We start from the raw sequence: 57,400 nt of genomic DNA on the forward strand, positions 1-57,400 counted from the left end.
TAAGAACCGGCGGTTGGATCTGTGTGCCCAGGCGTTACAGAATGTCCATGACGATGAAAAGCTGGCGGGGATCGGCTACCGCTGGGGCTTCAGCGACCACAGCCATTTCTCCACCGCCTTTAAGCAGCGCTTTGGCGTCACCCCGGGGGAATACCGCAAGCGCTGTCGCTAATTATTTGCGCACCCACTGGCCGTTCAATCCCTGGACGTACTCCCCGGGCTGCGCGCGGGCCACCAGCTTCTGCCCAGCCATTTTCGCCACTTCATCCACCGGCAGATTGTTGTCATCCGCCAGCTGCTGGTAGCTTTCGCTGCGCGCGGCGTTAATCTGCTTTACCAGCGCCAGCGTCTCTTTATCCTGACGCAGCGGCGCGAGATAGCCGTTCAGCGTCTCCCCCACTCGTCCCTGCTGGCGCGCTTCGCTCAGGGTCAACGCCAGCGCGGGCGCGCTGAGTAAAGCCAGCGTCAGCGCCGCGGTTAACAGTCGTTTTCTCATCGTCGCCTCAGAACAAATCGCTGCGGGATTTGAGCAGGTTTTCCACATCCTTATCGACCTTGATATGGATCTCATGCTCAATTTTGACATTCATATTGATGGTGATGGGCTCTTTCGACGCCGCGATTTCGATGCGCGGCGTACAGCCGGCGAGCAGCATCGACGCCACCATGGCCAGTAACAGCTTCTTCATTTAGGTTCCTTACATGTCTTACCGTCCGTACAGCGCCGTACGGGCAGCGTAGCATTCTGCTCGAGCCACGCCTGTAAATTGTCGCCGAAGCGCAAGCTGCGCCACAGGTCGAAAATATTCTCTTCATGAGCGTAGTTTAAATGCACGGTACTGCTTTTCCCTTCCACCCGGCTGGTGCCGTTAATGCTGGCCTTAAGCGTCAACACGCCCAGATTATCGAGGTTAATCTGCGTCCACGAGCGGGAGATTTCCATATAGCGCAGCCAGTTAATCGCCGCCCCGGCGGAGACGTTATCCGCCACCAGCGCATCGGCGGTGTCTTTATCCAGCCGCAGGGTCATCGGTCCGTCATTGCGCAGCCAGCCGTCGTGGATGATCCATTGATTATTCTCCAGCCACAGCGGCAGCGCGCCGCTCACCGCGCCGGACATGGCGAACTGTTTCACCTTGACGGCGCTGGTCAGTTCGCTGCTGGAGATATGCTGCAGGCGGATCAACGCCGGGTCGCGCTGCGGCATACGCAGCTGCAGCAGCGTCAGTTTCCCGCCTAACAGATCGACGCTGACGTCGCTGAGCTGCAGCGGATTGGCCTCGCTCCACGGCCAGGTACCCTGCAGGTCCGCCGTCAGATTACGCGCGGTGACCTGGTTGACGATTTCGCCAATGCGCAGGGAGACCGGGCGGCGGATGCCCAGCTGCCAGTGACCGTCGCTGAAGCGGAACGGCAGGACGAAATCGACGCCGTTGATCTGGTTATCCGGCATCCAGGCGCTGCCGCCCTTCAGGACGCCATGGCCGCCCGCCTCAAATCCCTGCCCGGCTGCCGCCGAGAAGGCCACCTGCGCGTAGAGACTGCCTTCGCGCAGGTTCATCTTCCAGTCCGGCGGCACCAGCGGCTGGAACACCGTTAGCGACTGTTTTGGCCACCACGCCTGGCCGCGCAGCCGTTCGCCATCCCAGCGCCCGGACAGACGCACCGGACCGATAGCCTCGGCATGCAGGGCGCCGGTGAACTGGAACCACGTCGGGTCCCGACCGTCGAGAGCGAATTTCAGCGTTGAGGCCGGGAGATAGCTGCCGCCGGAGAAGGTGGTTTTGGCGGCGTCCAGCGACAGCGCGCCGGTCAACCGCGGATGCTCAGCATCGCGCAGCCAGCGGATCGGCTGCTCGAGGGTCAGACGCGGGGTGCTGACCCGCATTGTGCCGTACTCAAGCTTATCGAAGCCGGTGGAAAGGCTGCTCAGGGTAATAGCATTGTCGCGCCACTCCCCGCTGCCCTTCACATCCCAGCGCGCCTGCATCGGGGTAAAATGTCCCTCGCCCCAGTAGCGCCACTGCCAGCGGCCGCTGTCGGGCAGAAAATCGCTCGCCTGACCGTCCAGATGCAGCGTAAAGTCGCCCATCTGCTGCTCATGGGCGCGAAGGATCGCCTGCAGGCGGCCATCGACGCCCTGCTGAGTGACCTTAACCCCGGCCAGCGGCCAGCGGATTTCGTCAATATTCAGCGCGTCGATCACCCGCCCGCGCGAGCGCAGCAACGCACCGGGGTGAAAAGCCAGCTGCGGGCTGATCAGCGGCCCGCTGAGCTGAGCCGGCAGCGCCGCGTATAGTATCATCTCCCCCAGCTTGGCCTCGCCGGTGAGCCGCAGCGGCAGATCGCTGTTATCCATGCTCAGCTTGCCCGGACCAATATTCAGTACCGCATTGCCCTTCCCGGCATGCCCCTCGGTGAGAACATTCAGGCGACCGCTGACGATCATCTGTTCGGTGCCCTGCTGCCAGTTACCCACCGACAGCGCCACCCGCCCGCGCAGCGGATACGCCTCGTAACGGGTGCGCCAGCGGCCGTCGCTGATGGTGATCCGCTCCGGGGTGATCTCCCACGGCAGGTCCAGAATAGGCTCTACCTCACCCCGCGGGGTGACCAGCAGTTGGCCGCGATTGTGCTGCCACTCGAGCTCAGCATCGATCCATTCCGCAGTCTGCGGGAATTCGATGGTGCCCTGCATCTGGCCGTCGACCGGCAGACCATCCGGCACCAGCGGCAGATGGAAGGTCCCCACCAGCTTCACCGGCGGCTGATCGTCAGTCAGCCGGGCGCTGAACTGGCTGACGGTGAGCGCCTGGCCGCGCAGGCGCGCCTGCAGACTCAGTTCCTTCCCGGCAAAGCCGATATCCTGCTGCGCAGGCGTTAATGACATTACCAGCCGCCCCTGCCATTTCTCCCACGGCGACAGCCGCAGATTGTCAATGGTTAACCAGCTATAGGGCAACATCGATTGCCATTCGGCAAGCGTGCGCGGTGAACCGGGAGAGGGATCGCTGGCCGGCAGTTTGCTCAGGCAGGCGCTGTTGATCTCCAGCTGGCCAATATGCAGCCGCCAGCGGCTGGGACGCGAGAGACGGGCATCGGTCACCCGGGCGATTTCACAGTCGCCCACCAGATAACGCAGATCGGGGATCAGCAGGGCCGACCGCGTCAGGCGCGGGCTCTCCTGCAAAGAGATACGCGTGCCCACGGGCAGCCAGATGCCCGCCAGCGTCGGCACCCAGTGGGTTAGCGTCAACAGCAGGGTTAGCGGCAATAACACCAGAACTAACACCAGCGCGATGGCGGCTTTATATTTACCCTTCATGGGCAGTTAATATCCTGATTCAACATAAGTAAAAGCCGAAAGGCGTCCATTGTGACACGTTCGACCAGTGAGTGAAAGTTTACGGCCTGTTAAAGCATAGTTGCCAGCCGGACTCGCGGCGCGACGTTCGGCCATAATCATTTAACTGTTGTTTAAGTCGCTCCTGCCACACTCCAGCCAGACGGGAATAGCTTGCGGGAGAGGCGGTGTCGTTAATTATCTCGCTCATAGAGAGCGCACAGGACCACTATCCATGGGTATTGCTGATTGTTTTTCTGCTTACCTTCACTAAATCCTGCGCATTGGTCTCGCTGGCAATCCCCGGCACCTCCGGCCTGCTGCTGCTGGGGACATTCGCTTCCGCCAGCCTCGGACATTTCCTGTTAATGTGGTCCAGCGCCAGCCTCGGCGCCATCGGCGGATTCTGGCTATCGTGGCGGCTGGGCATTCGCTACCGTCATCGCCTCACCCATCTACGCTGGCTGACCGCCGAGCGTCTGGCCCGCAGCCGCCTCTTCTTTCAGCGCTATGGCCCGTGGGCTATCTTTTTTCAGCCGCTTTCTCTCTCCCCTGAGGGCTACGCTGCCCTTCGTTAGCGGCGCCAGCAGTCTGCCGCTGTGGTCGTTTCAGCTGGCTAACGTCAGCTCCGGTCTGCTGTGGCCGCTTCTGCTGCTCGCCCCCGGCGCTTTCAGCCTCAGTTTGTGGTGAAAAAACTTTGTCTTTCAAAGAGATTCCGCAAGTCCGCGATATGCTCTAGAATTAGGATTAGCACCCTCTCATTAAACTATTTTTTAATAATTGTACGATTATTTTAAATATGCTACCGTGACGGTATAATCACTGGAGAAAAGTCTTATGAAAATCGCGGTTTATAGTACGAAGCAGTACGATAAAAAGTACCTGCAGCACGTTAATGATGCATACGGCTTTGAACTGGAATTCTTCGATTTCCTGCTGACAGCGAAGACTGCCAAAACCGCCAACGGTTGCGAAGCGGTATGTATCTTCGTCAATGACGACGGCAGCCGCCCGGTGCTGGAAGAGCTGAAGGCCCACGGGGTGAAATATATCGCCCTGCGCTGCGCCGGGTTTAACAACGTCGACCTTGAGGCGGCAAAGGAGCTTGGCCTGCGCGTCGTGCGCGTTCCAGCTTACTCTCCGGAAGCGGTCGCTGAGCATGCGATCGGTATGATGATGTCGCTCAACCGCCGCATCCACCGCGCTTACCAGCGTACCCGCGATGCCAATTTCTCCCTCGAAGGCCTCACCGGCTTCACCATGTACGGCAAAACCGCCGGGGTGATCGGCACCGGGAAAATTGGCGTAGCGATGTTGCGGATCCTCAAAGGCTTCGGCATGCGCCTGCTGGCGTTCGACCCGTACCCAAGCGCCGCCGCGCTGGAGCTGGGGGTGGAATATGTTGACCTCGCCACGCTGTACAAGGAATCGGACGTGATCTCCCTGCACTGTCCGCTGACCGACGAAAACTACCACCTGCTCAATCGCGAAGCTTTCGATCAGATGAAAGACGGGGTGATGGTGATCAACACCAGCCGCGGCGCCCTGATCGACTCTCAGGCGGCCATCGACGCCCTGAAGCACCAGAAAATTGGCGCGCTGGGGCTGGACGTTTATGAGAACGAACGCGATCTGTTCTTTGAAGACAAATCCAACGACGTGATCCAGGACGATGTCTTCCGCCGCCTCTCCGCCTGCCATAACGTGCTGTTTACCGGCCACCAGGCGTTCCTCACCGCCGAGGCGCTGATCAGCATTTCGGAGACCACTCTGGGTAACCTGCAGCAGGTCGCCAACGGCGAAACCTGTCCGAACGCCATCGTCTAATGCCTTTCCCTTTTGTGCTCCTCTCCCGGGGGGAGCACATTCAGATAATCCCCACAGATCCCCGCTGCGATACCGTTACACTGGCTTGGTTTTATTAGTTATGTGAATGTTTTGGAGTGAAAATGAACAAATTTGCGGCGCTTCTGGCGGCAGGTATGCTGCTGTCCGGCTGTGTCTATAACAGTAAGGTGTCCACCGGTGCGGAACAGCTGCAGCATCATCGTTTCGTGCTGACCAGCGTCAACGGCCAGGCGGTCAACGCCAGCGACCGGCCGCTGGAGCTAAGCTTCGGTGAGAAGATGGCTATTACGGGCAAGATGTATGTATCCGGCAATATGTGCAACGGCTTTAGCGGGGAAGGTAAAGTGTCGGACGGCGAGCTGAAGGTCAAATCGCTGGCGATGACCCGGATGCTGTGCCACGACGCCCAGCTCAATACCCTGGATGCGACGATCGGCAAGATGCTGCGCGAGGGTGCGCAGGTCGATCTGACGGAAAACCAGTTGACGCTGGCGACCGCCGACCAGACGCTGGTCTATAAGCTCGCCGACCTGATGCACTAGCCGGCGTTGAGGTGCCGCTGACGCAGCCCCGCCGACGGGGCCGGCTGTTAGTAGCCGCAGCTGCCGCCCGCCAGCGCCTGCTCGCTGCAGCGTTTGCCGTTCGGCAGCGCGCACATGCCAATCGCCGAACCATCGAGCTGACGAGCCACCGATAACGAGCCGCCTATCATGGCGCAGTTGGCCTGACCGGCGTCGCTCATCGCCGCCCGCATTCCCGGCGTGACGTGCGCCGCCGTGGCCTGCTGAACGGGTTCACTACTGCACGCGGACAGCAACAGCGCCGCACATCCTACTAACATCGCAGCTCGCATTCTCTCTCCCCTCGGAAACGTCTTAAAAAAAGCAAACCCCAGAATAATAGGCAGCGTGGCGGGCGGCGTCGAGAGGGGAAGTACGTATTTATGCGCCTCATTAACATTTTCTAGCAAATTTTCGCCGAAAGCTTGATCTGCCTCGGCCATGTCGCCCGGCGCAGGTGGTTCATCTCCCGGCAGGCAGCCATTTTCTCCGCGAACCACGCAAAATATTGATCTGGTCACGGGTACCCGGCGCATTGAGGACACAAATGCAAAAATGGCGGGGTCAGCGGTTTGCTAAACTACCCCTTATATAATTACAGGGCGCGTCGCGGTTTCACGCGTCCATTCTTTTGCGCAATGTAAGGGTGTCTTCATATGATTACGATTGATGGTAATGGCGCGGTCGCTTCCGTCGCGTTTCGCACCAGTGAAGTTATCGCCATCTACCCGATCACGCCCAGTTCAACGATGGCGGAACAGGCTGACGCCTGGGCCGGCAATGGACTGAAAAACGTCTGGGGCGATGTTCCCCGCGTGGTCGAAATGCAGTCGGAGGCGGGCGCCATTGGCGCCGTACATGGCGCGCTGCAGACCGGCGCCCTCTCCACCTCCTTTACCTCATCGCAGGGCCTGCTGCTGATGATCCCCACGCTGTACAAACTGGCCGGCCAGCTGATGCCGTTTGTGCTGCACGTCGCCGCCCGCACTGTCGCTACCCATGCGTTGTCGATCTTCGGCGACCATTCCGATGTCATGGCCGTCCGCCAGACCGGGTGCGCCATGCTGTGCGCCAGCAGCGTCCAGGAAGCGCAGGATTTCGCGCTGATCTCGCATATCGCCACCCTGCAAAGCCGGGTGCCGTTTATTCATTTCTTTGATGGTTTCCGTACTTCGCACGAAATCAACAAAATCGCCCCGCTGGCGGATGACACCATTCGCGCCCTGCTGCCGCAGGATAAGATCGCTGAGCATCGCCAGCGCGCGCTCAACCCGGAACACCCGGTGATCCGCGGAACCTCGGCCAACCCCGACACTTATTTCCAGTCCCGGGAGGCCACCAATCCGTGGTACGACGCGGTGTATGACCATGTCGAGAAAGCGATGGACGATTTCGCTGCCGCCACCGGCCGTCAGTACAAACCGTTTGAGTTTTACGGCCACCCGCAGGCAGAGCGCGTGATCGTCATTATGGGCTCGGCCATCGGCACCTGCGAAGAGGTGGTCGATGAGTTGCTGAGTCGCGGCGAGAAAGTCGGCGTGCTAAAAGTCCGCCTCTATCGCCCGTTCTCCGCCGCCCACCTGCTGGCGGCGCTGCCGGAGAGCGCCCGCGCGGTTGCCGTACTGGATCGCACCAAAGAACCCGGCGCGCTTGCCGAACCGCTTTACCTCGACGTGATGACCGCCCTGGCGGAAGCCTTTAACCGCGGCGAGCGCGAGACGCTACCGCGCACTATCGGCGGCCGCTACGGTCTCTCCTCCAAGGAGTTTGGTCCGGAATGCGTGCTGGCGATATTCAGTGAACTGCAGGCCGCCCAGCCGAAGCCGCGCTTTACCGTCGGGATCTATGATGACGTGACCAACCTGTCGCTGCCGTTGGGCGAAAATACCCTGCCGGCAGAGGCCAAGCTCGAGGCCCTGTTCTACGGCCTCGGCAGCGACGGCAGCGTGTCAGCCACCAAAAACAACATCAAAATCATCGGCAACTCGACCCCATGGTTCTCCCAGGGCTATTTTGTCTATGACTCGAAGAAAGCGGGCGGCCTCACCGTCTCGCATCTGCGGGTCAGCGAAAAACCGATTCGTTCATCGTATCTGATTTCGCAGGCTGATTTCGTCGGCTGCCACCAGCTGCAGTTTATCGATAAATACCAGATGGCCGAGCGGCTGAAGCCCGGCGGCATTTTCCTGCTCAACACGCCGTACAGCGCCGATGAGGTCTGGTCCCGCCTGCCCCAGGAAGTCCAGGCCACCCTGAATCAGAAAAAAGCGCGTTTTTACGTGGTCAACGCGGCAAAGATCGCCCGCGAATGCAGCCTCGGGGCGCGCATTAATACCGTGATGCAGATGGCCTTTTTCCATTTAACCCAGATCCTGCCGGGTGATAGCGCGCTGGCGGAACTGCAGGCAGCCATCGCCAAAAGCTACAGCAGTAAAGGTCAGGAGCTGGTGGAGCGCAACTGGCAGGCGCTGGCCCTGGCCCGTGAATCACTGGCGGAAGTACCGCTCCAGCCGGTGAACGCCAGCAGTCCGAACCGCCCGCCGGTGGTCTCCGACGCCGCGCCGGATTTCGTCAAAACGGTCACCGCCGCGATGCTGGCCGGGCTCGGCGATGCGCTGCCGGTCTCTGCCCTGCCGCCGGACGGCACCTGGCCCATGGGCACCACCCGCTGGGAGAAACGCAACATCGCCGAAGAGATCCCCATCTGGAAGGAAGCGCTGTGTACTCAGTGCAACCACTGCGTCGCCGCCTGCCCGCACTCGGCGATCCGCGCCAAAGTGGTCGCCCCGGAAGAGATGGAGAACGCCCCTGCCAGCCTGCATTCGCTGGATGTGAAATCCCGCGATATGCGCGGGCAGAAATACGTTCTGCAGGTCGCCCCGGAAGACTGCACCGGCTGCAACCTGTGCGTCGAAGTGTGCCCGGCAAAAGACCGCCAGAACCCGGAGATCAAGGCCATCAATATGATGTCCCGCCTGGAGCATGTGGAAGAGGAGAAGGTCAATTACGAGTACTTCCTCAACCTGCCGGAAATCGACCGCAGCAAACTGGAGCGCATTGATATTCGCACCTCGCAGCTGATTAGCCCGCTGTTTGAATACTCCGGCGCCTGCTCGGGCTGTGGCGAAACGCCGTATATCAAACTGCTGACCCAGCTGTACGGCGACCGAATGCTGATTGCCAACGCCACCGGCTGCTCCTCCATTTACGGCGGCAACCTGCCCTCGACACCGTACACTACCGACGCCAACGGCCGCGGCCCGGCGTGGGCCAACTCGCTGTTTGAGGATAACGCCGAATTCGGGCTCGGCTTCCGCTTGACCGTCGACCAGCATCGCCAGCGCGTGATGCGCCTGCTGAGCGAATTCGCCGACAAGCTGCCGGCAGAGCTGAACGCGGCGCTGCACGCCGAGGCGACGCCGGAAGTTCGCCGCGAACAGGTGGCGGCCCTGCGTCAGGCGTTGGCCGGCGTGGCGGGTGCTGAAGAGCTGCTGACCGATGCCGACGCGCTGGTGGAGAAATCCGTCTGGCTGATCGGCGGCGACGGCTGGGCTTACGATATCGGCTTCGGCGGCCTGGACCATGTACTGAGCCTGACGGAAAACGTCAATATTCTGGTGCTGGACACTCAGTGTTACTCCAACACCGGCGGGCAGGCGTCAAAAGCCACCCCGCTGGGAGCAGTGACTAAGTTTGGCGAGCATGGCAAACGCAAGGCGCGTAAAGATCTGGGCGTCAGCATGATGATGTACGGTCATGTTTATGTGGCGCAAATTTCGCTGGGCGCGCAGCTGAACCAGACGGTGAAAGCGATTCAGGAAGCGGAAGCCTATCCGGGGCCATCGCTGATCATCGCCTATAGCCCTTGCGAAGAGCATGGCTACGATCTGGCGCTCAGCCACGACCAGATGCGTCAGCTGACCGCCACCGGCTTCTGGCCGCTCTACCGCTTCGACCCGCGTCGGGCGGAAGAAGGCAAGATCCCGCTGGCGCTAGATTCCCGTCCGCCATCAGACGCGCTGGCCGAGACGCTGCTTAATGAGCAACGTTTCCGCCGCCTGAACGCCCAGCAGCCTGAAGTGGCGGAGCAGCTATGGAAAGACGCCGCCGCCGATCTGCAGAAGCGCTATGACTTCCTCGCCCAGCTGGCTGGCAAAGCGGAGAAATCGCCAAGCGAAGGTTAACCGCCCCGTCACCTCTGTCCATAAAAAAACGCCCGAACACAACGTTCGGGCTTGTCGTTTTACCGATAAACAACATCATTCCGCAGAATGAGACGGCAACAATAAATTATTGGCATGACAATAAAGGCATATAACGCGCAAATAATACGTGATTAGCCCGGGCATGTATAATTTTTATTTTGTATATTATCTATAAATGCATTCAGCATAATTATCACCATTTCATTGGTATTATTTATTTTAGATTTTACTTATATCGTAACAATTGAGTCTTACCGGATCTCAGACCGCTCCTTTAGCATGAGTTCACTTCCCACCCGGAAGTTAAAACATAAAAACAGTTAAAGGAATTTCTTCATGAAAAGAAAAGTACTGGCCCTCGTTATTCCGGCTTTATTAGCCGCCGGTGCCGCGCATGCGGCGGAAATTTATAATAAAGACGGGAATAAATTAGATCTCTATGGCAAGGTAGATGGTCTGCATTATTTCTCCAGCGACTCGAAAAAAGACGGCGATCAAACTTATTTACGTTTTGGCTTTAAAGGCGAAACCCAGATCAACGATATGCTTACCGGCTATGGCCAGTGGGAATATAACGTTCAGGCCAACAACACCGAGACCTCCAGCGATCAGGCGTGGACCCGTCTGGCATTCGCCGGTATCAAAGTGGGCGATTACGGCTCCTTCGACTACGGTCGTAACTACGGAGTGCTGTACGACGTTGAAGGCTGGACCGATATGCTGCCGGAGTTCGGCGGCGACTCCTACACCTATGCGGATAACTTTATGGCAGGCCGCGCCAACGGCGTCGCAACCTACCGTAACAGCGATTTCTTCGGTCTGGTGGAGGGTCTGAACTTCGCCCTGCAGTATCAGGGTAAAAACGAAGGCCAGAACGCGCAGGATATCAACGTCGGCACCAATAACCGCAGCAGCGACAGCGATGTTCGCTTCGACAATGGCGATGGTTTCGGCCTCTCCACTTCCTACGACTTCGGCATGGGTATCAGCGCGGCGGCAGCTTACACCTCGTCTGACCGTACAGGCGACCAGCAACACTATACTCACACCGAACGATACGCCAAAGGCGACAAAGCGGACGCCTGGACCGCCGGCCTGAAGTACGACGCCAACGATATTTACCTGGCGACCATGTACTCTGAAACCCGCAATATGACGCCATACGGCTCTACCAGCAGTACCAACGGTGGCGGTATCGCCAATAAAACACAAAACTTCGAAGTCACCGCGCAGTATCAGTTCGACTTCGGCCTGCGTCCGGCCATCTCCTACCTGCAGTCCAAAGGCAAAGATCTGTACAATAACGGCCGCTATGCCGATAAAGATCTGGTCAAATATATGGACGTTGGCGCGACCTATTACTTCAACCGTAATATGTCCACCTATGTTGATTACAAAATCAACCTGCTGGATGGTAACGACAAATTCTACGAAGACAACGGTATCTCTACCGATAACATCGTCGCCCTGGGCCTGGTTTACCAGTTCTGATGCGCCTGCCCGCCGGTTCCGGCGGGCTTTCCCCCACCCGCCTCGCTGCAGATAAAACAAAACGCTATATCTCGCGGACTAAAATAGCCGTCCGTTTAATGATATAGTCATGGCCAGTCAGTGCTTGCCCGAGGACGTCCATCATGCACCACCATCCGGTTAAATCTTCCCGAATTATCTCCGTCGCCTACGATGACGCCTCCGCCACACTGGAAATCTATTTCTATCACCAGCCGCCATTACAATATACCGGGGTCCCACCGCGTATTTTTCATGATTTTTTACAGGTGGTGTCAAAAGGCCGGTATTATGATGGGGTGATCAAAGGAAAATTTCCCGAACGCAAGCTACGTTAATGTCAAAGTGTGACTGCGGTCATGATACAAAACGTGCCCTAATACCGTACAATATGAAGGGATACTTAAACAGGAGGTTTTATGAGCAGAATGATTCTTGTCCCTATCGATATCTCTGATAAAGAATTTACTGAACGCATTATCAGTCACGTTGAATCGGAAGCGCGGATTGACGACGCCGAGGTGCATTTCCTCACCGTGATCCCTTCTCTGCCCTATTATGCCTCACTGGGAATGGCCTATACCGCTGAGCTTCCCGGCATGGATGAGCTGCGTGAGGGTTCTGAAACGCAATTGAAAGAGATCGCGAAGCAGTTCTCCATCCCGGAAGACCGGATGCATTTTCACGTCGCGGAAGGATCGCCAAAAGATAAAATCCTTGCGCTGGCCAAGTCGCTGCCAGCCGACCTGGTGATCATCGCTTCGCACCGACCGGATATCACAACTTATCTGCTGGGCTCCAACGCCGCCGCGGTGGTTCGTCACGCCGAGTGCTCGGTACTGGTGGTCCGCTAACGCCGCAGCCCGCCGCCCGGCGGGCTTTTTATTTCCGCATCAGCCGCCCCCGCCTGGCTGCTCGCTGCCGAAAGTGCCGGAAAGATGCTGACATTCCGCCCCTGAATCCGTACCATACACGCCACGGTTGCCTGTCAAACCTCAATAATTGCTACGCGCCAGCGCCACGTTGTTCAGCGGCTGGCAGAATGCGTGCTCTTCTGATGCCACACTATGAATTGAGCCACTATTACATGCTGCAAAACCAAGAAATCAAGTAAAAAAGAAAAGTACAACATCGATAAGCTGCAGAAACGTCTGCGCCGCAACGTCGGTGAGGCGATTGCCGACTTCAATATGATTGAAGAGGGCGACCGCATTATGGTTTGTCTTTCAGGCGGCAAGGACAGCTATACCATGCTGGAGATCCTGCGCAATCTGCAGAAAAGCGCGCCCATCTCCTTCTCGCTGGTGGCGGTGAACCTTGATCAGAAGCAGCCAGGGTTCCCGGAGCATATTCTGCCGGCGTATCTGGAGCAGCTGGGGGTTGAATACAAGATTGTCGAAGAGAACACCTACGGCATCGTCAAAGAGAAGATCCCGGAAGGAAAAACCACCTGCTCGCTGTGCTCTCGCCTGCGTCGCGGCATCCTCTATCGTACCGCTACCGAGCTCGGGGCGACCAAGATCGCCCTCGGCCATCATCGCGACGATATCCTGCAGACGCTGTTTTTTGAATATGTTCTACGGCGGCAAAATGAAAGGGATGCCGCCGAAGCTGATGAGCGACGACGGCAAACACATCGTCATCCGCCCGCTGGCCTACTGCCGCGAAAAGGACATCGAGCGCTTCTCCCAGGCCAAAGGCTTCCCGATTATTCCGTGCAACCTGTGCGGTTCGCAGCCAAACCTGCAGCGCCAGGTGATCGCCGATATGCTCCGCGACTGGGACAAGCGTTATCCTGGGCGCATTGAAACCATGTTCAGCGCGATGCAGAACGTGGTGCCTTCGCACCTGAGCGACGTCAATCTGTTTGATTTTAAAGGTATCACCCACGGCTCAGAGGTGGTGGATGGTGGCGATCTGGCGTTTGACCGGGAAGATATTCCCCTGCAGCCCGCCGGCTGGCAGCCGGAAGAAGAAGACGCCCGTCTCGATGAGCTGCGTCTGAACGTAGTGGAAGTGAAATAACCCTCACGCGTCTCAGGCAGCCGCCTGAGACGCACTCTCCTGCCCTTACTTCAGCAGTCGTACGCGGCAGGATTTACCTTTGATCTTGCCATTTTGTAACTGCTTATACGCCTTCTGCGCCATATTCTGGCGGATCGCCACATAGACGTGGGCCGGGTGGACGGTAATTTTGCCGATATCGGCACCATCAAAGCCCATATCCCCGGTCAGGGCTCCCAGCACATCTCCCGGGCGCATTTTCGCCTTTTTCCCGCCGTCGATACACAGCGTCGCCATCTCCGCCGTCAGCGGCGCGATGGTGTTGCCCGTCGGCGCCGGCAGCCAGTTCAGGGAAAGCTGCAGCATGTCGGCCAGAATAGTGGCGCGCTGCGCCTCTTCCGGCGCACAGAAGCTGATGGCCAGCCCTTGTTCACCGGCGCGGGCGGTACGGCCGATGCGGTGAACATGCACCTCCGGATCCCAGGCCAGCTCGAAATTCACCACCAGCGCCAGGGATTTGATGTCCAGACCGCGGGCAGCGACGTCGGTCGCCACCAGAACCCGGACGCTGCCGTTAGCGAAGCGCACCAGCGTCTGATCGCGATCGCGCTGCTCAAGGTCACCATGCAGCGACAAGGCGCTCTGCCCGGCGGCGTTGAGCGCATCGCAGACCGCCTGGCAATCGCGTTTGGTGTTGCAGAACACCACGCAGGATGCGGGCTGATGCTGGCTGAGCAGGCGCTGCAGCAGGGCAATCTTACCGTGGCGGGAAACTTCAAAGAACTGCTGTTCAATCGCCGGGAGCGCGTCGACAGTGTCGATCTCAATGGTCTGCGGATTGCGCTGCACCCGGCCGCTGATCGCCGCGATTGCCGCCGGCCAGGTAGCAGAAAACAGCAGCGTCTGCCGGTCAGCCGGTGCGAAGCGGATCACCTCATCAATGGCATCGCTGAAGCCCATATCGAGCATGCGGTCCGCTTCGTCCATCACCAGGGTCTGCAGCGCGTCAAGGGAGACCGTTCCCTTCTGCAGATGATCGAGCAGACGGCCCGGGGTGGCGACGATAATATGCGGGGCATGCTGCAGGGAATCTCGCTGGGCGCCAAAGGGTTGCCCGCCGCAGAGCATCAGAATCTTGATGTTCGGCAGGCAGCGCGCCAGGCGGCGCAGCTCGCCGGCGACCTGATCGGCCAGCTCGCGGGTCGGGCACAACACCAGCGACTGGGTCTCGAAGCGCGCCGGATCGATATGCTGCAGCAGACCCAGCCCAAATGCGGCCGTTTTTCCGCTGCCGGTTTTTGCCTGCACGCGCACATCTTTCCCCGCGAGGATCGCCGGCAGGGCGGCGGCCTGAACCGGGGTCATCGACAGATAACCCAGCTCGTTAAGGTTGGCTAATTGGGCGGCAGGTAAAACAGTCAGGGTAGAAAAAGCGGTCACAATGTATTCTCGTATTAAAAGGCAGACAATCTGCAGGCGCGTATCCTCGCAGATCTCCGCGCCTGATGCGACAATTTAATCGGCTCTTCGTCAGGCGGCGGATCGGGCTGGGGCTGCGGACGCGGTCGTGGATCGGGTAAAGGAGCCGGATCGTTCGGCTCGGGCGAGATAGGGATAGACTGGGCTGTCAGCTCTGAAGCGTAATACATAGAGGCCTCCCGGAGAGTGATACGGGCGTACCCGCAGGCGTCAACGGCCAGAAACCGTCGGGTGTCTTAGTAAGGGTAGAAGCTGGTCCGGAGAGCGCAAAAAAAAGCCGACTCAACAAAGCCGGCGTCGTACGAATCAATTGTGCTATGCAGTAATTCAAAAAAGGAAGTAAGACAATATGGAGCGCAACGCCCATCGCTTGACGTTGCATTCACCTGCGAGAGAGATATTGCCCTGAATGGGTAGATGGTTTATTGATTTCGCTCAAACATTGCCGGGTTTTCCCGGCACTACAGCCGCTAAAAGGCGATTCTTTACAGCCATTTACTGCGATGTAACCACCACGCAACACCACCGATGACAACGACTAACATCAAGCAGAATAGGCTAAACCCCAGATGCCAGCTGTTGCCAGGGATCCCGCCGAGGTTGACGCCGAACAGGCCGGTTAAAAAGGTGCTGGGTAGAAACACCATCGCCATCAATGACATGGTATAGGTCCGCCGCGCCAGCGACTCCTGCATAATCTGGGCGATCTCGTCGCTCATGATCGCCGTCCGCGCGATACAGCTGTCGATCTCATCCAGACCGCGCCCCAGCCGCTCGGCGATATCCTGCATTCGCCGCCGCTGATCGTCACTCATCCACGGCAGCCGCTCGCTGGCCAGCCGGGCATAAACGTCGCGCTGCGGCGCCATATAGCGGCGCATCACAATCAGCTGCTTACGCAGCAGCGCGAGAAATCCGCGCGGCGGCACCTGCTGATCGAGCAGGTCGTCTTCCAGGTCGATAATGCGATCGTGCAGTTGTTCGATAAACTCGCTGGCATGATCGGTCAACGCATCGCAGACCTCCACCAGCCAGCTGCCGCCGTCCGTCGGGCCATTACCTTCCTTCAGGTCGCCCAGCACATCGTCCAGCGCCAGCACTTTGCGCTGACGAGTGGAGACGATCAGCCGCTCATCCATATACAGGCGCATCGCCACCAGCTGGTCGGGCCGCTCATCGGTACTGCCGTTGATACAGCGCAGGGTGATCAGCGCCCCGTCACCGATCCGCGTCACCCGCGGCCGGGTGCTCTCTCCCGCCAGGGCATCGCGTACGTTATTGGGCAGCAACGGGGTGGCCGCCAGCCAGTCGGCGCTGTCGTTATGGGTATAGTTGAGATGCAGCCAGCAAGGCTTGTCTTTGTCGATAATATCGTCATCGGCGAGCGGCTTAACGCCCCCCTGCCCGTCGAGCACCCACGCGAAGATCGCGTCCGGTATCTGCAACTCCGAGCCTTTAATCGCGTCCACTCAACCTCCGTTAATCCATATCTGCTAAATTACGCGCCTTCTCTATAAGGTACGCGAAAGCGCGCATTCTTGCTTTTAATAACCCGGAAATACAGGCCTAGTCGCTTCATTGAAAAGCGCTTTCGCCCCGGTCGCGGCGCTCCCCTCATTTAACGTTAAAACTTAGTGAAATCAAGTTCTTCACGATTCAACACATACAGAGCGACGTTTTGCCGTTTATTTTGCAACTTCTTGCTGTATTATGCTGTTTATTGCGTTAATTTGCGGAGTCAATGGCCATGCATAAGCTCGCCAGGCAAAAACATATTCTCGACAGGCTTAGCGAAACCGGTCAGCTGAGCATCAGCGAACTGGTTGCAGAGCTGCAGGTGTCGGCCGATACCATTCGCCGCGATCTGAGCGACCTGGAACAACAGGGCGTGCTGCAGAAAAGCCACGGCGGGGCCATCGCCCTTAACGTCCCGGCCATGACGCGCCAGGGCAGAAACGCTCTTCTCACCCAGACCAAGCAGCGCCTGGGTCAGCAGGTCGCCGCGCGCATTCCCTCTGGCTCGACGCTGTTTCTCGACGCCGGAAGCACGCTGTTGGCGGTGGCAGCCCAGCTGAAAGGGCCGTTGACCGTGATCACGGCATCTCTGGATATCGCTCAGCTGTTCAGCGACCGTGCCGATATCCAGCTGATCCTGCTTGGCGGCCAGTGGGATAGTAAACAACGGCTGTTCGCCGGCAGCGCCACCCTGGCGCTGGTCACCCGCTACCGGGCCGATATCGCCATTCTCGGCGCCTGCGCGCTCCATGCCGGGCTGGGGCTGAGCGCCAGCCAGGAAGCTGATGCCGACGTTAAACGCGCCATGCTGGCCGCCAGCGCCGAGCACTGGCTGGTGGCGGACCATACCAAACTCAACCGCTGCGAACCGTGGCGGGTGGCCGGGCTCAGCGACATTCACCATCTTTTTCTTGATCGTCCCTGGGCTGAGCTGGGGGATGACCCCGCCCTCTCTGTACATATTGCTGACGCTTAACAACGTGGAGAACCTGATGAGTAACAACACGATAAATATCGCCCTGATTGGCTACGGATTCGTCGGTAAGACCTTCCACGCGCCGCTTATCCGTTCGGTGCCGGGGCTGAACCTGGCGTTCGTCGCTTCCCGCGATGAAGAGAAGGTCAAACGCGACCTGCCGGACGTCACGGTGATCGCCTCCCCGGAAGCTGCGGTCCAGCATCCGGACGTTGACCTGGTGGTCATCGCCTCTCCTAACGCCACGCACGCCCCGCTGGCCCGCCTGGCGCTGAACGCCGGCAAACATGTGGTGGTGGATAAGCCCTTTACCCTCGATATGCAGGAGGCCCGGGAGCTGATCGCCCTGGCGGAGGAGAAACAGCGTCTGCTCTCCGTCTTCCATAACCGCCGCTGGGACAGCGACTATCTCGGGATCCGTCAGGTGATTGAGCAAGGCACCCTCGGCGCGGTGAAACATTTCGAGTCGCATTTCGACCGCTTCCGCCCGGAAGTCCGCGTCCGCTGGCGCGAGCAGAACGTCCCGGGCAGCGGCTTGTGGTTCGACCTGGGGCCGCACCTGATCGACCAGGCGCTGCAGCTATTTGGTTTGCCGCAGTCGGTGCAAGGTAACATAGCCACCCTGCGCGACGGGGCGGAGATCAACGACTGGGCGCATGTGGTATTAAACTACCCGGCGCATAAAGTGATCCTGCACTGCAGCATGCTGGTCGCGGGCGGCTCGTCGCGCTTCACCGTGCACGGCGATAAAGGTAGCGTTATCAAAGCGCGGGCCGACCAACAGGAGAGCCAGCTGCTGGCGGGCGTGGTACCGGGCAGCGCCGACTGGGGCCAGGATGACGACCCGCTGGTTATCTATGATGCCTCGCTGCAGGCCCACGCGCAGGCTACCCCGCAGGGCGATCAGCGCCAGTACTATATGCTGATCCGCGATGCGCTGAAGGGCCAGATCGCCAATCCGGTGCCGCCGGTGGAAGCGCTGGCGGTGATGGCCGTTCTGGAAGCGGCGGTGCGCTCTGCTGAAAGTGTTATGGTGCAGACCCTGGACCTGTCCGACGACGAGCGCAACACGCTGCGCTAATCCGCCCTGTTCTCCGGTTACCTGCGCGGCCCGCAGGTAACCGCTACTTTTGCGCCACCTTAGAAAAAATCACTATCTATCCGCAGATTAACATTGCTTTATCCTGCTCCATGGCGCAAAGCACCGCTGGAAATTTCAGCCAATTGGGAGGAGGATAGAATGCAGATCGATCGTAATGAGAAAGAGGTTGCTGACGCTGTGGACGCGGCAACCGTACTACCGGACAGGAGAAGCGCATGTATTACACGTTAGGAGATACCACTCTCCATTTTTATCGCTATCAGTGCAAATTTTACGTCGCCCACTGGGAAGGGGGTAACGTGATGAGCGAAAAATTTAAATCGTTTATCGAACAGATCACTGAGAAGACCGGGCTGGATGCGAAACGCGTCGAGACCGCCGCGCGCGATTATTTTACTAACGTGGATTAACAGGCAGTGCTGTTCGTAAGAGACAAGCTGGTGCGGTAGCCGCGCAGGCTAACCCCACCTTTCACCGCCAGGTCGCCTCGCGCCGCCTGGCGGCTTCTCTATTCTGCCAGCATTAAACGGTAGTCAGTTTTGCCAGAATGGCGGCGAAGGCGTCATTAACCTTATCGCCGGCGAGCAGTTTTTTACGCAACGTGAAGCTTCTGCCGCTGGAACGGATCAGCAGCCGGACTTTCGCATCATTATTGCTGCGTTCAACTACGGCAACATCCCGCAAGGGAATAACGTAGGTATCGGCATAGAGCCCCGGCGTAAATATCATCGACTCGCCGCTCACGCCAATCACCACCCGATTTTGCAGACGATAGCCATTGCACAGCGCAACAATACCGGCGGCAATAAATACTCCGCCTATCCCCATGCCAATCATTAAAATAATGATCCCGGCGATGAGCGCCAGCGCCCCTTGGGGATAAAAGCCTGAGGCATTAAAGGTTAATAGCTGCTGGTTATCAGCCTCGCCCACTGCCGTGGTTGATCGCCAGGGCGTAAATCCGGCGTTAATCCGCGTTTGCAAGCTGAACAGACTACCCACCAGAAAGATCACGCTGGCGGGCACCATCACGATGCCGCCAACAAACGCCAGGACGATGGCCAGATAAGGGTAGCGGCCTGACAGCATTATGCTGATCGCCTGAACCACCACGGCAATAAACAGGGCCAGCACCAGCCAGGACCATACGCCGTCCGCCCGACTATGGAAGTTCAGCTGTCCTTCATCAAGTAATAAATTTCGCGCGACAAAACAGATAATAATATTGACGAACAGGCCTATCCAGGCCAGCTTGTGCACATGCTTCATACCCTACTCCATTATGGTTTTTACTATTCCATTTCCAGGCATTATTAAATACAGTCTCAATGCCGGCTGGATAGTAGCAAAGCGGTACGCAAGATCAATAAAAAGCGCGCGGTCTCCTCACATTCTAATTTATATTCAGCGTGATATTGTTAGTTATCATTTATCGTAATTATATAAACCATCCTATATATTGGCGCTATATATTTTCAGCGCAATAATATCGCCCTGCCGCCAGGCAGGGCGTCGCAGATTAACGCTCCTCAAGCGCCGCCACCGGCGCCGGCGCGCTTTTCCTGCGCAGCAGATAGCCTGCAGCAAGGATCAGCAGCCATACCGGGATCAGGCAGACGGAGATGCGGATGTCCGGGGTCAGATACATCACCCCGAGGATCGCGGCGAGAAACAGCAGACACAGCCAGTTTGTCAGGGGATAGGCGAAACTCTGGAAAGCCGTTACCTTCCCCGCCCGCTGCATGGCGCGGCGGAACTTAAGATGAGTGATGCAGATCATCGCCCAGTTGATGACCAGGGCGGCCACCACCAGGGCCATCAGCAGGGCAAAGGCTTTCCCGGGCATCACATAGTTAATCACCACGCAAAGCGCCGTGGCGACGGCGGATACCGCCAGGGCGGTCAATGGGATCCCGCGGTGGTTCACCCGCAGCAGCGCACGCGGGGCGTTGCCCTGCTGAGCCAGGCCGAACAGCATCCGGCTGTTGCAGTAGACGCAGCTGTTGTAGACCGACAGCGCGGCGGTGAGTACCACCAGATTGAGGGCGTTGGCCACAATATTGCTGTTAATGGCGTGAAAGATCAGCACAAAGGGGCTCCCCCCTTCCACGACGTTCCGCCACGGGTAGAGTGACAGCAGGACCGCCAGCGACCCCACGTAAAACAGCAGAATACGGTAGATCACCTGGTTGGTGGCTTTGGGAATGGTTTTATGCGGTTCGTCGGCTTCCGCCGCGGTGATCCCCACCAGCTCAAGCCCGCCGAAGGAGAACATGATCACCGCCATGGCCATCACCAAGCCCGTGATGCCGTTAGGGAAAAATCCCCCGTCCTGCCACAGGTTGGCCACCGTCGCCGCCGGGCCGCCGTGACCGCTAAATAACAGATAGCAGCCAAAGGCGATCATGCTGATGATGGCGGCCACTTTGACAATCGAGAACCAGAACTCCAGCTCGCCATACACTTTGACGTGCGTCAGGTTGATGGCGTTGATCGCCACGAAGAAGATCGCCGCCGACAGCCAGGTGGGTACCTCCGGCCACCAGTACTGAATATAGATCCCTACCGCCGTTAGCTCCGCCATGCTTACCAGCACGTACAACACCCAGTAATTCCAGCCGGACATAAACCCGGCGAAGGGCCCCCAGTAGCGGTTGGCGAAATGGCTGAACGACCCCGCCACCGGCTCCTCTACCACCATTTCGCCAAGCTGACGCATGATAAAGAAAGCGATAACCCCGGCGATGGCGTACCCCAGCAGGACCGACGGGCCTGCCATACGGATCGTTTGCGCGATACCTAAAAACAGTCCGGTGCCGACCGCCCCCCCGAGGGCGATCAACTGGATGTGGCGGTTTTTTAACCCGCGTTTTAACTGATGCTCTTGCTGCGTTGTCATCTCTGACCTGCCCCTGTCTGTAAAAAGTCACGTTCGCCGGTAGCAACTTTCAGGCCAGCGGAGCGTCTTGCAGCGTCAGACAAAAATTAATTAATTGAAATATATTCAAATATTCTTTTCAAATCAGTTCCGGTAGCTGGTCATGTCGGCGCCGACCTGGCGCATCACACGCGAAAACTGGCAAGATAACGCACAGATCATGAGAAAAAGAGCGGATTAATGCATGAACCTGACCCGTTTTGGTGCATCCGGTTTTCCGCCGTCCGCTCAGGCTTCACGCCAGGCAAAAAACTGTTAGGCTGGTAGCCACTTTTACGTTCCGCTAGTGGCCACTATGTACAACATCGACGACTATGATCTGAAAATACTTACCCTGCTGCAGGCCAATGGCCGTTTAACCAATCAGGAGCTGAGCGAGCTTATCGGCCTGTCCGCTTCCCAGTGTTCGCGCCGCCGTATCGCCCTTGAACAGGCACAGCTTATCCTCGGCTACCATGCGCGTCTGGCGCCGGATGCAGCCGGGCAGGAGATGCTTGGCCTGATTGAGGTGCGTCTGCTGAATCACACCCCGCAATGCGTGGAGAGCTTTCATCAGATGCTCAGTGAAGTGGACGCCATTCTGGACGCCTGGAAAACCACCGGCGACGCCGATTATCTGCTGCGGGTAACGGTCCCGGACCTGCCCGGTCTGAGCCATTTGATCAGCCATATTCTGGCGCAAAACAAAGGGGTGGCCCATCTGAAAACCGCCGTCGTGCTCAACCGCCTGAAAGAGAACGGCCAGCTGATGCCGGGCACGACCCCGCTGCGCTGAACCGGGGCACAGTGCCCTGCGCTGGTGCAGACGCGGGGCCAGGCAATGCGCGACAAGCGGCAAATTCGCACAATTCACGCATTCGGAAACCATAAAACGCACGACCCGTGCAATTTTCTCTTCCTGTCAGAACAACAGGTTAGGCTAAACCACGGCTATTTTTTCCGCAAACGCTCGCCAGGGCACGCTCCTCTGGTGCGATTTTTGCAAACAAGAGCTTATCCTTGTTAACGAAAAGATAGTGCTTATTTATGGATAATATCCTTTCCCCTGAAAAACTGACCCACACCTGGCTGGAGGATACCCTGGCGCTGCTGTTCGGCACGCTGATGATCTCCTTTGGCATTATTTTATTTCGCCAGGCTGGTGCCCTGACCGGCGGAACGGCAGGTATGGCCTTTCTGATCCACTATGCCACCCACCTGCCGTTTGGCGTGGTCTTCTTCGTCATTAACCTGCCATTCTACTGGCTCTCTGTCCGGCGGATGGGCGCCGCCTTCACGCTGAAAACCTTCTGCGCGGTCGGACTGGTGTCCCTGTTCTCTGACCTGCACGGTTACTTTATCCATGTCGATCGCCTGAACCCCTATTACGCCACCCTCTTCGGCAACATCATGGTCGGCATCGGCTTTGTGGTGCTGTTTCGCCATAAAGCGAGCCTCGGCGGCGTTAATATTCTGGCCCTCTATCTGCAGGACAAAAGCGGCATCCGCGCCGGTAAATTCCAGATGGTGGTTGACGCCTGCATCGTCACCGCCTCGCTGTGGGTAGTGAGCTTGCCGATGCTGCTGGTCTCTATCCTCGGCGCCGTGATTTTGAATTCGATTATCGCCATGAACCACCGTCCCGGACGCTACGCGGTGTAATGGCTTCACCTTTGACGGTCATTTCAGGAGTAACCACTGTGTTTCAGAACGTTGACGCCTACGCGGGCGATCCTATCCTGTCGCTGATGGAAGCCTTTCAACAGGATCCCCGGGCAGACAAAGTTAACCTCAGCATCGGGCTGTACTATAACGAGCAGGCCATTATTCCCCAGCTGGAGGCGGTCCGTCAGGCCGCTGACCGGCTGCAGAGTCAGCAGCAAAAGGCCAGCCTTTATCTGCCGATGGAGGGGCTGGCGCCCTATCGCCGCGCGGTCCAGACCCTGCTGTTTGGCGACAATCATCCGGCGTTGCGTGCCGGACGCATCGCCACCATCCAGACACTGGGGGGCCCGGCGCGCTAAAGGTGGGCGCTGATTTCCTCAAGCGCTACTTCCCCGACTCCGCGGTCTGGGTCAGCGATCCAACCTGGGAGAACCACGTTGCCATCTTTGCCGGCGCCGGCTTTGAGGTACATACCTATCCCTGGTTCGACAGCGCCACCCGCGGGGTGAATTTCCCCGCTATGCTCGCCGCCCTCCAGCAGCTGCCGCCGCGCAGCATTGTGCTGCTTCACCCTTGCTGCCATAACCCGACGGGGGCCGATCTCACCCGCGAGCAGTGGGATCGCGTGATTGAGGTGCTGATCGGCAGGGAGCTGATCCCATTCCTTGATATCGCCTACCAGGGCTTCGGACGCGGACTGGACGAGGATGCCTATGCCATTCGTGCCATCGCCAGCGCCGGGCTGACGGCGCTGGTCAGCAACTCGTTCTCGAAGATTTTTTCGCTGTACGGCGAGCGCGTCGGCGGCCTGTCGGTGGTCTGTGACAACGCCGATGCCGCCGGGCGCGTGCTGGGCCAGTTGAAAGCCACCGTGCGCCGCAACTACTCCAGCCCGCCGGGGTTTGGCGCCCAGGTGGTGTCGCAGGTGCTCAACGATCCCGAGCTGAATGCCCTGTGGCAGGAAGAAGTGGAGGCCATGCGCACCCGCATCAGCGCCATGCGCGTCGCGCTGGTGAAGGCCCTGCAGGCAGCCCTGCCGGCGGGGGATTTTTCCTATCTGCTGACCCAGCGCGGCATGTTCAGTTACACCGGCTTTAGCGCCGATCAGGTAGACGTTCTGCGTCAAGAGCATGGCATCTATCTGATCGCCAGCGGTCGGGTCTGCGTGGCCGGGCTCAACCACGGCAATATTGCGCGGGTAGCCAGCGCCTTCGCCGCGGTCTGCGCACGCTAGCCGGGTCAACCCCGGCGCGGTAGAACGATTAATCGCGACGCAGCCGGCGAGCCAGGCGGGTCCCCAGCGTCTGAATAAGCTGGACAATCACAATCAGCACCAGGGCGGTAGTGAGGGTGGCGAAAGCGTCGAAGCGCTGATAGCCATAGGTAATAGCCAGATCCCCGATTCCCCCGCCGCCCACTGTACCCGCCATGGCGGTGGCGCCGAGCAGACCGATGGTCGCCGTGGTGAGGGCCAGAATCAGCGATGCCGCCGCCTCCGGCAGCATAAAGTGCCAGACAGTCTGCAGGGGGGTTGCGCCCATGGCGTCCGCGGCCTCGAGGATCCCCTCATCCACCTCCAGCAACGAGCTCTCCACCAGCCGGGCAATATAGGGGGCGACAAAGACGATCAGCGGCACGATGGCTCCCGCGGTGCCGATAGTGGTGCCCACCAGCAGTCTGGTAAAGGGCAGGATCACAATCAGCAAAATGATAAACGGCAGCGAACGCAGCACATTAATCAGCGGATTCAGCGCCTGATGCACCACCGGGTTGGCCACGATGCCGCCGGGACGGCAAACCACCAGCACAATCCCTAACGGTACGCCGATCAGCGCGCCAAAGCCCAGCGAGACGGCGACCATAATCAGCGTGTCATGCAGCGCCAGCAGAAACTGATCGCCGGTAATGGCGGTATCAATAAGATCAAACATGGGTGATTTTCACTCCTGCATCGGCCAGATGGGTGATGGCGCGTTCGGTTTCGTCAGGCTCGCCGAGGAGCTGCACAATCATAAATCCCAGAATCCGGCCCTGAACTTCAGACATGCTGGCAAACAGGATATTCACCTCGACAGCATACTCGCGGATCAGGTGGTTAATAATCGGCTGCTGCGCCGTCGCGCCGACAAATTCGAGGCGTAAAGCCCGGGCGCCGTTATCGCGCTGCAGGAACGACGCCACCCGCTGCGGCAGGCGGTCGTGCACCACCGACTGCACGAAACTGGCAGTGACCGGATGCTGCGGCTGAGCAAAGAGATCAAAAACCGCCCCCTGTTCAACGATACGGCCCGCCTGCATCACCGCCACCTTGTGACAGATTTTCTGGATCACCGACATCTCATGGGTGATCAGTACGATGGTGATGCCATACCGACGATTAATCTCCTGCAAAAGCAGTAAGATCTGCACCGTAGTGTGGGGGTCGAGCGCCGAGGTGGCTTCATCGCACAGAAGGACCGACGGGTTGGTGGCCAGCGCCCGGGCAATACCGACCCGCTGCTTTTGTCCGCCCGATAGCTCATTAGGGTAGCTGTGGATTTTGTCGCTCAGATCGACGAACGCCAGCAGTTCCGCCACCCGCGCCTGGATAAAGGCCTTGTCGCGCCCCTGTAAAATCAGCGGGATGGCGATGTTATGGAAAACGGTTTTCGAATTCAGCAGATTAAAATTCTGAAAGATCATGCCGATATCTTTTTTGATGGCCTGCAGGCGCTGGCCGCTGCAGGCCTGTAGCGGCTCGCCGTTTAACAGTACCTCGCCCTCGCCAGGCGTTTCCAGACGATTAATCAGCCGTAATAAGGTGTTTTTTCCTGCCCCGCTGTAGCCAATAATGCCAAAAATATCGCCTCGCTCAATGCTGAGATTAATATCCTGCAAGGCCAGAATCGGATGTCCTTTCCTGGAAAAGCTTTTACTGACGTGGCGAAATTCTATCATCGCGTTATTCATTTTAAATAGTCAGGCAGCAGGTAACCATCATACTGCGGATGGCTGAGAATATATTTTTTGAACTCGGCCGAGTGGTAGCCATCGATAATATCTTTGGCAAACTGCGCCTTCTGATTTTTACCGGCGACGGTCACGACATTAATAAAATGGCTGGTGGCTGCTTCCAGCTTTAAGGCCGAGGTCAGGGACATACCGCTGGAAACGGCAAAATTGCCCTGAATCAGGCCATAGTCGACGTCCGGCAGAGCGCGAACCTGCTGGGCATTATCCATCTCTTTTAGGACAATTTTGTAAGGATTATCTACGATGTTACGCTGCGAAAAAGTGGCCGGATCGCTGTCTGGTTTAATTTTCACCCAGCCAAGGCTCTCCAGCACCAGTACCGCGCGATATTCATTTGACGGCTGGTTTGGTACCGACACGACGGTGCCCGCCGCCGGGGTCCCCAGGTTGGTCAGTTTCCCACCATACAGCCCCATCGGCGGCGTGGGGACCTGCACAATGCCCACGTTATCGATCCCCAGCCGCTCATTAATTGCTTTCAGATATACCGGATGCTGCATAATATTCGCTTCGATATCGCCGCGGGCTACCGCGTCATTCACCTGAATACCGTCGCCGAAATCCTTATATTCGATTTTATACCCTTTACTCAATAAATAGGGCGCGACGCCTTTCTCAAATTGTTCTTTATACGGCCCGGGGTTAAAGCCGACGCGGATAAGATGAGCGTCGGCGGCGGCATAAAAAGAGGTGGCCGACAACAGGGCGAGAGCGATCCCGCGCGCAACTGACTTGTTCATAAGGTATTTTCCTGGAGGGTTGGCGATATTGAACGATTAAATCACAGCCGACTGTGGGTTGTAAGCCAGAACGCCGAATTTCCTTTTGCTAATTCCTCATTAACTTTTGCTATACCGACATATCTTAAAAACAAGAATCTTTTGCGTATATTGTTATTTAGCCAGCCGCTATAAATCCCTTAAAGATGGTTAATTATTCGTGATTTAAACCGGGAATGTTATGCCTGATTTTACTGCTTCGCCGCTGGTGGACGCCCTGGAAGAGAATCTGTTCAGCCTGCTGGAAAAACTGGCCGCGGAGGTCAACACCGAAGCGCTGCCGCTGATCGATCTTTCCAGCGGCAGTCCGGATCAACCCACCCCGCCGGAAGTGATCGACTCGCTGCAGAGCGCTATTCATCGTCGTGAAAACCATGGCTACCCGTCGTTCTGGGGCAAACCACAGGTCCGCGAGGCGATCGCCCGGTTCTATCGCCGGCAGTATGATGTGGAACTCGATCCGCACAGCGAAGTCGCCGTGTTTCAGGGGTCGCATATCGGTATAGGCGGCATCCCGCGGGCGCTGCTCAGCCCCGGGCAATACCTCATCTCCACCGATCCCTGCTATCCGATTTACCGCTCGGCGGCGCTGCAGTCCCAGGCGGCGTTTTATGGCCTGCCGCTCGGGGCGGAGAACCATTTCCTGCCGGATTTTAACGATCTTCCCCGGGAAGTCGCTGACAAGGCCGGGCTGGTGGTGCTTAACTATCCGCATAATCCAACCGGCGCCCTCGCCACGCCGGCGCTGTTCGCCAGCGCGCTGCAGTTTGCTCGTCGTCACCAGGTGCCGATCCTCCATGATTTTGCCTATGCGGCCATCGGCAGCGCGGCCAGCGATGCGCCGCTGAGCCTCTTCTCCCAACCCGACGCCAAAGCATGGGGAGTGGAAACCTATACTTTTTCCAAGACCTTTAATATGGCCGGCTGGCGCTTCGGCTTCGCGGTCGGCAACGCCTCGATTATCCGGGCGTTTAAAAAGCTGCACACCCATAGCTACAGCACGGTGTTTGGCGCGATACAGGATGCGGCGATCGCCGCGCTCAACCTGCCGGCCGAACGGATTGCGCAGCTAACGGCGGTCTATCATCAACGTCGGGAGTGGGTTCTGCGTCGACTAGCCGCGCTGCGCTGGCCGGCGCGTGACGCACAAGGCACTTTCTTCCTCTGGCTCGGCGTGCCGCCCGGCTACCGTTCGCAGGAGTTTGCCCGTCTGCTGCTGCAGGAAGCGCATATTCTGGTGGCGCCGGGCACTGGTTTTGGCGCAGGGGGGGAAGGATTTATTCGCATCAGCCTGACCGCAGGGGACGAGGCGCTGAGCAACGCGCTGGACCGTCTTGCCCGGCTGGCGCTGTTTTAGTCCGCCGCCGGGAGAAGCAAAAACGCAACCCTGGCCGTCGGGGATTACCCGGCTGACGAGTCCATCACCGACAGCACGATTTTGCCCTCAAGATGCCCCTGCGCTGCTCGCTCATGCGCCATCTGCGCCTGCGCAAGGGGGAAAACGCTGTCAATTGCAACCTGGATGACCCCGGCGTCCAGCAGGTCGGCAAGCCGGGCGAGCTGCGCGCCGCTGGAGCGTACCTGGGTGGTGGAGACCGTCACTCCGCGCTGTCGCGCCTCTTCCGCCCCGGCAAAGCCGAGCGGAAAGATCGGGTACAGCGCGCCGCCGGGTCGCAGGGTACGCAAAAAACGGCCGCTGGCCGGCCCGCCCGGCGCATCAATGACCAGGTCCAGGTCACGCACCGTCTCTTCCACTGCGGTGGTTGTATAGTCGATAACGCTATCCGCGCCGAGCTGACGTAAAAAGGCTTCATGGCGGCCCGCGGCGGCGGCAATCACCTCGGCGCCCTGCCACTTTGCCAACTGCATGGCGAAATGACCGACTCCCCCTGCCGCGCCGTTGACCAGGACGCGTTTACCCGCCAGCGGCACCGGCCGATGCGGCCCCGGCTGCAGCGGATTCGCCACCTCATGCCCGGGATCGATCATGAACTGCCAGGCGGTCAGGAGCGACATCGGCACCGCGGCAGCCTGCTGATGGCTCAGGGTTAGGGGTTTGCGAGCGAGGTCGCTGACCGGCACGCTAACGTACTCGGCGTAAGCGCGGCTGCCCCCTGCCGCCCCTTCGGGAAAACGCGCCATAGCATACACTTCGTCGCCGACCGCCACCTCCCGGACGTCATCCGCCCGCGCCACCACCACCCCGGAGAGATCGGTCCCGAGGATCAAGGGAAAGCGGACCTCGGGCCGCCACTCCGGGGGCAGCTGTTGATAGCCATCGCGCAGATAGCTGTCCGGCGGGTTCACGCCCACCGCGTGCACCTGTACCAGTACTTCACCGGCCTGCAGGACCGGCATGGGCGCATCCTCATAGCTCAGGACTTCCGGCCCGCCAAAGGCGTGCTGTTGAACGGCCTTCATCATCTGCGTCGACATCGCTTTCTCCTCATATGGAAATGCGTTATATTTAACGGAGCACCGTTCCGAATATATGGAGCAGTGCTCCGATTGTCAAGGAACGCCAATGAGAGCTGATGCCAGAAAAAATTATGACCTGTTGATCGAGGTGGCCCGGGACGTCTTTGTGGAGCAAGGCGCTGAGGCCTCGCTGCGCGATATCGCCCGCCGGGCGGGCGTCGGAATGGGAACCCTCTATCGCCACTTTCCCAACCGCGACAGCCTGCTGGAAGCCCTGCTCCGCAGCCGCTTTGCGGCGCTAACCGCCCGGGCTGAGTCGCTTCTGCTCGCCGCCGATCCTGCCGCGGCGCTGCTGGAGTGGCTGGCCGAGAGCGTGGCGTTTACCCATCAGCATCGCGGGATCATCGCCCCGCTGATGAGCGCCATCGACGATCCTGAGTCCGCCCTGCACAGCGCCTGCATTGCCCTGCGCGCCGCCGGTACGTCGCTGCTTACCCGCGCGCAGCAGGCCGGGCTGGCACGGCCAGATCTCAGCGGAGAGGAGCTGTTCGATCTGATCGCCGCGCTTGCCTGGCTGCGGGAGCAACCGTCCCATGCCCCGCGCGCAGAGCGGATTTTAGCGGTGCTGGCCGACGCGATCCTGACTGCCGGCTAGCGGCGGCCGGTCACCGACGAGACAGCGCGCCTGGCGGGTAACCAGAACACCAGCCTTTAACGATCAAACGCCCAGCGAGCCCCGCTGGTCAGCGCCCGCTCGAAGGCGGGACGGCCGGGGCCTGCCAGCCAGCCGGCGAAGGTGTGCAGCTGCGGGTGCAGCTGGCGCAGGGCGTCGAGGTCGGCGTGCCCGGCCAGCCGCCCGTCGTCCACCAGCCCGGTCAGCTTGTGCAGAAAAGGACTGGCGGCCAGCACCTCGTCGGAAAATCGCGAATAGGGGATCGGCCGTCCCGCCGCCGCGGAGAATAACACCTCCAGCTGACGACCGGTCACGCTGTCGCTGGCGATCTCGAACGTCTTGCCGGCAAACCGCGCCGGCGCGGCAAAAACCGCCGCGACAAGATGGCCGATATCCTCCACCGCCAGCACCTGCATTCTCCCCTCCGGCAACATAAAAAATTGAAAACGACCTTCATCAAGGCCAAAACCAGGCAACACCAGCAGCTCCATAAAGGTGGCGGGCCGCACGATGGTCGCCGCCAGCGGCAGGCGGCGAATATGCCGTTCAATTTCCGCTTTGGTGTCATAATGCGCTACGCCGGTCGGCGTCTCCCCCGTCGCGCTGCCGGAGCTGTACACCAGATGCTTCACCCCGCACTCGACGGCGAGATCGGCGATGGTTATCCCGTAGCGTACCTCCTGCTCATCGGTCACCGTCCCTCCCGGCGAACTGGGCTGGACGCTGAAGACGCCGTCGACCCCGGCCATCGCCGACCGCATTGCCGCCCGGTCTTCAAAGGTACCCACGACCAGCTCGGCTCCCCGCGCCGCCAGCGCAGCGGCCCCGGCGGAGAAAGGATCCCTGACCAGCGCCCGAACCCGCCAGCCGCGGTGCAGCAGCGCCCGCGCCACCGAGCCGCCCTGCTGACCGGTGGCGCCAAAAACCAACACGGTTTGCGCATTATTCATCACTGTTCCCCTTATCTGCAGCCTGTTTCCCGGCCTCTCGCCAGCGATAGTCACCTTGCTTATCCTTCTCCAGCCAGCCGCAGGAAGGCCCGGCAAAATGCCCGGTGAACCATTGAGCATGATGGCTTGCCCCCCACGCCATCATCTCCCGTCGCGAGACTTCCGCCTGCCGGGGATCGCCGCAGAACGCTGAATTCCACTGCGGATGGGCAAACTGGATCGGGGAATGCAGAAGATCGCCGGAGAAACAGGCGTAGTCATCTCCAGCGGCGAGGACCAGCGCGGCATGGTCCGGACTGTGGCCGGGGGTGGGAATAAAGTCGATCCGTCCGCCGACCCGCGGCCGGGTCGCCACATCGACGGTCTCCAGCTGGCCGGCCTCAATCACCGGCAGCAGGCTGTCAAGCCACAGCGCCCGGTAGCGTTCGCTGTTTTTCACCCGCGACAGCTCTTTTGCCGAGCACAGATAGCGGGCGTTGGGAAACAGCGGCACCCAGCGATCGTCCTGCCAGACGGTATTCCATCCGACATGGTCGGTATGCAGGTGAGTCAGTAGCACCAGGGTCACGTCCTCCGGGTTCACCCCCGCGGCGCGGAGATTCTCCAGATACGGCGTGTTAAGTTGATGATAGAGCGGATTGCCGCCGCGCTCCCGACCATTGCCGGTGGCGGTATCGATAACAATCAGATCGTGGGGGGTCTGCACCACCCAGCTGTGGATTGACAGCGCAATCGGCTGAATAACGGCCTCCGCCTCCGCTACCGGGAACGCCTCTGGATAGAGCGCTGCCGGCTGCAGGGAAATCTCGCGCTCCGGCACTTTGAAAATCAGGCTATCGCCTGTCTGGTAAGTTTGCATCACTCCCTCCGCGCGCATTGCGCTGGTTGATTTATCGGGGTGATATTCACTATGCTGCCGGGATAACCCACATTCAAATTGATTATCATAATGAACAAAATCATTGAAAATGATTTTAGTCGTATCGATCTGAATCTGTTGACAGTCTTGATGGTGCTGTACCGCGAAGGGAGCGTCACCCGCACCGCAGAGGTGCTCCATCTTGGCCAGCCGGCTATCAGCGGGGCGCTGAAACGGCTGCGCGAGATGTTTGACGACCCGCTGTTCGTCCGCAGCGCCAGAGGCATGCTGCCGACGCCGCGGGCGCAAGCGCTGATGACCGACCTGCAGCCGCTGATGGAAAACCTGCATTCGGCGATGTTTGGCGCCGCAGAGTTCGTCCCGGCGCGCGCGCAGCAGCTTTTTCGCATCGGCCTCAGCGACTGGAGCGAACACTGGCTGATGCCCCCGCTGTTACCCGGGCTGATGCAGGAGGCGCCCGGAGTCTCACTGCAGTCGATAGCCGCCGACCCCTTCCAGGTTCGCCAGTTGCTGGAGGAGGAGCGCATTGATGTCGCGGTGTCTGTCAACAAACAGAGCCGTGGGGAGATCGTCAGCGAGCCGGTGATGTCCATGGGAGTCACCACCCTGTGGTCGCCGCAGCAGATCCCCTGCCGCGGTCCGCTGTCGGTGAGCGACTTTGTCGCCTGGGAACATGTGATGGTGGCCTATCGCGAAACCGGCCACGGTGAAATTGACCGCCAGCTCGCCAGCCAGGGGCTCGCGCGGCGCGTGCGCTTTGCCACGCAGAATTTCTCCACCTTTCCCCTGCTGCTGACCACCCTGCCGCTGTTCGCCACCGTCCCGCAGGGGCTGGCGCAGCGCTGGCAGGCGCAGTATGCGCTGCGCGCGGACGCTCCGCCGGTAGCGTATCCGGAATTTACGCTGTGCATTTTGCGGCACAAACGGCGGGCGCAGGATCCGGCGCTGAACTGGCTGGTGACGAAGTTAAAACAGGCCATGCGCGGCCAATAACCGGGCCGATGCCCCGGCATCAGGCCTCGCTGTGCGGGGGTTGCAGCACACGCCTGCTCCAGTCATAAAACGCGCGCACCGCCGGCGGCAGATAGCGGTTTTGCGGATAGACCAGCGACAAGGGAAGATCAGAAGCGGCCTGCTCCAGACAGGCGACCAGCGCCCCGCTCTGCAGATAAGGTTGCGCCAGATAGCTGGCGACGCGGATCAGGCCCAGCCCCTGAATGCCGGCCTGAATGTAGGCATCGGTATCGTCGACCACCAGCGTCTCCCGCATGCGGATCGCGCAGTCGCCTTCATCGAGGGAGAAAAGCCAGTCGATGGTCCGCCCGGTACGGTGATTCAGGTAGCCCACCGCCCGATGCTGGTGCAGTTCGTCGATGCTCTGCGGCCGGCCGTGGGCCGCGAGCCAGGCCGGCGAGGCGAGGACCATCCAGCGGTAGCGGGCCAGAGGACGCGCCACCAGGGTGGTGGAATCTTCGATCCGCCCGGTACGGATCACGCAGTCGAATCCCTCCTGAATAATATCTTCCACGTTGTCGCTTGAGCAGAGGATCAGCTCCAGGTCGGGATACTGCTGCAAAAACTCGCCGATCCTCGGCAGAATGCAGTGGCGGGCAAGGGATTGCGGCATCCCTACCTTGAACCGCCCGGCGGGCTGAGCCGAGCGCCCGGGAAAGGAGGCTTCCATCGCCGCCATCTCGGCCAGCAGCCTTTTACACTCCTCATAATACCGGCGACCCTCCGCCGTCACGCTGAGCTTGCGGGTGGTGCGCTGGAGAAGCTGCGCCCCGAGCCAGGCTTCCAGCTCCTTCACCACCCGCGATACCGTGGAGCGCGGCTGCCCGAGCACCTCCGCCGCGCGGGCGAAGCTGTGGGCATCCACGACCGCAACATAGACCTGCATGGCATCCAGTTTGTCCATTTCGTTACCTCCCCCCCGGCGCTAATTATCCCAATATTACGAACAGTCTAACCCGAAACGCTGTACTTATCGAATGTCGACCGTCCCCTACACTGAGCCTGTAGCCCGTCAACACAAGGCTTAACTGAGCAAGGAGTTAAAATGAAAACTGATAATTTTAATCATGCGGAAAAGGTATTGGTGCTGGGAGCGGGACAACTGGGCGCCGCCGTTCTTGATGCGCTGGTGCCTGCGGTAATCGAGCGCCAGGGCACGGTCTCGGTCATCGTCTCGCCGGCGGCCTGGGATGAAGCCGGCCAGCTGCGGTCGGCAAACCATCAGGCGCTGGCCGACGCCGGAGCCACCTTCCTCGCCGTAGACATCGCCGGTAGCGCCATGGAGACGCTGGCCGATCAGTTTCGCGGATTCACCACCGTGATTAACTGCATGGGGTTTGTCGCCGGTCCGGGGACACAGCTGAAAATTACCCGCGCGGTGCTGGCGGCCGGGGTACCCCGCTATTTTCCCTGGCAGTTTGGCGTCAATTACGATGTGGTAGGCAAAGGCAGCGGTCAGCCGGTCTGGGACGAGCAGTACGATGTCCGGACCCTGCTGCGCGCGCAGCGGGCCACGGAGTGGGTCATTGTCTCCACCGGGATGTTTACCAGCTTTCTCTTCGAACCAGACTTCGATGTAGTGAATTTATCCAACCGAACCCTTCACGCCCTTGGCAGCTGGGATACCCAGGCGACCGTCACCTCACCGGCGGATATTGGCCGCCTGACCACGGCGATTTATCTGCATCAGCCGCGGATCGTCAACGAGGTGGTGTTTGTTGCCGGCGAAACGACCTCTTACCGGCAGTTGGCGGATACCGTGGAGCGCGTAACGCAGCAGACGTTCAGCAAAGCCGTCCACACCCTGCCCGCCCTGCTGGAGCAGCTGCGGACAAACCCGGATGACGCCATGCTGCGCTATCGCGCCGCCTTCGCCCGGGGGGATGGCGTGTGGTGGCCGATGGGCGACACCTGGAATGCCCGCCACCAGCTGCCGACCCAGGACATTGCCGGCTGGCTGCAGACCGCGCGCTGATTTTCTCTCACAGGACAGAATGACGATGAACAAGTTAATTCCACTGATCGTATTGAGTTGTCTGCTGCCCCTGGCGGCAAATGCCAGAACCATCACCGCCACCGGCGATACCCTGGACCATGCGGAGAGCAAAATCCGCCAGCAAGCCGCCCGCGAGGGCGCGACTACCTATCGCATCACTGAAGCGCGAATGGGCAACAAAGTGCATATCACGGCGAAAATCGCGGACTAAAGCACCGGCGTCAGGCTCAGGGATGAGCTGCCGGCAGCCCGCGCGCCAGGTCAGGCGCTCATTTTTTCCCGTCGACGATCGCGGCCCGGCGGCGCGCCATACAGGCGAGCGTATTCCCGGGTGAACTGCGACACGCTGATATAGCCCACCTCCCCGGCAGCCTGCGCAATACTCATCCCTTCCGCCAGCATCAGGCGGCGGGCGTGGATCAGGCGTAACTGCTTCTGAAACTGCAGCGGCGACAGCGTGGTCATGGCGCGGAAATGACGGTGAAAGACAGAGACGCTCATCCCGGCGGCGTCGGCCAGCGCGTCGACGCTGACTGGCTGCATAAAATCCCGGCGCAGCATCGCCACCGCCCGACGGATCCGCGCCGAATGGCTGTCTACGGCGCCCAGCGCCCGGATGGCCGGCCCATGGACACTCTGCAACAGCCAGTAATGCAGCTCCCGCCGCAGACCTTCCCCCAGCACCGCCAGCGCCCCCGGTTGATCAAACAGCCTTGCCAGCCGGTAAGCGGCATCCGTCACATCGGCGTTCATCGGTTCGATACCAACGCGGGGCGCCTCATCCGGCCCTGACGGCCCGGCCTCCTGCAGCTCGCGCAGGATAGCCAGGTCCAGCTCCAGCACCAGCGCGTAATAGGGAAAACGCTGACTGGCCTCGGTGATCTGGCTGGTAGTGGGAACATCCGCGGCAATCACCATCGCCTCGCCCGGACCATAGTCAAAGCTGGCCAGGCCGGTGGTCACGCTCTTACGCCCCTGGAGCAGCATGGCCACCAGCGGCCTGGCGATAGCCGCCTGCAGGTCACCAGGATGCAGGGCCCGCACCAGAGTAATACCGGGAACCGGGGTAACTGCCACCCCGCTACTATCGACATGAGCATCGGCAAACCGGCGGCAGAGATCGAACAGAGCGTCGCGCATAAGATCCTTTCAGGCAAGTTTTAAAGCCTGAGTATGCGCTATTTCCCGGCAAAAGGGAGTGAACGGAGAGAAATGGGCAAAAAATAACAAGGATTGGGCAACCCGGCCCGGTGAGCCTCTCCTATTGTAAGGACTCCACATACCAGAGAGGACCGAACATGACTAAAATTGCACTTATTACCGGCGCCAACCGCGGCCTTGGCCGTCAGACTGCACTGGATATCGCCCGCCAGGGTGGGGATGTCATCGTCACCTACCGCGGCAGTCTCGAACAGGCGGAAGCGGTGGTCGCCGACATCCGCGCCCTGGGCCGCAAGGCCATCGCCCTACCGCTGGATATGGCGCAAACCGCCAGCTTCCCGGCCTTCGCCGACAGCCTCGGCAGCGCGCTGGCCAGCGTCTGGGGGCGGGCCACTTTCGACCACCTGATCAATAACGCAGGGCACGGCGAATTCGCCCCGCTGGCCGAAACGCGCGAAGCGCAGTTCGACGGGCTGTTTAACGTCCACGTTAAGGGGGTATTTTTCCTCGTACAAACCCTGCTGCCGCTGCTGGCAGACGGCGGGCGGATCGTTAACTTTTCCTCCGGGCTGACCCGCGTCTCCTATCCTGGCTTCTCCGCCTACGCCGCCGCCAAAGCGGCTGTGGAGATGCTGAGCGTGTATATGGCCCGCGAGCTGGGCGGGCGCGGCATCACCGTCAATACCATCGCCCCCGGCGCTATCGCCACCGATTTTGGCGGTGGGCTGGTGCGGGACGACGCAGAGGTAAACGCGCAGTTTGCCGCCATGACGGCGCTGGGACGGGTGGGCGTTCCCGAGGATATTGGGCCGATGATCGCCAGCCTGCTACGCGACGATAACCGCTGGGTGACCGCCCAGCGGATCGAGGTGTCGGGCGGACAAACCATCTGACGACTCAGGCTGGCAGGATGCGCTCCAGCGCCAGGCCTGCCAGCCGCACGGTCTCCAGAAGACGCGGCAGACTATCCCCTTCCCGCGCTTTCGCCGACAGGCCAAGCATCAGCGTATCCATATAGTCAGTCACCCGCAGCGCGTCCTGCGGGCGATGGCGGGCGATATACTGCTGGATTTTGGCTCTTGCCGCAGCATGCCATTCGCCTGCCGCCACCCGGGCATCAGCATCCTGACAATGTACCCCCTCCAGCACCAGGCAGCCGGCGGCGGCCGGATCGGCCACATAGCGGCGAGCCGCCTCCTGCAGTACGGCGATGAGCGACGCCGCCACCGGCTGGTCGTCTCGCAGCAGGGCATCGATGGGAATGGCCCCGATCTGGCTGTAGCGCTGCAGGACGCGGGTATACAGCCCGAGCTTGCTGCCGAAAGCGGCATAAAAGCTCGGGGGATTGATGCCGAAAGCGTGGGTCAGATCGGCCACGCTCACCGCGTCGTAGCCTCGCGCGTGGAAGAGGCGTTGCGCCGTTTCAATGGCCTGTTCCGCATCAAACTGGCGGGGACGTCCCGGAGTACGCCCTTGTTTTGTAGTGGTCACTATATTAATCCTTGACAGCCTGTTTAGCCGCAGCATATTGTAATCATCACTACAATATCATGAGGTGTGGGATATGACAGCGTTTCACAACAAATCAGTGCTGGTTTTAGGCGGGAGTCGGGGAATTGGCGCGGCGATCGTCAGGCGTTTTGTCGCCGATGGCGCGTCGGTGGTGTTTAGCTATTCCGGTTCGCCGGAAGCGGCCGAGCGGCTGGCGGCAGAGACCGGCAGCACGGCGGTGCAAGCGGACAGCGCCGATCGCGATGCGGTGATAAGCCTGGTCCGCGACAGCGGCCCGCTGGACGTGTTAGTGGTCAATGCCGGGATCGCGCTTTTCGGTGACGCTCTCGAGCAGGACAGCGATGCCATCGATCGCCTGTTCCGCATCAATATTCATGCCCCCTACCATGCCTCCGTCGAAGCGGCGCGCCGCATGCCGGAAGGCGGGCGCATTATTGTCATCGGCTCGGTCAATGGCGATCGCATGCCAGTGCCGGGAATGGCGGCCTATGCGCTCAGCAAATCGGCCCTGCAGGGGCTGGCGCGCGGCCTGGCGCGGGATTTTGGCCCGCGCGGCATCACGGTCAACGTCGTCCAGCCCGGCCCAATTGATACCGACGCCAACCCGGAGAACGGCCCGATGAAAGAGCTGATGCACAGCTTTATGGCCATTAAGCGCCATGGCCGTCCGGAAGAGGTGGCGGGAATGGTGGCGTGGCTGGCCGGTCCGGAGGCGTCGTTTGTCACTGGCGCCATGCACACCATCGACGGAGCGTTTGGCGCCTGATACCTCAGGGCGGCGATGCGCGCTTTGCACCGCCGCCGCGGGGACGTCATCGCCTGTCAGGGATCTTCAGGCCAGGCTGTCTACCGCCATAAAAAAGCGATCTTCGGTAAGTATAAGCCGCGCTTCCGGGGGCTGGTGCGCCTTGCGGATCATCCAGCCCTCCTCCGGGGCCAGGCTCAGATAAAACACCTCCCGGGATCCCGCGCCGTCGGGCGCCTCAAGACTCAGGGTCACGATCCCCTTTTCCACGCCATCCAACAGCTGCTGCGGCACGATATTGACGCTGCGCTCGCCGTTTTGCAGACGAATGGCCGGGATATCGTAGCGGCAGATGCCGCTGTTGAGGCTGTAGCCAAGGGTACTCAGGTCGTGGAGATGGCGGGTCGAAATCACCACCTCAATACCGGTTCCATCAAACCACTGACTTATCTGCTGAGCCAGCTCCGCCATCTGCTGACGAAACCTGGCGATATCCGCGGCGGCCGACCCGTCGAGGGCCGCTGTCCGCCGCGGATTTTGCTGTTGCTGCAGTTTCTTAAAAAAACGTTCCCTCGCTGTCACGTTATCTCCCTGTGCTGTGATGAAACCGGTTGGGCTGGATGAAGATGGTTATCGCCCGTTCGCTGGTTACGAAGATTGAGGGCGAACTGGCGCGATGGCCCCGCCGCAAGTGTTTGTTTTTTTTACGTTACTTCGCCGCTTCAGGCCTGAGCCGTAGCTGGTTGTGTTCGGCGGTGAAAATGCGCGGCTTGTCCGGATCCAATTCCTCACGCGCCAGCACCTGCTTCCAGGTATTTCTTTGTGTGTCCGGATGGCGGAACAGGCCGACAACCGCCACGAACGTCGCCTCCGCTTCCAGCGGCATATTCAGACTGGCGTCCCCTCCGGGACCGATCACCACATCGCGACTGGCGAGGAGATCGGCGGCGAGCAGAATATCCCCCTCCTCCAGCAGCTGCTGGTAAACCAGCCGGTCAAAGGTCTGGCGATCTTTAAGCTGATAGATGCGCACCACCACCGGTTCAGAGAGCGAGTGATTCTCTCTGGCATCGGTGTTGAGCGCTTCGCGCGCGGTAAAGTCCAGATGCAGCGTATTAATTTTCTTATAAAAAACGGCGTTGAAGGCAGACTTTGTTCCCTCCGAGACGCGCTGGGTGAGTCCGCATCCGCTCAGGCAAAGCGCAAGCAGGGGCAGCAGACAGGCGGTTTTAGTCAAACTTATACGTAACACGTCGGTTTCCTTGTAGAAAGGTGGCAGGCTGCAGGCCCGTATAGGTACCCAGCTCGGTGGTAAAGGTCTGAGGAATATCGTCCTCACTCTCGCCCTCACCCACGCCCAGCACGCCGTTCATACCGAGCCAGAACGGCTCGTCCCCCAGCGGCGGGACAGCCAGCAGTCGGGTCGGCGCGGTCAGGGTGATGTTGGCCCGGAATCGCCAGCCGAGGTATACCCGCAGCAGGATGAGAAAGTCCCGAAACAGCGGGCCGTCAGGCTTCCAGCCCTGCGCCTCCGCGGGATTGTCGGTGGTAAGGGCGACGAGGAGCTGGCTGCTGGCATCCATCGCTTCGTCACCCAGCGGCGTATTGCCGTCCAGGAAGAAGTCGTCATCGCCGTAAAACCCCAGCGGCTGGCTGATCGCCACCGGACGCAGGCTGTACGGGCTCACCCTGACGGTGGTCTCCGGGGCCAGCAGGGTGACCAGCGCCTGGATCCCCTGCTGGGTTTTGCCCGGCTGACGCAGCACGCCGGTTAGCGCCAGAAAGCGCGACGCCGGCGAGGCGATATGCTGCGTCGTGCCGGGGATGCCCAGCCCCGCCAGGCCCAGTAGCGACTGCGAGAGACGATCGGTGCCGCCGGGCTCAAAGGTGGCGGGCCAGGAGTATTTCCGCCAGATGCGGTAAAACTGCGTCATGATCCGGTGGCTGAAGATATCCAGTAAGCCCTGCAGCGCTTCATGCCCTTCCCTGTGCTGGGCGATATCATCGAGATATGCCGTCGGGAGCGGCGAATCGACACCGTACAACCCCATAAAGGTGGTGCGAATGACCGGCGGCCTGCTGTCATCGGCCTCATCGTATTCCACGGCTTTCAGTTCGCTAGCGGGAAATCCCATTCCCGGATGCGGGTAAAAACGCACCGGATCGTCAGCCGGATGGCTGGTTCCCCCCATCAGCGGTTGGCCGGGACGCCGTTTTTCCAGAAGCTGGCAGAAGCGGTAAAAATTGATCCGCGGCAGGTCGGCCTCCAGTCGCGGGGTCAGCCGGGAATGCGGCGGCTGTGCTTCTCTTCCCATTCCAGTCGTTCTCCGGTTGGTTGCAGAATGATAATCAGGCGGTTGAACAAGTAGATGTCGGTGTAGAGCGCGAAGAAGCGGCTAAGCATCTCGCCAAACAGGCATATATCACCTCGTCCGGCAAAGCCGTGACTGTCGAGGGTGACTTCAATCTGTACGCCGCGCACCAGATGGCCCTGTGCAAAGCGCTCTGTTGCGCGGTGCTTCACGTCGAGGATGGCTTCCAGACGCCGACGATTCATCTCGCTTTCGGTCCATTCATACAGCGCCAGGGTGCCGCGCAGGACCTCCGCGTTATCCATCAGGGAAAGAAAACTGCTGCCCAGATGGCTCAGCACCCGCCAGTGAAAACGGTCCTGGGCGGGGGGATAGCACGGCAGCGTCGGCGCGCAGAGGTTACGCACTGCAATACTGGCGGAAGTGGTTTTCATCACCGTATCGAGCACGGTGCTCTGCAGCGCGCGACGCGGCAGCTGGCCGTTGGTTCCGGTGAGGGTCAGCGACAGGCTTTCATCTTCCGGTACGGTATGATTATCAAAGGCTTCTCCGCCGACGATAAGCCAGGTGTTGTACAGCCCGGAGGGGCCACGGCGCACCCGGGTATGATAGTAATAGTCCGCCGCGTCATGACGCATCATGCCGCCTTTGTGGCGAAAACTTGAGAACGGCGCGTAAACCTGCTGGTGTGAGGAGATCACGGAATCGACGGTGTAAATTTCGGTGTGGCCGTCCTGCACGCGCATCGGGCGCAGCGGGTATTCGGTCTGCAGGGAATTGATGGTCAGCGGATCGGACTCCAGCGGAAACAGGTTGATCACTGGCACGCAGTGCAGGCGCAGCTGCTTTTCGCTGAAGCGGAAGTCATGTTCCCAGCGTTCCGCCAGCACGACGTCGATTTCAAACCACGCCAGTCCGGCCGGAAAAGCCACCGTCTCCAGCCCGCGCAGATCGATGAACATGAACTTTTCGCGGAAGGTAAAATACTCCAGCAGCAGCTGGTAACCGCGAAAACTGCGGCCATCTTCAGGCCAGAGGCCGTCATCCTCGCCAAATCCCAGCGCGCTGAAATACCCGTCCAGCGGCCTTCTGTCCACCTCATCGGGCATGCGCAGCCACATCCGGGCCACATTGAGGGTAAAGGCCTCGTGCATGGCGCAGGCCAGCGGCGCATCGGCGTTGCAGTACAGCGGGATATGACTGAGATCGACCCGGCGCCAGTCCGTCAGCTGGCTGCAGGTAAAGCGCAGCGTGATCACCGACCGGCCATCCGTATCGGTGGCCAGCTGGACGCGTTCCAGGGATAACGGCTGCGGAGCGATCGCTTTGGTGGTGGTGTACCGGCAGCGCGTGCCCTTTTCACCGATCGGCCGGGAAAGCACTTCAAAACCTTTGCCTATCGTCATCGATTCTTTCATTTCCGGCCAGTCGGGGGTGAACTCCACGACCGACATCGAGGGAATGGTACGTAAATAATGTGGCCACAGCAGACTGACCACGCCTTCGGTCAGCTCAGGCAGATCGTCATCGAGTTTCTCGCGCATGCGGCCCATCAGGAAGGCAAAACCTTCAAACAGGCGCTCGACAAAGGGGTCGCGGGCGCCCGCTTTGTCGAGATTGAGCATTGCCGCCTGCTCAGGATGAGCGCGGGCAAACTCTTCACCCGCTTCCAGCAGGTAGCGCATTTCAGCGTCGTAATAACGCAGGGTTAAATCGTCCATAAATCACCAGAAGAAGTAATAGCTTTCAGATATGCAGAGAACCGCAGGTGCAGGGAGTGCAATGTGAATGATGCGTGAATTATGCGCACAGCACCGCGGCGCGAGCAGGATCCAGAGCGATGAGCCCGGCAAGCAATGACTCCATTTCTGGCAGCAAGCGATTTTTTTCTGCCTCACTGCGCCCGGCCTTGCCTCTGAGCAGCCGGAGTCGGCGGGCTTTGACCTCAAAGATAAGCTCCGGCTTCCATTGTTCGAGCGTCATTTCCCGGGCGCGGCTGTCGAGTTCCGCCAGCAGATGCAGCGCCATTTCATTTTTTCCGTACTGCTCGCTGACCCGCGCCATCAGTAAGCGCATCAGCCACCGATTGCGGCTGGTGGTATAGCCCGGCTGCGCCTGTAACCAGTTCAGCGCCGACTCAATACCTTCATCGTCCGCGCGGGTGAGCACTTCTGGCTCCAGCGACAGCACCTCATCAGCGCTGGTCGCCGCCATTACCGGCTCATCTTGCCATCCGGCCATCTCATCCAGGACACGTTCGTTAAGCCAGTTGAGCGTCACTTCATCGGCGAATGGCGTACCATCGTTAAACGCCAGGGTTTCCAGCCCCGGCAGACGAGCCAATAGCCCTTTCATATCCCGGCACAGGATATCGGCCCGTACACTGTCAGCATCCAGTTTCAGCAGCGCCTGCCAGGCGTACCACTGCACATCCAGCCACAGATGGTTGACGCCTTGCGCCAACAGCGTGTCCGTATGCTCCAGCAGTTCCGACCAGCTTTTCTGTAAATACAACCGCTTAAGATGGGCTTTACTCTCAGGCTTGGGAGGCAATAGCCGTGTCCGGCCGGAGGCATCCAGCGGCGGTAACTCCGTTAACGTATCCCAACGCACACTCTTCATCAGATGATGACCTGCCAGCCATCCGCCGGGACACTCACGCAGATATTTCGCCAGCACCTTAGCCTGATCGAGCAAATCACGACCTGACGTGACGGTATGCATTACCGGTGCGGTGTCCGTATGTTGGGGTAGCAGATCGTGTTCTTCGCGGCTGGTCTGCGGCACCAGACTGTGGGCTCCGCCGCTTTGCACCAGGCGGTTCTCCAGTATCTGATATAGCCCGGAAAGATCGGGGCGAGATGCTTCAGCCAAGCCGGAAAAAGTGGCTTCCGCCAGCAATAACGCCCCGATAATGACCTGCATAGTGGTCATGTCGACTTCCGGATAAAGAGACAGACTGTCCGACATCCGGCGACTGCCAAGCCATTCCAGCGCTGATTTACAGCTACGTTCACGCTGGGGATGGAGCATAGCCCCAAACCGCTCAAGCATTGCCGCCAGCAGCGTAATGCCCTCCGCCAGACCAGTTTCGCCATCCCGCTGCAGACGCGCCCACACGTAAAAGGTGATCACGCGCAGATCCTTGCAGGTCTGAGTCAGCAGTTTTTCTGCCAGCTGGCAAATCAGTTCGGTATCGACACCGGAGATCTTATTGACCTCCTCGCGGATACGCTGAAAATCATCGTCATAGCCCGGATCGTCCCCGGTTGGTTGGGCGTCACTGATTGGCGCAAGCCAGGACTGCCACTGCGCCTGGCGTGACCGGGCCTGCTGGCGCAGTACGCTTTCATCCAACTGACTGGCGGCAACCAAATTTTGTAAAATACTCATAATTCCATCTCATCCATGTCACTATTCCCTACCCCCGTCGTCAGGGCCTGTGCGCTCTCAGCCGCATCGACAGTGAAAATCTGATCCGGCAGGGTCAATCCGCGCAGCGCCAGAAGCGCCAGCGGGCCGCTCTCAAGCTGGGAGCGCAATACCCACTGCAGGGTGCGGCCATCCGGGGCGGAGAAGCTCATCATCCACTGGCTGCGATCCAGCGGATGGCGTTTACCCTGCTCCAGCCAGCGAATAAAGCCCCAGGTACCGCTGTAGTCACCGAACAGACGCGTGCCCGCATTGACGGTGGTCCAGGTCAGCAGAGTGCCGGGTTTATACGTCTCCCCCGGCCAGCGGAAAGTCTGCCAGTCGGCCATCTGATTGAAATAGCGCAGCTTTTGGCCGTCTATCGTCAGCTGTGTCTCGACAACCTCCGGGGCAGGCCTGGCCTGTAACTCAAAGCTGATCCCCTGGCTGCCGTCGGTGAAAAGAATGTCGGACAGCTGGCTTAGCTGGTTGATCGCGCGCAGAAAGGCCGGATTAAAGACCAGGCCGTGACTGTTGACCTTATCCGGCACCCAGTGACTGCCTTCTTTATGCAGGACACCGTTCAGCTCCGTCGTGAGAAAACGTTCGATTCGCCCGCTGTCTTTGCGCACAAACTCAGCCAGCATCGGCAGGGAGGCGTCGCTTTTGCTGGCGGCAAACGGAAAGCGTCCGTCAAAGGCGGTGTGCCAGTTGGCGACCACCGAACGGCGCCATTTATCATTCAGACTGGTCGCCGATGGCAGAAGCACGGTTTCCCAGGCCTGAGTCAGCGGCTGCACAAACAGAGTATTACCGAAGCCACTCCACTCTTCGCCAAGGCTTGCCGAAATCAGGCTACCGTACTGTTGCGTGTCGGTCAGGTCGACGCTTTTCCCCTGGAAGACGGTCTGCGCCAGGACCTGCATCATTTCCTGCGGATCGGAGGCATTCGCAACCTGCTGCAGGCGCAGGCGCACGCGGGTGATACGGGTCAGATAGGTTTGCAGGCTCAGGGTGCTATCGGCCGACATGACGTTGCTGCCCGTGTTTTTCCCCATCAGCTGGAGCAGTGGGCCGAACGTGTCATCCAGAGGCCCCTGCGGGCCGGCTGCCGACTGGTCGATGACCGGCTTGTCTTTCCCGCCCACCAGATCTTTGGCCGATTTAATAAGGCTGTCCGACAGCCCCTCCCTTTGTTGCCCCGCCTGCCCCTGCCAGGCAAGGGTATTCATCAGGACAATCAGCGGCGACTGGCGGACATCGCTTATCAGCGTGAGCTGGTCGGTAACATCGGCGATATTGGTCGCCGGATTAAGTCGCAGACTGTTGAGAAAATTCAGCCAGCTGCCGGCGAAATCGGTGAAGTAGCGTCGGGTCAGACGCGCTTTCAGCGCCTCCGGCGACAGGTCTGTCGACACCGTTTTGCGCGAATCGCTCAGCACCCAGTCGATTTCCTCCCGGCGCGAGCTGGCTGCCTTATCAATGGCCTGCTGAATGCCGCCTTCCCATGCCTGGCGGGTAAACATCCCCGGGACCACTTCATCGGTGGTAAACAGGCGGCGCGCGTCGGTGCCACTGGTCATGTCTTCCAGCGACACATCGGCAAAATTACGACGCACGGATTTGAGCATGTTCTCATATAAGGTGCTTTCGGCATTGCGGCGACCTAGCTGCTGCAACAGAACCTGACGGCTCTGACTCACCCGTTGCGCATCCGGGATGATCTTCCACTCTGGCCGCTCGGGCAGCAGGGAGAGATAAAAGGCCCACAAATCCGGCGCCAGACTTTGCCACAGACCGGTCGAGATCCCCATTCGCGTCGGCTGGACCGTTTTCATGGTCTGCGCGAAAAATGCGCCATCGGCTTTATCCGGACGAGCCATCATCAGCCAGGCTTTCAGCTGGTCATAGCCCGGTTTCGCCAGCCTGGCTCGTTGGTCGCTATTGGGGGCGGAGTTGACCAGCGCGCTGAGCGCCTGCTGCAACGCGGCATTGGCCGGGTCACGTATCAGGCGATGATTCGCCACACCGTACCAGGGCAGGACGGCGTCTAATAGTTGCTGATGATGGTCCAGACCAAAGCGCCGATACCAGGGAGCGCCATTCTGCCCATCGTGCACGAGACGGCCGGCCTCATTGCGCAGGGCATGGAGGGCCGTCAGTTGATAGTCAGAAACGGAGGGGTGGGCCACCAGGTCGCGGGCTTTTCCCGCTACCGAAGCAATCTGACTGTAATTGAGGGCAAAGGAGAGCAGCAGTCCCGCCGCCCACAGGCCGAAGATGGCCAGCAGACCGCACGCCAGGCCCCGCTCCCATGCCATTCCCACGTGATGCCCGCGTAAACGGCGGCAGTCATCGACGATCCCCTGCCAGGTGGCGGGCAGCGTCAGGAGGTGAGGCTGGCTCGCAGGCAGGGCATCAGCTTCCTGATACGGATCTACGGTACGAGGCTCTGGCAGGCTAAACATCAGGCCTCGCAGCGCAAGCCGCTGCCGCGAGGCGGTCAGCCACGGCGCCAGCTGCCAGCGCCATTGCGCGATCCCCCCGTCGATAAGCTGCTGTCCCAGACGCAGCAGAAAGTCGTGGCGGGTCTCCTCCGCGATCTGGCGCATCCCCTGCTCCCGCAGCGTGGGCAGCATCTGCGCAAGCTGACGGGCGACATCATCCTCGGTAGCGCGCAACGGGAAGCTAACCCCTACCGCCTGCACCGCGCGGTCAGCCTGCGGCCACTCACTATCGCATAGTTTCCACAACCAGACCGGGGCGGCATAGCCCAGCAGTTCGCTGATTTTTTCCAGCCCGTGCAGGTCGCTCTCGCTTATCTGCGGCGTCAGGGTGAGAGACGACGGCATCACCCGCACAATTCCGTCCAGAGGACGGCCACGGCGCAGCTTGCGCAGCGCGGCATATTGCTCACTGTCGGGCTCGGAGAGCAGACTGCCGCCGTAAATCAGAACGGTACGCTGGCCCTCCAGCCAGCGCTGCTGGCGCAGACCAGGCACCAGTTGTTCGATTGCCGCCTCGTCGCCGGTGACTAAAAGCAGGCGGACTTTGCGCCGCCAGAAGAGGGAGTAGCGTTTGCGCAGCGCGGTGCCAATGTCTCTGGCGAGCGTCAGGCGCCTTTCCCTGGCCTTCTTTTTGGCTTCATTTGTCTGTGATATTGCAGTCGTTCGTTTGACTCGACTGATGATCCAAAAATGAACGGCAAGGAAAGCCAGGGCGATCACGCAGGCAAGTGTGACCCAGAGGAGGCTGCACACAAGCAGAACTGGAGAAATCACTGACCATTCCGTCGAACGCTCTCCGGCAATCAACCAGTATGCAAATCCCCCCAGCATGATCACCAGCGTTACTGCCACAGCAATAAGCAGTACAGTGATCCCGGCAGAAATTTCCTGGGTCTGGTTTTTGTCCTTATCAGTTTCCATGTGGTTTTACGATCCCAAGAGCTAAAGTATGAAGGGGGTCTGACGCTATCCAGCCGCAGGGTTTTGCTTCAGTCTTAGCGGTAATTGCAGCGAGCGATATCACAACCAGCGCATCAAGCTTTCCAGGATCGCCCCAGTAGTCATCCTGGATATTGTGGGTCACATTCCAGCCACAATCGGCGAGTTCAGGTTGCTCCGGGTGTGAGAAGAGAATGCACCGTTCGGGCGACTCATTAAGTTCGCTCTGTTTTTCGGCTCGCAAGGCGACGTGCCGCAGGGACTCACTATCATAAGGCTCAAAAAATTCACCACGGGATAATGTGACGTCCCCCTGGTTTCCAGCCAGCCACAGTACTGCGCATTCACCAGCAGGACGAGTAGAGTCAGAAGCAGGAGATAAAGACTGGCACCCGGCAATCAAAAAATTAACCAGCTGTTTCTTGTCCGCAAGAACATTAGCCAGTAAGGATAATGTTTTCTCCCCTTGCCATATCTCAGGTAATTCAGGAGCTGTAATTCCCGGAAAACTCTCAATGAGCTGTGCCACAAAGGCTTGCCAGGCTTCAGGACTCCCCTGCCAGAAATATTTCTCCGGAGAAACGAATAATTCCTTACCTCGCTGCCTTTTCCATTGCAATACCAGCATTTGAGCCAGTTGTTTTTCACGTTCAATAAGAGCAGAAGAGAAACTTCTGGCAATACGCAACGATTTCCCCAGGGATTCCTGCCTGACTAATGGAGCCTGATGCTCTCGCTTAATCACACGCAGCCAGTCAGAAAATTCAGCGCCTGCCGGGCCAATCAGGACAATATCTTTCAGGGCAAACTGACGCCGATGGATTTCCCACCAATGCCTGCGCTCATTTTCTGCTTCGCGCTCCCAGGTATGTGAATGATGAACTGAAAGGCGAAAAAAAATTGTGCGTACAAACCAGACAACACCGCCAAGTAATACCATTCCAACCATGCAGAAAAGAATGATACTGGTATTGGCACCGGATTTCCCTGCCATTGCCGCGATGATACCAGAGAGCAAAACCAGAGCGGCACCTCCTCCTAACCAGCGCTTTGCAACTGGCGGTTTCGCAAGACGATAGCGAGGAAATGTAGGAATAGCTCTCACTGCGCAACCCTGCAATCGGGGTTGGAACTCACCAGCGTGCAACCACATGCGCAGCGATGACCATGTAATGCTACTGGTTGACCGTCAACTTTTGTCAGAGAGCTACCTTCGACAATCTTTGTCATCCCATGCTTATTACATTTCACCGCATCACCTTTCACAGCAATACCTTTACCAAAATAAAGATAGTGACCGCCAATAACTGAACCACCATACTCTTTTAGCGAATCACCCTGCCTGATAATATGTTTCATTAACTTTCCTTAATTAAATTAAACAGAAGAAATAACGAACCATCACCATATTTTAAGAATATCAGCTTTGGTTTCGGCCAGTTTCGCAGCATCCAGGGTTTTACGTGTCTGGCTACTCAATGGCGCAATTCCATTTGTCATTGCAGGTTGAATAGTAGATTCTGCATTAATAACTTCAGGCCCACTTGCCGAAGCAGGGATGATAGAGATCACTTGTTTAATACCAGATGTGATTTCATCTGAAATATTACTGTTGATAGTCGTGTTATCAAAAATGAGACTGGCTCCTTTTATCGCTGATTTAAGTTGGCCTTCAACAAACCGGCCATATTTAGCGATCAATGAAACATTTTTACTCATCAACTCCCCAAAGAAAATCATCCGATAAAGGAAGTAACTTCCCCAGGGTTCTCTGTCACCAAAGGTTGCGTGCATAAACCAGGCGCGTGAGTCATGAACCTGATCGTCAAATAATGATCTGACCAGACTGTCTGGCGATTGAGCGGTTTCTCCAGCAGATTGCTTCGGAAACAGTTTGTTAAATTTACTGTCACCTGAACTTTTGATGCGTTCATACTCAACAGAGAAATCATTCTCACTGAAGGAGTATATCACATTAGATAATTGCTGAGACATCGTATATTTCCAGTTCCCCGTAACGGGGCGTGGCTTAGACAGGTAATCAGCATTGAATTCTTCTGCCGCCTGTCTTAGCTGAACCTGAGCGATAGCCGGGTCAAAATCTTTTGGGCCAGGAGGTAATGGCGTGAACTTTTTAAACCTGTTATCCACAATAGCGGTCAGGCGCTCATCATCCACATCTTTTTGTTTCTGTTCTTGCTCAGCCTTAGATGCAGCCAGAGTGGCCGGGTCTGAGTCTTTATTTTGCCACGCGACACCTGAAGATTTGTAAAATCCTTGAGATTTATAAGCGCCGTTTACATATCGCCCGATACGCCATGCCGTAATCCAGCCGAGTTGATTTTCTAGAGCTGTAATGACATTTGAACTTGCACGAATGGGGTTATATTGGAATGCATCAGTAGAAGCTTCAGCACTATCTGAAGATAAATTAAGAGTAAACTCACGCCAGGCATTGAATCTTTCCACTAACGATTCAGAAATAGTAAATTCTAATTGCAACTCTGGCGGCATTGCTCGCCATAATTGAGATAAAAGCTCTTTAGGTAACGATTGGGGCGATACTTTTAATGGTGCACCAGCTTCAAAAGCTGATGCATACATATCATGTAAAGCTATTTGCGAAAGTAAATTACTATCATTATGACCTACTGCTTTTCCTTGATCTCCCGGGGGATATCCCCCACCAATATCGGAGTGCATTCCAGGATAAACCACTTCCGTAGCATAACTTGGGTAAGTTCCGTCGCTGCGGCAAATTGAATCCAGCGGGAAACAAAGTCTTTGTTCGTGGGATGAAACGAGGTGAGTGCATTTTTTGATCAGCCCATTATCCGGTAATTCCATGGTGTCATCAGCCCAGCCCATATGCCCTTCTGCGAATGGCGCAATATTTGCAATGCCAACGGATGCCACAGTGTCGAGTAGGCCAAGAAATTCAATAATTAAGCGGATTTTTACGTCACCCGACTTCAGACAAAGCTCAGGTTTACTTCCCTTTCTCCTGCCCCCGGGCAGCAACTCAGATAGCCAGTTCACAAATGCTCGCGCACTTGCTGCACCGCGGGAGAAACCATAGACATATAACTTAATGCCTAATAGCTTAGGTTTCCCTGGTTCTGGTTGTGTAACTGCCTGTGTCAGTTTAGGTGCAAGATCCGCGGCCTTTAAAAATTCATTAAAAACGGTATAACGCCTGTCTGGCCCGTCCGATCCCAGATTTGATGTCATCCTGTTGACGGCGGCATAACACTCGGCATCAGAAATCTCGGTTAAACCCGATGTTCTTCTGAGTGCGTCAATAATCCGTAGCAGCCCCCAGTTGACGCGCTCTTCACCATAGGTCGCAAAAGCCAGACCTGGCGTACTGTAATCAAGGTCATTAACTTCTGGAAAAGGTGTGCCAACCCCAGGGATATAATATTTATAATATTTGTTGCCTGACGTTCCCGCTAAATCAACCAGCTCTTCAGTATGCCCCTGAACACCACCGGCATAACCCTGACCGATCGTTGCACGAAACAAACGAGCAATATTTGTTGGATGTTTAGGGCTGGAAATATACAGATCGTTATTAAGGTTATTTCCTGTGCCGTCAAAAAATAAACTGATATGCAGAGTTTTACAGCAAGGCGGCTCTACGGCTTTACCCGCAGCGTGACAAAGCTCATTCCGGTATGCCAGCTCATGGCTATCCTGCTGTTTACAGTTTCGCTTCGTTGCCGCTGTATCTGTTGGTAAACGCCCTTGTTTTGGAAAGTGAGGTGGATACCATGTTAAGTCTGGATTTATTTTGGACATACTTCAGGCTCCTCCATCTTAATCGGATCCTTAATCGGGTAATTCGGATTACCGTAATCGTAACAACTGGTTGTCACTTTTACCTTATCGCACGGAAGGAAGTGTATTTTGATGCCACAGGTTTTTTGGCCGTTATAATCAGGAACAGGTACTATTGCGCTGTGTTCACGATTTTGAGATTTTATTTTTTTTCCCATTCAAGGACTTTTTTATCATCCCCGAAACCTGGAAAATCCATTGAATACCCAACACCTGTTTCCCACTCGATTTTTACCGTCATTCCCGGTTCCCATTTTGGAGGCACACCAAAATACCCCGCGCCACCGCCGCCTTGCCACGGGCCGATAATATCGACGCCCGACTGCCCGTTGACACTAAAATGGTTGATGGCCCAGTGGGTATGGTTGATAGCTTCGATGGTTCCGCCACCGCCGCTGACTGATTCAGCTTCATCAGGCTGGTTACAGCCCGCCAACAGCAATACCGCTGTAACTAAAAAGAGAAAGGGAGATTTCATTTAACACTCCTTTGCTTCAGGGATAATGAGAGAATACAGGTTCCGATCCCAGCCATGTGTCACAAGGCGCTAACCCTGCCCTGGCAGCCCTGAATTTATTCTGGACATACTTCAGGCTCCTCCATTTTGATCGGATCTTTAATTGGGTAATTCGGATTGCCGTAATCGTAACAACTGGTTGTCACTTTTATTTTATCGCACGGGAGAAAGTGTATTTTGATGCCACAGGTTTTTTGGCCGTTATAATCAGGAACAGGTACTACTGCACTGTGTTCCTTATTTTGCGATTTAATTTTTTTCCTCCACGCCAAGTATCTCTCATCGTCACCAAAGCCAGGAAATCCATCTGTATCACCAAGACCTGTTTCCCACTCGATTTTTACCGTCATTCCCGGTTCCCATTTTGGAGGCACACCAAAGTAACCCGCACCGCCGCCGCCTTGCCACGGGCCGATAATATCGACGCCCGACTGCCCGTTGACACTAAAGTGGTTGATAGCCCAGTGGGTATGGTTGATGGCTTCGATGGTTCCACCCCCACCGCTGATCGAGTCAGTTTCAGCAGGCTGGTTACAGCCCGTTAACAGCAATACCGCTGCAACTAAAAAGAGAAAGGGAGATTTCATTTAACACTCCTTGTGAGGGATTCATCAGGTAACAGAGTTATTTGAAATAACCTGCGCCAAAACCCAGTCATTGCGCTTATCATCAAAAACAATTCTCTGCTCTGTTGCGGTAAGCATCGCCTCATAACAGGCTGTAAATTCGGCTTGCCGGTTAGTAAACATCCCTTCTGGCACACTCTCGTATCTCAGAAACTGGCTCGTATCACTGACACACATGAGTTTCTCAAACTGGCTATCGGTAAATTCGATTTGCACCACGGACTTGTCAGATTCCGGGATTTCACCACTCCCCAACCGAATGGAAGACTGATAGTCACAGTCGAGCCATGTCCAGAATAAGACCGGTATTAGCAGTTGCTTTTGCTGCTCAGCATCAAGAATGTGGCTGAACAAGAAAGGAAAAATACGGGTATCCCAGAAACGGAAAATCCCCTCCCGACCTTCATGTTGCGCAGCAACACAATCCCTGAGCCAATCAGCAAGCTGTTCAAACGGCCAGCAAGAACCGCATATCAGCAGGGGAGCCGATTCCATCATTTCTGCTGCAAGGTTATGTAGCCACTGAACATGTTCAGCGTCCGATAGATCCACCCGAACCAGCACAGGCGCATCCTCAGGATAAATATCCTCAGGTAGCCCTTGATATAGCGACTGCCACATCATAGGGTTACTGAAAGTAGTAAGTGCTGGCAGGACAGAGAAATTAACAGCACACTGATCGATTATCACATCAATATGGTCTATTTCGGCACGCTGGCAGGTTGTTCTGATTTTGTCCATCCACGGAGAAACGAAATCCATCTTTTACACCTCCCTTGGAACAAAGCCCTGAGCGATTTCCTGTGCCCGTTTCAGACAATCTTTGCAGACCGATGATGGTAGTTCAGGCAACGGGAAATCCTGGCTCGCAGGTCCTTCCATGTTGTGCTGCCCTTTTAGGCTTAACAGTCCAGGGCCATGAACCTTAATTTCTCCCTCAGGTGTCAACTGGATGTAAGCGCCGCCACATGCAATAGTGATCCCGTTTTTTGCCGTTAGCTGCAGGTGACCTTGTGTTGACTGAACCGTGACGTCTTTCAGTGACGTAAGAGAGAGTGTGTCTGCGTGTGATTCTACTTCCAGTGGTCCTTTCGCCGAGACCAGCCGGATCCCTTCCTGTTGTGAAAGTAGCGAAATCGCTTTACTGGCGTTTACTGAGTGGCGCTGCGCGGTTGCAATATTAACCTCTCCCAGACTTTGCAGGTAGAGGCCTTTACCACTGTGCATTAGCGCAGTATCAGGGGTAACAGAAGCAACCCCTTTGGGAGCAACCATCAATAAAGCCGCTTCTTTCAGGTTACTGGCACCGTTAACAAACTCTCTCAGTGAATCAGCGTCTGGTGAAAAATTATGATGAATCTGGGCAATCCTGCCCCATTCGGTTATCTGATTCAGCGCACCTTTCAGCAAACTGACCGCCGGCTCCATCGCCAGCACCTGCCCCCGGGCCTGCGCCTGTCCGTCCGCGCTGATAAAAATACCCTTCTGTGCCCGGATAGCGCCCCAACTGTCGGTTCTCAGCTCAATGCCTTCGCCGCGCGGCTGCTTTTCAGCATCCACCAGATGCCCGAGATTGAGCTGGCTTTTACCGCCGTACTCCGTCGAGAGCTTGATATGTTCTTTCCCGCGCTCATCGTCGAGGCGGATTTTGTTGTTGGCCGGGGTGCGCAGGACGTTACGTTTGTCATTGCGGATGGTGACGTGGTCGCCGTGCGCCGAGTCGTGCAGCACGCCCGCGATATACGGCCGGTCGGGGTTACCATCCTCAAAGCCAATCGCCACCTCCGTCCCCGCCAGCAGCGGCAGGTGCAGGCCGTAAGTGTCTCCGGCATACGGCCGCGACTGACGGACCCACAGGCTCTCGAACCCGGTTTCCCAGCGCGCCCGATCAAACAACATATTCACCCGGTAGCGTCCGTGTTTGTCGATATGCCCGTAGGTGTCGTTTTCCCGGGTGCTGGTCACGCGGGCCGGCAGCGTCCCGGCCATCACCGGACGCGCGCCGGGCTCAGGCCGGTAGCCGACGTCCGGGCTGTCCGGTATGCCGGCAAACTCCACCGCAAAGTCGGCATCGCGCCGGGCGTGGCTGTGCATCGCCGTGATGAGCACGCCATCAGCAAACTCCCCGGCCACCTCCTCTCCGCCGGTGACCTTCAGCACCTGTCCCGGGCAGAGCGTCGGGCAGCTGGTGGTGGCCTGCATCCGGGTCTGGCCGTTAAGATAACGCTCATGCCGAAGCCGGGCGTAAAACGCCCCGGACTCCGGCGCCGGATGGCGGTCATGGGCATTCCCCGCGGTCAGGTAGTTATCTCCCCAGTGGTAAGCCTCACCAAAGGTGGTGGTCTCCCCGCGGGTCACATCCACCTGCGCGTTCATGTCCGCCGTCGCCTCGCGGTAGTTGTAGTCGCGGGTACTGACCTGCTGCTCCACGACGCGGTGGCGGCATGCCATCTCCCACACCGCGTCCACCCCGGCCGACTGCTGCCCTGACGGCGGGACCGAAGGCAACGTCAGCCCCTTCTCATAGCCCTGCTGACTGTCGCAGAACTCAGCGACGTCGATGTGCAGCCGCGTGTCGGCGGTAAACCGAAACCAGATCCCCACCTCACCCAGCAGCCGGGTGATAAAGCGCAGGTCATCCTCGCCGTACTGCATCACCTGCTCGCGGCGCGGATACGTTTTTGTCAGCGAGAACAGAAAATCCTGACCGCGCAGGCCGTGGCGCTCGCGGAGGATTTTTTCCACAATCTGCGGAACGGACTGGTCCTGGTAAATGGCGTTCTGGTGCGAGCGGTTAAGCAGCGCCAGGCGCGGCTGAAGCGTCAGCGCGTAGTGCGTTTCATCCCTGGAGGTACTGAGCCGTTCAAACCCCGTCACCACGCCCTGGATCACCCGCACGGGTTGCTGAACATTGATGCCGAAGCCCTGAGCCACCGGCGCCTGCAGCGTCAGGGAGGCTGCCTTCATCAGCATCATCTCTTTGCTGATGGCATGGTCTGCGCTGGTGAATTCAATACGGTAGCGGAACGGCTGGCTCAGGGCTTCATCGCCCTCGAAGGCCAGCACATCAAGCCCGGCTTCACATCCCTTCACCGAAAGCAGGTGGTGGTTATGGCTGAACAACAACGATTTCACGCTACTCATCGGATATTGTCCCCTCGTCAAACGCCATCACGACGCCTTCCTCTTCGTGATACCCCAGCGTCACCTGGCGCGGTTTCTGCCCCGCCGCCATATGGCTCAATAGCTGCTGACTCAGCGCCGGCAGGATCTGCTGATTGAGCAGACTGTCGACGTTGCGGGCGCCGGTATCCGGCAGCAGGCAGGCCTCGGTCAGCGCGTCGAACAGGCTCTCGCTGAGGGTGGTGGTGATTCCGTAATGGCAAGCCAGACGCTGACTTACCTGCCCGAGCTTCATGCCGACAATGGCGCGCAGCGCTGCCGCCGGCAGCGGACGGTAAATCACCGTCTGGAAGCGGGCCAGCAGCGCCGGCTGGAAGTGGCCGCGCAGTACCGGGCGCAGCAGCTCGTGCAGGTCTGATTCGCTGGCCTCCGGCTGTTCATCCAGCAACTGCATCAGGAGGTCGCTTCCGAGGTTGGCGGTCATCAGGATCACGGTGTTGCGAAAGTCGATTTCACGCCCCTCGCCGTCGCGCATTACCCCCCGGTCGAAGACCTGGTAGAACAGGTTCATCACATCGCGATGGGCCTTTTCCACCTCATCGAGCAGCACCACGCTGTAGGGGCGTTTGCGCACCGCCTCGGTCAGGATCCCGCCCTGGCCGTAGCCGACGTAGCCGGGCGGAGAACCCTTCAGCTGGCTGACGGTGTGCGGCTCCTGGTACTCGGAGAGATTGATGGTGATCAGCGCTTTCTCGCCGCCGAACAGCGCATCGGCCAGGGCGAGCGCCGTTTCCGTTTTGCCGGTGCCGCTCGGCCCGACCAGCAGGAACACCCCTTGCGGACCGTTCTCCGGCGTCAGGCCGGTTTTCGCGGCGCGCAGGCGCCGGGCAATAGCGCTCAGGGCCGCCTCCTGGCCAACCACCCGTTTGCCGAGACTCTCTTCCAGACTCAGCAGCTCCGTCTGCTCATCTTTCATTAGCGAGGAGAGCGGCACGCCGGTCCAGTCGGCAATCACCGTCGCCACGGTGCGGACGTCGACGTCCAGCCCGAGCAGCGGATTGACCTGCTGGACGGCGATAAGCGCGGTTTGTAGATCGCTAATTTCCGCCTGGCGGGAGATATCGCGGCGACAGGCGAGCAGCGCTTCCGTCAGCTGCAGCTCCTGACCATACTGAGTTTCAAGGGTATCCAGCGCCAGAATAAGGCGGATCTCCTCCTGCTCAATGGCCGCCAGCCGATCGCCGCGGGCGCTGTTGCCCAGCGCAATATCTTCCAGCAGCGCCTGCTTCTCCATTGCCAGCGCGGTGAGCTGCGCCTTCATGCGGGTCAGCGGCTCAGGCACGGTATCCAAACTCATACGCAGGCGGGCGGAAGCGGTGTCGAGTAAATCCGCTGCCTTGTCCGGCAGCTGGCGACCGGTGAGATAGCGTCGTGACAGCGTCACGGCGGCGCGCACCGCATCATCCGTGATATGCACGCCGTGGTGGTCGGCATAGCGGGACTTCAGGCCGCGCAGCATCAGGCAGGCGGTGTCGTCGTCCGGCTCATCCACCTTGACCATCTGAAAGCGGCGCTCCAGCGCGGCGTCGCGCTCGAAGTACTGCTTGTATTCACTCCAGGTGGTGGCGGCGATGGTCCGCAGTTCGCCCCGGGCCAGCGCCGGCTTCAGCAGGTTGGCGGCATCCGCGCCGCCCGCCTGATTACCCGCGCCGATGATCGTGTGCGCCTCGTCGATAAACAGCAGCACCGGCGAAGGCGACTGCTGTACCGCCTCAATGATATTTTTCAGCCGCTGCTCGAACTCGCCTTTGACCCCGGCGCCGGCCTGCAGCAGACCGAGGTCAAGGGTGCGCACCGACACT

Annotated in this window: 50 protein-coding genes and 4 pseudogenes (1 of these 54 cut by a window edge); 22 read left to right on the top strand and 32 right to left on the bottom strand. The window is 58.5% G+C overall.

Going from position 1 to position 57,400, the window contains the following annotated elements:
• Positions 1-172, top strand: a 172-nt coding sequence (locus HMPREF1024_RS29005) for a helix-turn-helix domain-containing protein (protein WP_009309010.1), incomplete at its 5' end; no start/stop codon positions are given.
• Here HMPREF1024_RS29005 and HMPREF1024_RS09365 read toward each other — a convergent pair.
• The 3 genes from HMPREF1024_RS09365 to HMPREF1024_RS09355 are packed head-to-tail and all read right to left on the bottom strand — an operon-like array spanning position 173 to position 3,325.
• Complete coding sequence (locus tag HMPREF1024_RS09365) at positions 173-496, bottom strand: YdbL family protein (RefSeq protein ID WP_009309011.1); 324 nt, start codon at positions 494-496, stop codon at positions 173-175.
• Positions 497-503: 7 nt separating this feature from the next.
• The gene (locus HMPREF1024_RS09360; RefSeq protein ID WP_004140145.1) at positions 504-689 is read right to left on the bottom strand and encodes a YnbE family lipoprotein; all 186 of its coding nucleotides are present in this window, start codon (positions 687-689) and stop codon (positions 504-506) included.
• Positions 686-3,325, bottom strand: coding sequence for a YdbH family protein (locus HMPREF1024_RS09355; RefSeq protein ID WP_009309012.1), 2,640 nt, complete (start codon positions 3,323-3,325; stop codon positions 686-688). The genes HMPREF1024_RS09360 and HMPREF1024_RS09355 overlap by 4 nt, the downstream gene beginning before the upstream one ends.
• A gap of 206 nt (positions 3,326-3,531) precedes the next feature.
• On the opposite strand from HMPREF1024_RS09355, the pseudogene HMPREF1024_RS09350 reads away from it, so the two are divergent.
• The 3 genes and pseudogenes from HMPREF1024_RS09350 (at position 3,532) to hslJ (ending at position 5,733) form a co-directional block, all read left to right on the top strand.
• A pseudogene (locus tag HMPREF1024_RS09350) lies at positions 3,532-4,033 on the top strand (DedA family protein).
• A gap of 147 nt (positions 4,034-4,180) precedes the next feature.
• Positions 4,181-5,170, top strand: coding sequence for a 2-hydroxyacid dehydrogenase (locus HMPREF1024_RS09345; protein WP_002902515.1), 990 nt, complete (start codon positions 4,181-4,183; stop codon positions 5,168-5,170).
• 122 nt (positions 5,171-5,292) lie between these two features.
• Complete coding sequence (gene hslJ / locus HMPREF1024_RS09340) at positions 5,293-5,733, top strand: heat shock protein HslJ (protein WP_009309014.1); 441 nt, start codon at positions 5,293-5,295, stop codon at positions 5,731-5,733.
• 47 nt (positions 5,734-5,780) lie between these two features.
• On the opposite strand, the gene HMPREF1024_RS09335 is transcribed toward hslJ, so the two are convergent.
• Complete coding sequence (locus HMPREF1024_RS09335) at positions 5,781-6,044, bottom strand: DUF333 domain-containing protein (protein ID WP_004140155.1); 264 nt, start codon at positions 6,042-6,044, stop codon at positions 5,781-5,783.
• Positions 6,045-6,407: 363 nt separating this feature from the next.
• Here HMPREF1024_RS09335 and nifJ point away from each other — a divergent pair, with 363 nt between their 5' ends.
• From nifJ to ttcA, 5 genes and pseudogenes are all read left to right on the top strand, one after another.
• On the top strand, positions 6,408-9,935 hold the full coding sequence (gene nifJ, locus HMPREF1024_RS09330) for a pyruvate:ferredoxin (flavodoxin) oxidoreductase (RefSeq protein ID WP_009309015.1): 3,528 nt from the start codon (positions 6,408-6,410) through the stop codon (positions 9,933-9,935).
• Positions 9,936-10,292: 357 nt separating this feature from the next.
• Complete coding sequence (gene ompK37 / locus HMPREF1024_RS09325; RefSeq protein ID WP_002902433.1) at positions 10,293-11,447, top strand: porin OmpK37; 1,155 nt, start codon at positions 10,293-10,295, stop codon at positions 11,445-11,447.
• Positions 11,448-11,590: 143 nt separating this feature from the next.
• The gene (locus HMPREF1024_RS09320; protein WP_002902432.1) at positions 11,591-11,803 is read left to right on the top strand and encodes a KTSC domain-containing protein; all 213 of its coding nucleotides are present in this window, start codon (positions 11,591-11,593) and stop codon (positions 11,801-11,803) included.
• An 81-nt stretch (positions 11,804-11,884) separates the two neighbouring features.
• Positions 11,885-12,319 carry a universal stress protein UspF gene (gene uspF, locus HMPREF1024_RS09315; RefSeq protein WP_004140161.1) on the top strand — a complete coding sequence of 145 codons (435 nt, stop codon included), beginning with the start codon at positions 11,885-11,887 and terminating at the stop codon, positions 12,317-12,319.
• Positions 12,320-12,547: 228 nt separating this feature from the next.
• Positions 12,548-13,490: pseudogene (gene ttcA / locus HMPREF1024_RS0126860) on the top strand (tRNA 2-thiocytidine(32) synthetase TtcA).
• A 45-nt stretch (positions 13,491-13,535) separates the two neighbouring features.
• Here the strand turns inward: ttcA and dbpA are convergent.
• The 3 genes from dbpA to zntB form a co-directional block, all read right to left on the bottom strand.
• Positions 13,536-14,909, bottom strand: a complete 1,374-nt coding sequence (dbpA, locus tag HMPREF1024_RS09310) for an ATP-dependent RNA helicase DbpA (protein ID WP_004151591.1) — start codon at positions 14,907-14,909, stop codon at positions 13,536-13,538.
• A gap of 14 nt (positions 14,910-14,923) precedes the next feature.
• Entirely contained in the window at positions 14,924-15,118 is a 195-nt protein-coding gene (locus tag HMPREF1024_RS32090; protein ID WP_049245346.1) for a hypothetical protein, read from the bottom strand.
• A gap of 315 nt (positions 15,119-15,433) precedes the next feature.
• The gene (gene zntB / locus HMPREF1024_RS09305) at positions 15,434-16,417 is read right to left on the bottom strand and encodes a zinc transporter ZntB (protein WP_009309018.1); all 984 of its coding nucleotides are present in this window, start codon (positions 16,415-16,417) and stop codon (positions 15,434-15,436) included.
• A 278-nt stretch (positions 16,418-16,695) separates the two neighbouring features.
• Here zntB and HMPREF1024_RS09300 point away from each other — a divergent pair, with 278 nt between their 5' ends.
• The 3 genes from HMPREF1024_RS09300 to HMPREF1024_RS09290 all read left to right on the top strand — a co-directional run bounded on the left by HMPREF1024_RS09300 (position 16,696) and on the right by HMPREF1024_RS09290 (position 18,951).
• Positions 16,696-17,439, top strand: coding sequence for a DeoR/GlpR family DNA-binding transcription regulator (locus HMPREF1024_RS09300; protein ID WP_004213984.1), 744 nt, complete (start codon positions 16,696-16,698; stop codon positions 17,437-17,439).
• Complete coding sequence (locus tag HMPREF1024_RS09295; RefSeq protein WP_009309019.1) at positions 17,402-18,520, top strand: oxidoreductase; 1,119 nt, start codon at positions 17,402-17,404, stop codon at positions 18,518-18,520. Before HMPREF1024_RS09300 ends, HMPREF1024_RS09295 begins: the two co-directional genes overlap by 38 nt.
• Before the next feature lie 236 nt (positions 18,521-18,756).
• Positions 18,757-18,951 carry a hypothetical protein gene (locus HMPREF1024_RS09290; RefSeq protein WP_004176404.1) on the top strand — a complete coding sequence of 65 codons (195 nt, stop codon included), beginning with the start codon at positions 18,757-18,759 and terminating at the stop codon, positions 18,949-18,951.
• A 112-nt stretch (positions 18,952-19,063) separates the two neighbouring features.
• Here HMPREF1024_RS09290 and HMPREF1024_RS09285 read toward each other — a convergent pair whose 3' ends face one another.
• Together HMPREF1024_RS09285 and HMPREF1024_RS09280 are read right to left on the bottom strand one after the other, a co-directional pair.
• A complete protein-coding gene (locus HMPREF1024_RS09285) occupies positions 19,064-19,810 on the bottom strand; it encodes a hypothetical protein (RefSeq protein WP_002902411.1) in 747 nt (248 codons plus the stop codon).
• 250 nt (positions 19,811-20,060) lie between these two features.
• Positions 20,061-21,440 carry an amino acid permease gene (locus HMPREF1024_RS09280; RefSeq protein WP_009309020.1) on the bottom strand — a complete coding sequence of 460 codons (1,380 nt, stop codon included), beginning with the start codon at positions 21,438-21,440 and terminating at the stop codon, positions 20,061-20,063.
• 334 nt (positions 21,441-21,774) lie between these two features.
• Here HMPREF1024_RS09280 and HMPREF1024_RS09275 point away from each other — a divergent pair, with 334 nt between their 5' ends.
• From HMPREF1024_RS09275 to HMPREF1024_RS0126865, 3 genes and pseudogenes are all read left to right on the top strand, one after another.
• Positions 21,775-22,254 carry an Lrp/AsnC family transcriptional regulator gene (locus HMPREF1024_RS09275; RefSeq protein WP_002902405.1) on the top strand — a complete coding sequence of 160 codons (480 nt, stop codon included), beginning with the start codon at positions 21,775-21,777 and terminating at the stop codon, positions 22,252-22,254.
• Between the two features lie 251 nt (positions 22,255-22,505).
• Positions 22,506-23,120 carry a YitT family protein gene (locus HMPREF1024_RS09270; protein WP_002902402.1) on the top strand — a complete coding sequence of 205 codons (615 nt, stop codon included), beginning with the start codon at positions 22,506-22,508 and terminating at the stop codon, positions 23,118-23,120.
• A gap of 38 nt (positions 23,121-23,158) precedes the next feature.
• Positions 23,159-24,357, top strand: a pseudogene (locus tag HMPREF1024_RS0126865) (aromatic amino acid transaminase).
• 28 nt (positions 24,358-24,385) lie between these two features.
• Here HMPREF1024_RS0126865 and HMPREF1024_RS09265 read toward each other — a convergent pair.
• Genes HMPREF1024_RS09265 through HMPREF1024_RS09255 form a run of 3 tightly spaced genes read right to left on the bottom strand, consistent with a single transcriptional unit; the run spans position 24,386 to position 26,875 of the window.
• On the bottom strand, positions 24,386-25,054 hold the full coding sequence (locus HMPREF1024_RS09265; RefSeq protein ID WP_002902397.1) for a methionine ABC transporter permease: 669 nt from the start codon (positions 25,052-25,054) through the stop codon (positions 24,386-24,388).
• The gene (locus HMPREF1024_RS09260; RefSeq protein ID WP_032451397.1) at positions 25,047-26,060 is read right to left on the bottom strand and encodes a methionine ABC transporter ATP-binding protein; all 1,014 of its coding nucleotides are present in this window, start codon (positions 26,058-26,060) and stop codon (positions 25,047-25,049) included. Before HMPREF1024_RS09260 ends, HMPREF1024_RS09265 begins: the two co-directional genes overlap by 8 nt.
• 8 nt (positions 26,061-26,068) lie before the next feature.
• The gene (locus tag HMPREF1024_RS09255; protein WP_009309024.1) at positions 26,069-26,875 is read right to left on the bottom strand and encodes a MetQ/NlpA family ABC transporter substrate-binding protein; all 807 of its coding nucleotides are present in this window, start codon (positions 26,873-26,875) and stop codon (positions 26,069-26,071) included.
• A gap of 220 nt (positions 26,876-27,095) precedes the next feature.
• On the opposite strand from HMPREF1024_RS09255, the gene HMPREF1024_RS09250 reads away from it, so the two are divergent.
• Entirely contained in the window at positions 27,096-28,271 is a 1,176-nt protein-coding gene (locus HMPREF1024_RS09250; protein WP_009309025.1) for an aminotransferase class I/II-fold pyridoxal phosphate-dependent enzyme, read from the top strand.
• 44 nt (positions 28,272-28,315) lie between these two features.
• Here the strand turns inward: HMPREF1024_RS09250 and HMPREF1024_RS09245 are convergent, their stop codons facing one another.
• A complete protein-coding gene (locus tag HMPREF1024_RS09245) occupies positions 28,316-29,350 on the bottom strand; it encodes an NADP-dependent oxidoreductase (protein ID WP_009309026.1) in 1,035 nt (344 codons plus the stop codon).
• An 88-nt stretch (positions 29,351-29,438) separates the two neighbouring features.
• On the opposite strand from HMPREF1024_RS09245, the gene HMPREF1024_RS09240 reads away from it, so the two are divergent.
• Complete coding sequence (locus HMPREF1024_RS09240; protein WP_009309027.1) at positions 29,439-29,987, top strand: TetR/AcrR family transcriptional regulator; 549 nt, start codon at positions 29,439-29,441, stop codon at positions 29,985-29,987.
• Between the two features lie 56 nt (positions 29,988-30,043).
• Here the strand turns inward: HMPREF1024_RS09240 and HMPREF1024_RS09235 are convergent, their stop codons facing one another.
• Both HMPREF1024_RS09235 and HMPREF1024_RS09230 read right to left on the bottom strand, forming a co-directional pair.
• Positions 30,044-30,955, bottom strand: coding sequence for an NmrA/HSCARG family protein (locus HMPREF1024_RS09235; RefSeq protein ID WP_009309028.1), 912 nt, complete (start codon positions 30,953-30,955; stop codon positions 30,044-30,046).
• The gene (locus HMPREF1024_RS09230) at positions 30,948-31,817 is read right to left on the bottom strand and encodes an MBL fold metallo-hydrolase (RefSeq protein ID WP_020324664.1); all 870 of its coding nucleotides are present in this window, start codon (positions 31,815-31,817) and stop codon (positions 30,948-30,950) included. The genes HMPREF1024_RS09235 and HMPREF1024_RS09230 overlap by 8 nt, the downstream gene beginning before the upstream one ends.
• Positions 31,818-31,904: 87 nt before the next feature.
• Between HMPREF1024_RS09230 and HMPREF1024_RS09225 the strand changes: the two genes are divergently transcribed.
• Complete coding sequence (locus tag HMPREF1024_RS09225; RefSeq protein ID WP_009309029.1) at positions 31,905-32,828, top strand: LysR family transcriptional regulator; 924 nt, start codon at positions 31,905-31,907, stop codon at positions 32,826-32,828.
• A 19-nt stretch (positions 32,829-32,847) separates the two neighbouring features.
• Here HMPREF1024_RS09225 and HMPREF1024_RS09220 read toward each other — a convergent pair whose 3' ends face one another.
• On the bottom strand, positions 32,848-33,753 hold the full coding sequence (locus HMPREF1024_RS09220) for a LysR family transcriptional regulator (RefSeq protein WP_004190483.1): 906 nt from the start codon (positions 33,751-33,753) through the stop codon (positions 32,848-32,850).
• Positions 33,754-33,894: 141 nt separating this feature from the next.
• On the opposite strand from HMPREF1024_RS09220, the gene HMPREF1024_RS09215 reads away from it, so the two are divergent.
• The gene (locus HMPREF1024_RS09215) at positions 33,895-34,824 is read left to right on the top strand and encodes an aromatic alcohol reductase (RefSeq protein ID WP_009309030.1); all 930 of its coding nucleotides are present in this window, start codon (positions 33,895-33,897) and stop codon (positions 34,822-34,824) included.
• Positions 34,825-34,849: 25 nt separating this feature from the next.
• On the top strand, positions 34,850-35,056 hold the full coding sequence (locus tag HMPREF1024_RS09210; RefSeq protein ID WP_004179576.1) for a DUF1471 domain-containing protein: 207 nt from the start codon (positions 34,850-34,852) through the stop codon (positions 35,054-35,056).
• A 50-nt stretch (positions 35,057-35,106) separates the two neighbouring features.
• Here the strand turns inward: HMPREF1024_RS09210 and HMPREF1024_RS09205 are convergent, their stop codons facing one another.
• Positions 35,107-35,985, bottom strand: a complete 879-nt coding sequence (locus HMPREF1024_RS09205; protein ID WP_004151595.1) for an AraC family transcriptional regulator — start codon at positions 35,983-35,985, stop codon at positions 35,107-35,109.
• A gap of 158 nt (positions 35,986-36,143) precedes the next feature.
• Between HMPREF1024_RS09205 and HMPREF1024_RS09200 the strand changes: the two genes are divergently transcribed.
• Positions 36,144-36,899: an SDR family NAD(P)-dependent oxidoreductase gene (locus tag HMPREF1024_RS09200; protein ID WP_004151596.1), complete on the top strand. Its 756-nt coding sequence runs from the start codon at positions 36,144-36,146 to the stop codon at positions 36,897-36,899.
• Between the two features lie 4 nt (positions 36,900-36,903).
• Here HMPREF1024_RS09200 and HMPREF1024_RS09195 read toward each other — a convergent pair whose 3' ends face one another.
• Positions 36,904-37,497 carry a TetR/AcrR family transcriptional regulator gene (locus tag HMPREF1024_RS09195; RefSeq protein ID WP_004212337.1) on the bottom strand — a complete coding sequence of 198 codons (594 nt, stop codon included), beginning with the start codon at positions 37,495-37,497 and terminating at the stop codon, positions 36,904-36,906.
• Positions 37,498-37,570: 73 nt separating this feature from the next.
• Here HMPREF1024_RS09195 and bdcA point away from each other — a divergent pair, with 73 nt between their 5' ends.
• Entirely contained in the window at positions 37,571-38,284 is a 714-nt protein-coding gene (gene bdcA, locus HMPREF1024_RS09190; RefSeq protein WP_009309031.1) for an SDR family oxidoreductase, read from the top strand.
• A gap of 66 nt (positions 38,285-38,350) precedes the next feature.
• On the opposite strand, the gene HMPREF1024_RS09185 is transcribed toward bdcA, so the two are convergent.
• The 14 genes and pseudogenes from HMPREF1024_RS09185 to tssH form a co-directional block, all read right to left on the bottom strand.
• Positions 38,351-38,845 carry a hypothetical protein gene (locus tag HMPREF1024_RS09185; protein WP_009309032.1) on the bottom strand — a complete coding sequence of 165 codons (495 nt, stop codon included), beginning with the start codon at positions 38,843-38,845 and terminating at the stop codon, positions 38,351-38,353.
• A gap of 127 nt (positions 38,846-38,972) precedes the next feature.
• Positions 38,973-39,515, bottom strand: a complete 543-nt coding sequence (gene tssJ, locus HMPREF1024_RS09180) for a type VI secretion system lipoprotein TssJ (RefSeq protein ID WP_004176417.1) — start codon at positions 39,513-39,515, stop codon at positions 38,973-38,975.
• Positions 39,493-40,578: a type VI secretion system baseplate subunit TssG gene (gene tssG / locus HMPREF1024_RS09175; protein ID WP_004176418.1), complete on the bottom strand. Its 1,086-nt coding sequence runs from the start codon at positions 40,576-40,578 to the stop codon at positions 39,493-39,495. The genes tssJ and tssG overlap by 23 nt, the downstream gene beginning before the upstream one ends.
• Positions 40,542-42,296: a type VI secretion system baseplate subunit TssF gene (tssF, locus tag HMPREF1024_RS09170; protein WP_009309033.1), complete on the bottom strand. Its 1,755-nt coding sequence runs from the start codon at positions 42,294-42,296 to the stop codon at positions 40,542-40,544. Before tssF ends, tssG begins: the two co-directional genes overlap by 37 nt.
• A 79-nt stretch (positions 42,297-42,375) precedes the next feature.
• Entirely contained in the window at positions 42,376-43,968 is a 1,593-nt protein-coding gene (tssA, locus tag HMPREF1024_RS09165; RefSeq protein WP_009309034.1) for a type VI secretion system protein TssA, read from the bottom strand.
• Positions 43,965-47,414 (bottom strand): ImcF-related family protein, encoded by a 3,450-nt coding sequence (locus HMPREF1024_RS09160; RefSeq protein ID WP_009309035.1) that lies wholly within the window; start codon positions 47,412-47,414, stop codon positions 43,965-43,967. Before HMPREF1024_RS09160 ends, tssA begins: the two co-directional genes overlap by 4 nt.
• The gene (locus tag HMPREF1024_RS09155; protein WP_032451386.1) at positions 47,404-48,537 is read right to left on the bottom strand and encodes a hypothetical protein; all 1,134 of its coding nucleotides are present in this window, start codon (positions 48,535-48,537) and stop codon (positions 47,404-47,406) included. Before HMPREF1024_RS09155 ends, HMPREF1024_RS09160 begins: the two co-directional genes overlap by 11 nt.
• Positions 48,534-48,791 (bottom strand): PAAR domain-containing protein, encoded by a 258-nt coding sequence (locus tag HMPREF1024_RS09150; protein WP_009309037.1) that lies wholly within the window; start codon positions 48,789-48,791, stop codon positions 48,534-48,536. Before HMPREF1024_RS09150 ends, HMPREF1024_RS09155 begins: the two co-directional genes overlap by 4 nt.
• A 42-nt stretch (positions 48,792-48,833) precedes the next feature.
• The gene (locus tag HMPREF1024_RS09145) at positions 48,834-51,233 is read right to left on the bottom strand and encodes a DUF2235 domain-containing protein (protein ID WP_009309038.1); all 2,400 of its coding nucleotides are present in this window, start codon (positions 51,231-51,233) and stop codon (positions 48,834-48,836) included.
• Positions 51,221-51,750: pseudogene (locus tag HMPREF1024_RS0126875) on the bottom strand (DUF3304 domain-containing protein). The gene HMPREF1024_RS09145 and the pseudogene HMPREF1024_RS0126875 overlap by 13 nt, the downstream one beginning before the upstream one ends.
• Before the next feature lie 95 nt (positions 51,751-51,845).
• A complete protein-coding gene (locus tag HMPREF1024_RS09140) occupies positions 51,846-52,376 on the bottom strand; it encodes a DUF3304 domain-containing protein (RefSeq protein ID WP_009309040.1) in 531 nt (176 codons plus the stop codon).
• A 24-nt stretch (positions 52,377-52,400) separates the two neighbouring features.
• Positions 52,401-53,177, bottom strand: a complete 777-nt coding sequence (locus HMPREF1024_RS09135) for a DUF4123 domain-containing protein (protein WP_009309041.1) — start codon at positions 53,175-53,177, stop codon at positions 52,401-52,403.
• A 3-nt stretch (positions 53,178-53,180) separates the two neighbouring features.
• Positions 53,181-55,550 carry a type VI secretion system Vgr family protein gene (locus tag HMPREF1024_RS09130; protein WP_074187247.1) on the bottom strand — a complete coding sequence of 790 codons (2,370 nt, stop codon included), beginning with the start codon at positions 55,548-55,550 and terminating at the stop codon, positions 53,181-53,183.
• Position 55,551: 1 nt separating this feature from the next.
• On the bottom strand, positions 55,552-57,400 hold the 3' portion of the coding sequence (gene tssH / locus HMPREF1024_RS09125; RefSeq protein WP_009309043.1) for a type VI secretion system ATPase TssH. The gene runs 806 nt beyond the window's last position; only the last 1,849 of its 2,655 coding nucleotides appear in the window; the start codon falls outside the window, past its right edge; its stop codon occupies positions 55,552-55,554.

The sequence above is a fragment of the Klebsiella sp. 4_1_44FAA genome (assembly GCF_000238715.1).
In the GTDB taxonomy this organism is placed as follows: Bacteria; Pseudomonadota; Gammaproteobacteria; order Enterobacterales; family Enterobacteriaceae; genus Klebsiella; species Klebsiella pneumoniae.

Bases quoted from the DNA above. Each gene is read 5' to 3' on its own strand.
- HMPREF1024_RS09365 (WP_009309011.1), bottom strand. From the start codon at position 496: ATGAGAAAACGACTGTTAACCGCGGCGCTGACGCTGGCTTTACTCAGC.
- HMPREF1024_RS09360 (WP_004140145.1), bottom strand. From the start codon at position 689: ATGAAGAAGCTGTTACTGGCCATGGTGGCGTCGATGCTGCTCGCCGGC.
- HMPREF1024_RS09355 (WP_009309012.1), bottom strand. From the start codon at position 3,325: ATGAAGGGTAAATATAAAGCCGCCATCGCGCTGGTGTTAGTTCTGGTG.
- HMPREF1024_RS09345 (WP_002902515.1), top strand. From the start codon at position 4,181: ATGAAAATCGCGGTTTATAGTACGAAGCAGTACGATAAAAAGTACCTG.
- hslJ (WP_009309014.1), top strand. From the start codon at position 5,293: ATGAACAAATTTGCGGCGCTTCTGGCGGCAGGTATGCTGCTGTCCGGC.
- HMPREF1024_RS09335 (WP_004140155.1), bottom strand. From the start codon at position 6,044: ATGCGAGCTGCGATGTTAGTAGGATGTGCGGCGCTGTTGCTGTCCGCG.
- nifJ (WP_009309015.1), top strand. From the start codon at position 6,408: ATGATTACGATTGATGGTAATGGCGCGGTCGCTTCCGTCGCGTTTCGC.
- ompK37 (WP_002902433.1), top strand. From the start codon at position 10,293: ATGAAAAGAAAAGTACTGGCCCTCGTTATTCCGGCTTTATTAGCCGCC.
- HMPREF1024_RS09320 (WP_002902432.1), top strand. From the start codon at position 11,591: ATGCACCACCATCCGGTTAAATCTTCCCGAATTATCTCCGTCGCCTAC.
- uspF (WP_004140161.1), top strand. From the start codon at position 11,885: ATGAGCAGAATGATTCTTGTCCCTATCGATATCTCTGATAAAGAATTT.
- HMPREF1024_RS32090 (WP_049245346.1), bottom strand. From the start codon at position 15,118: ATGTATTACGCTTCAGAGCTGACAGCCCAGTCTATCCCTATCTCGCCC.
- HMPREF1024_RS09300 (WP_004213984.1), top strand. From the start codon at position 16,696: ATGCATAAGCTCGCCAGGCAAAAACATATTCTCGACAGGCTTAGCGAA.
- HMPREF1024_RS09295 (WP_009309019.1), top strand. From the start codon at position 17,402: ATGACCCCGCCCTCTCTGTACATATTGCTGACGCTTAACAACGTGGAG.
- HMPREF1024_RS09290 (WP_004176404.1), top strand. From the start codon at position 18,757: ATGTATTACACGTTAGGAGATACCACTCTCCATTTTTATCGCTATCAG.
- HMPREF1024_RS09285 (WP_002902411.1), bottom strand. From the start codon at position 19,810: ATGAAGCATGTGCACAAGCTGGCCTGGATAGGCCTGTTCGTCAATATT.
- HMPREF1024_RS09280 (WP_009309020.1), bottom strand. From the start codon at position 21,440: ATGACAACGCAGCAAGAGCATCAGTTAAAACGCGGGTTAAAAAACCGC.
- HMPREF1024_RS09275 (WP_002902405.1), top strand. From the start codon at position 21,775: ATGTACAACATCGACGACTATGATCTGAAAATACTTACCCTGCTGCAG.
- HMPREF1024_RS09270 (WP_002902402.1), top strand. From the start codon at position 22,506: ATGGATAATATCCTTTCCCCTGAAAAACTGACCCACACCTGGCTGGAG.
- HMPREF1024_RS09265 (WP_002902397.1), bottom strand. From the start codon at position 25,054: ATGTTTGATCTTATTGATACCGCCATTACCGGCGATCAGTTTCTGCTG.
- HMPREF1024_RS09260 (WP_032451397.1), bottom strand. From the start codon at position 26,060: ATGATAGAATTTCGCCACGTCAGTAAAAGCTTTTCCAGGAAAGGACAT.
- HMPREF1024_RS09255 (WP_009309024.1), bottom strand. From the start codon at position 26,875: ATGAACAAGTCAGTTGCGCGCGGGATCGCTCTCGCCCTGTTGTCGGCC.
- HMPREF1024_RS09250 (WP_009309025.1), top strand. From the start codon at position 27,096: ATGCCTGATTTTACTGCTTCGCCGCTGGTGGACGCCCTGGAAGAGAAT.
- HMPREF1024_RS09245 (WP_009309026.1), bottom strand. From the start codon at position 29,350: ATGTCGACGCAGATGATGAAGGCCGTTCAACAGCACGCCTTTGGCGGG.
- HMPREF1024_RS09240 (WP_009309027.1), top strand. From the start codon at position 29,439: ATGAGAGCTGATGCCAGAAAAAATTATGACCTGTTGATCGAGGTGGCC.
- HMPREF1024_RS09235 (WP_009309028.1), bottom strand. From the start codon at position 30,955: ATGAATAATGCGCAAACCGTGTTGGTTTTTGGCGCCACCGGTCAGCAG.
- HMPREF1024_RS09225 (WP_009309029.1), top strand. From the start codon at position 31,905: ATGAACAAAATCATTGAAAATGATTTTAGTCGTATCGATCTGAATCTG.
- HMPREF1024_RS09220 (WP_004190483.1), bottom strand. From the start codon at position 33,753: ATGGACAAACTGGATGCCATGCAGGTCTATGTTGCGGTCGTGGATGCC.
- HMPREF1024_RS09215 (WP_009309030.1), top strand. From the start codon at position 33,895: ATGAAAACTGATAATTTTAATCATGCGGAAAAGGTATTGGTGCTGGGA.
- HMPREF1024_RS09210 (WP_004179576.1), top strand. From the start codon at position 34,850: ATGAACAAGTTAATTCCACTGATCGTATTGAGTTGTCTGCTGCCCCTG.
- HMPREF1024_RS09205 (WP_004151595.1), bottom strand. From the start codon at position 35,985: ATGCGCGACGCTCTGTTCGATCTCTGCCGCCGGTTTGCCGATGCTCAT.
- HMPREF1024_RS09200 (WP_004151596.1), top strand. From the start codon at position 36,144: ATGACTAAAATTGCACTTATTACCGGCGCCAACCGCGGCCTTGGCCGT.
- bdcA (WP_009309031.1), top strand. From the start codon at position 37,571: ATGACAGCGTTTCACAACAAATCAGTGCTGGTTTTAGGCGGGAGTCGG.
- tssG (WP_004176418.1), bottom strand. From the start codon at position 40,578: ATGGGAAGAGAAGCACAGCCGCCGCATTCCCGGCTGACCCCGCGACTG.
- tssF (WP_009309033.1), bottom strand. From the start codon at position 42,296: ATGGACGATTTAACCCTGCGTTATTACGACGCTGAAATGCGCTACCTG.
- tssA (WP_009309034.1), bottom strand. From the start codon at position 43,968: ATGAGTATTTTACAAAATTTGGTTGCCGCCAGTCAGTTGGATGAAAGC.
- HMPREF1024_RS09160 (WP_009309035.1), bottom strand. From the start codon at position 47,414: ATGGAAACTGATAAGGACAAAAACCAGACCCAGGAAATTTCTGCCGGG.
- HMPREF1024_RS09150 (WP_009309037.1), bottom strand. From the start codon at position 48,791: ATGAAACATATTATCAGGCAGGGTGATTCGCTAAAAGAGTATGGTGGT.
- HMPREF1024_RS09145 (WP_009309038.1), bottom strand. From the start codon at position 51,233: ATGTCCAAAATAAATCCAGACTTAACATGGTATCCACCTCACTTTCCA.
- HMPREF1024_RS09140 (WP_009309040.1), bottom strand. From the start codon at position 52,376: ATGAAATCTCCCTTTCTCTTTTTAGTTGCAGCGGTATTGCTGTTAACG.
- HMPREF1024_RS09135 (WP_009309041.1), bottom strand. From the start codon at position 53,177: ATGGATTTCGTTTCTCCGTGGATGGACAAAATCAGAACAACCTGCCAG.